General features: G+C 71.4%; 41 protein-coding genes. 30 read left to right on the top strand and 11 right to left on the bottom strand.

Annotation, left to right across the window (positions count from 1 at the left end):
• Positions 1-191: 191 nt before the first annotated feature.
• The 3 genes from JUB13_RS30615 (at position 192) to JUB13_RS30605 (ending at position 3,185) form a co-directional block, all read left to right on the top strand.
• Positions 192-995, top strand: coding sequence for an enoyl-CoA hydratase-related protein (locus JUB13_RS30615; protein WP_207486055.1), 804 nt, complete (start codon positions 192-194; stop codon positions 993-995).
• Positions 996-998: 3 nt separating this feature from the next.
• The gene (locus JUB13_RS30610; protein ID WP_207486054.1) at positions 999-2,522 is read left to right on the top strand and encodes a 3-hydroxyacyl-CoA dehydrogenase; all 1,524 of its coding nucleotides are present in this window, start codon (positions 999-1,001) and stop codon (positions 2,520-2,522) included.
• A gap of 333 nt (positions 2,523-2,855) precedes the next feature.
• Positions 2,856-3,185 (top strand): histidine phosphatase family protein, encoded by a 330-nt coding sequence (locus JUB13_RS30605; RefSeq protein WP_207486053.1) that lies wholly within the window; start codon positions 2,856-2,858, stop codon positions 3,183-3,185.
• 16 nt (positions 3,186-3,201) lie between these two features.
• Here JUB13_RS30605 and edd read toward each other — a convergent pair whose 3' ends face one another.
• The 3 genes from edd to zwf are packed head-to-tail and all read right to left on the bottom strand — an operon-like array spanning position 3,202 to position 7,278.
• A complete protein-coding gene (gene edd, locus JUB13_RS30600) occupies positions 3,202-5,031 on the bottom strand; it encodes a phosphogluconate dehydratase (protein ID WP_207486052.1) in 1,830 nt (609 codons plus the stop codon).
• Positions 5,032-5,072: 41 nt separating this feature from the next.
• On the bottom strand, positions 5,073-5,768 hold the full coding sequence (gene pgl / locus JUB13_RS30595) for a 6-phosphogluconolactonase (protein ID WP_207486051.1): 696 nt from the start codon (positions 5,766-5,768) through the stop codon (positions 5,073-5,075).
• 37 nt (positions 5,769-5,805) lie between these two features.
• On the bottom strand, positions 5,806-7,278 hold the full coding sequence (zwf, locus tag JUB13_RS30590; RefSeq protein WP_207486050.1) for a glucose-6-phosphate dehydrogenase: 1,473 nt from the start codon (positions 7,276-7,278) through the stop codon (positions 5,806-5,808).
• Between the two features lie 279 nt (positions 7,279-7,557).
• On the opposite strand from zwf, the gene JUB13_RS30585 reads away from it, so the two are divergent.
• The 3 genes from JUB13_RS30585 to JUB13_RS30575 all read left to right on the top strand — a co-directional run bounded on the left by JUB13_RS30585 (position 7,558) and on the right by JUB13_RS30575 (position 10,633).
• Positions 7,558-8,352 carry a DeoR/GlpR family DNA-binding transcription regulator gene (locus tag JUB13_RS30585; protein ID WP_207486049.1) on the top strand — a complete coding sequence of 265 codons (795 nt, stop codon included), beginning with the start codon at positions 7,558-7,560 and terminating at the stop codon, positions 8,350-8,352.
• 3 nt (positions 8,353-8,355) lie between these two features.
• Positions 8,356-9,492 (top strand): MFS transporter, encoded by a 1,137-nt coding sequence (locus JUB13_RS30580; RefSeq protein WP_207486048.1) that lies wholly within the window; start codon positions 8,356-8,358, stop codon positions 9,490-9,492.
• Positions 9,493-9,649: 157 nt separating this feature from the next.
• On the top strand, positions 9,650-10,633 hold the full coding sequence (locus tag JUB13_RS30575; protein WP_207486047.1) for a ketopantoate reductase family protein: 984 nt from the start codon (positions 9,650-9,652) through the stop codon (positions 10,631-10,633).
• Here the strand turns inward: JUB13_RS30575 and JUB13_RS30570 are convergent.
• Entirely contained in the window at positions 10,630-12,165 is a 1,536-nt protein-coding gene (locus JUB13_RS30570) for an alkaline phosphatase family protein (RefSeq protein WP_207486046.1), read from the bottom strand. The two genes, JUB13_RS30575 and JUB13_RS30570, sit on opposite strands and share 4 nt — an antisense overlap.
• The gene (locus JUB13_RS30565; RefSeq protein WP_236025349.1) at positions 12,162-13,403 is read right to left on the bottom strand and encodes an MFS transporter; all 1,242 of its coding nucleotides are present in this window, start codon (positions 13,401-13,403) and stop codon (positions 12,162-12,164) included. The genes JUB13_RS30570 and JUB13_RS30565 overlap by 4 nt, the downstream gene beginning before the upstream one ends.
• Positions 13,404-13,604: 201 nt before the next feature.
• Here JUB13_RS30565 and JUB13_RS30560 point away from each other — a divergent pair, with 201 nt between their 5' ends.
• The 9 genes from JUB13_RS30560 to JUB13_RS30520 all read left to right on the top strand — a co-directional run bounded on the left by JUB13_RS30560 (position 13,605) and on the right by JUB13_RS30520 (position 20,334).
• The gene (locus tag JUB13_RS30560; protein WP_207486045.1) at positions 13,605-14,612 is read left to right on the top strand and encodes an ABC transporter substrate-binding protein; all 1,008 of its coding nucleotides are present in this window, start codon (positions 13,605-13,607) and stop codon (positions 14,610-14,612) included.
• Positions 14,612-15,379: an ABC transporter permease gene (locus JUB13_RS30555; RefSeq protein WP_207486044.1), complete on the top strand. Its 768-nt coding sequence runs from the start codon at positions 14,612-14,614 to the stop codon at positions 15,377-15,379. The genes JUB13_RS30560 and JUB13_RS30555 overlap by 1 nt, the downstream gene beginning before the upstream one ends.
• Entirely contained in the window at positions 15,342-16,076 is a 735-nt protein-coding gene (locus JUB13_RS30550; RefSeq protein WP_207486043.1) for an ABC transporter ATP-binding protein, read from the top strand. The genes JUB13_RS30555 and JUB13_RS30550 overlap by 38 nt, the downstream gene beginning before the upstream one ends.
• Before the next feature lie 123 nt (positions 16,077-16,199).
• Complete coding sequence (pqqA, locus tag JUB13_RS32335; protein WP_207486058.1) at positions 16,200-16,277, top strand: pyrroloquinoline quinone precursor peptide PqqA; 78 nt, start codon at positions 16,200-16,202, stop codon at positions 16,275-16,277.
• Between the two features lie 30 nt (positions 16,278-16,307).
• Entirely contained in the window at positions 16,308-17,234 is a 927-nt protein-coding gene (gene pqqB / locus JUB13_RS30540; RefSeq protein ID WP_207486042.1) for a pyrroloquinoline quinone biosynthesis protein PqqB, read from the top strand.
• Positions 17,231-18,007, top strand: a complete 777-nt coding sequence (pqqC, locus tag JUB13_RS30535) for a pyrroloquinoline-quinone synthase PqqC (RefSeq protein ID WP_207486041.1) — start codon at positions 17,231-17,233, stop codon at positions 18,005-18,007. The genes pqqB and pqqC overlap by 4 nt, the downstream gene beginning before the upstream one ends.
• Positions 18,004-18,291: a pyrroloquinoline quinone biosynthesis peptide chaperone PqqD gene (pqqD, locus tag JUB13_RS30530; RefSeq protein ID WP_207486040.1), complete on the top strand. Its 288-nt coding sequence runs from the start codon at positions 18,004-18,006 to the stop codon at positions 18,289-18,291. The genes pqqC and pqqD overlap by 4 nt, the downstream gene beginning before the upstream one ends.
• Positions 18,288-19,478: a pyrroloquinoline quinone biosynthesis protein PqqE gene (pqqE, locus tag JUB13_RS30525; RefSeq protein ID WP_207486039.1), complete on the top strand. Its 1,191-nt coding sequence runs from the start codon at positions 18,288-18,290 to the stop codon at positions 19,476-19,478. The genes pqqD and pqqE overlap by 4 nt, the downstream gene beginning before the upstream one ends.
• 37 nt (positions 19,479-19,515) lie before the next feature.
• On the top strand, positions 19,516-20,334 hold the full coding sequence (locus JUB13_RS30520) for a xanthine dehydrogenase (RefSeq protein WP_328703051.1): 819 nt from the start codon (positions 19,516-19,518) through the stop codon (positions 20,332-20,334).
• A gap of 8 nt (positions 20,335-20,342) precedes the next feature.
• Here the strand turns inward: JUB13_RS30520 and JUB13_RS30515 are convergent, their stop codons facing one another.
• A complete protein-coding gene (locus JUB13_RS30515; protein ID WP_207486038.1) occupies positions 20,343-20,717 on the bottom strand; it encodes a response regulator in 375 nt (124 codons plus the stop codon).
• A 244-nt stretch (positions 20,718-20,961) separates the two neighbouring features.
• On the opposite strand from JUB13_RS30515, the gene JUB13_RS30510 reads away from it, so the two are divergent.
• From JUB13_RS30510 to JUB13_RS30460, 11 genes are all read left to right on the top strand, one after another.
• Complete coding sequence (locus JUB13_RS30510; RefSeq protein WP_207486037.1) at positions 20,962-21,813, top strand: formyltransferase family protein; 852 nt, start codon at positions 20,962-20,964, stop codon at positions 21,811-21,813.
• A gap of 116 nt (positions 21,814-21,929) precedes the next feature.
• Positions 21,930-22,970: a DUF1611 domain-containing protein gene (locus JUB13_RS30505; RefSeq protein ID WP_207486036.1), complete on the top strand. Its 1,041-nt coding sequence runs from the start codon at positions 21,930-21,932 to the stop codon at positions 22,968-22,970.
• Positions 22,971-23,035: 65 nt separating this feature from the next.
• On the top strand, positions 23,036-24,067 hold the full coding sequence (locus tag JUB13_RS30500; protein ID WP_207486035.1) for an ABC transporter substrate binding protein: 1,032 nt from the start codon (positions 23,036-23,038) through the stop codon (positions 24,065-24,067).
• 44 nt (positions 24,068-24,111) lie between these two features.
• Positions 24,112-25,251 (top strand): alanine racemase, encoded by a 1,140-nt coding sequence (alr, locus tag JUB13_RS30495; protein ID WP_207486034.1) that lies wholly within the window; start codon positions 24,112-24,114, stop codon positions 25,249-25,251.
• 117 nt (positions 25,252-25,368) lie between these two features.
• Positions 25,369-26,373 (top strand): ABC transporter substrate binding protein, encoded by a 1,005-nt coding sequence (locus JUB13_RS30490; RefSeq protein ID WP_207486033.1) that lies wholly within the window; start codon positions 25,369-25,371, stop codon positions 26,371-26,373.
• Positions 26,374-26,614: 241 nt separating this feature from the next.
• A complete protein-coding gene (locus JUB13_RS30485; RefSeq protein WP_207486032.1) occupies positions 26,615-27,646 on the top strand; it encodes a BMP family protein in 1,032 nt (343 codons plus the stop codon).
• On the top strand, positions 27,643-29,217 hold the full coding sequence (locus JUB13_RS30480) for an ABC transporter ATP-binding protein (RefSeq protein ID WP_328703050.1): 1,575 nt from the start codon (positions 27,643-27,645) through the stop codon (positions 29,215-29,217). The genes JUB13_RS30485 and JUB13_RS30480 overlap by 4 nt, the downstream gene beginning before the upstream one ends.
• Entirely contained in the window at positions 29,207-30,256 is a 1,050-nt protein-coding gene (locus JUB13_RS30475) for an ABC transporter permease (RefSeq protein ID WP_207486031.1), read from the top strand. Before JUB13_RS30480 ends, JUB13_RS30475 begins: the two co-directional genes overlap by 11 nt.
• Positions 30,257-30,260: 4 nt before the next feature.
• Complete coding sequence (locus JUB13_RS30470) at positions 30,261-31,205, top strand: ABC transporter permease (protein ID WP_207486030.1); 945 nt, start codon at positions 30,261-30,263, stop codon at positions 31,203-31,205.
• 3 nt (positions 31,206-31,208) lie between these two features.
• Positions 31,209-32,489 (top strand): amidohydrolase family protein, encoded by a 1,281-nt coding sequence (locus JUB13_RS30465; protein ID WP_207486029.1) that lies wholly within the window; start codon positions 31,209-31,211, stop codon positions 32,487-32,489.
• Positions 32,490-32,587: 98 nt separating this feature from the next.
• Positions 32,588-34,714 (top strand): PAS domain-containing protein, encoded by a 2,127-nt coding sequence (locus JUB13_RS30460; RefSeq protein WP_207486028.1) that lies wholly within the window; start codon positions 32,588-32,590, stop codon positions 34,712-34,714.
• Positions 34,715-34,752: 38 nt separating this feature from the next.
• On the opposite strand, the gene JUB13_RS30455 is transcribed toward JUB13_RS30460, so the two are convergent.
• Positions 34,753-35,526, bottom strand: a complete 774-nt coding sequence (locus tag JUB13_RS30455) for an aldolase/citrate lyase family protein (protein ID WP_207486027.1) — start codon at positions 35,524-35,526, stop codon at positions 34,753-34,755.
• Positions 35,527-35,789: 263 nt separating this feature from the next.
• Here JUB13_RS30455 and JUB13_RS30450 point away from each other — a divergent pair, with 263 nt between their 5' ends.
• Both JUB13_RS30450 and JUB13_RS30445 read left to right on the top strand, forming a co-directional pair.
• A complete protein-coding gene (locus JUB13_RS30450; RefSeq protein WP_207486026.1) occupies positions 35,790-37,271 on the top strand; it encodes an aldehyde dehydrogenase family protein in 1,482 nt (493 codons plus the stop codon).
• A gap of 144 nt (positions 37,272-37,415) precedes the next feature.
• Positions 37,416-37,655 (top strand): hypothetical protein, encoded by a 240-nt coding sequence (locus JUB13_RS30445; RefSeq protein ID WP_207486025.1) that lies wholly within the window; start codon positions 37,416-37,418, stop codon positions 37,653-37,655.
• A gap of 6 nt (positions 37,656-37,661) precedes the next feature.
• Here JUB13_RS30445 and JUB13_RS30440 read toward each other — a convergent pair whose 3' ends face one another.
• On the bottom strand, positions 37,662-40,268 hold the full coding sequence (locus JUB13_RS30440; protein WP_207486024.1) for a histidine kinase dimerization/phosphoacceptor domain -containing protein: 2,607 nt from the start codon (positions 40,266-40,268) through the stop codon (positions 37,662-37,664).
• Positions 40,269-40,514: 246 nt separating this feature from the next.
• Between JUB13_RS30440 and JUB13_RS30435 the strand changes: the two genes are divergently transcribed.
• Complete coding sequence (locus JUB13_RS30435; RefSeq protein ID WP_207486023.1) at positions 40,515-41,543, top strand: ribonuclease Z; 1,029 nt, start codon at positions 40,515-40,517, stop codon at positions 41,541-41,543.
• Between the two features lie 47 nt (positions 41,544-41,590).
• Here the strand turns inward: JUB13_RS30435 and purT are convergent, their stop codons facing one another.
• Both purT and JUB13_RS30425 read right to left on the bottom strand, forming a co-directional pair.
• Positions 41,591-42,766, bottom strand: a complete 1,176-nt coding sequence (gene purT / locus JUB13_RS30430; RefSeq protein WP_207486022.1) for a formate-dependent phosphoribosylglycinamide formyltransferase — start codon at positions 42,764-42,766, stop codon at positions 41,591-41,593.
• A gap of 125 nt (positions 42,767-42,891) precedes the next feature.
• Positions 42,892-43,176, bottom strand: coding sequence for a GapR family DNA-binding domain-containing protein (locus JUB13_RS30425; protein WP_207486021.1), 285 nt, complete (start codon positions 43,174-43,176; stop codon positions 42,892-42,894).
• Positions 43,177-43,338: 162 nt separating this feature from the next.
• Here JUB13_RS30425 and JUB13_RS30420 point away from each other — a divergent pair, with 162 nt between their 5' ends.
• Positions 43,339-43,833 carry a GFA family protein gene (locus JUB13_RS30420; protein ID WP_207486020.1) on the top strand — a complete coding sequence of 165 codons (495 nt, stop codon included), beginning with the start codon at positions 43,339-43,341 and terminating at the stop codon, positions 43,831-43,833.
• A gap of 20 nt (positions 43,834-43,853) precedes the next feature.
• Here JUB13_RS30420 and JUB13_RS30415 read toward each other — a convergent pair whose 3' ends face one another.
• Complete coding sequence (locus tag JUB13_RS30415) at positions 43,854-45,230, bottom strand: MFS transporter (RefSeq protein WP_207486019.1); 1,377 nt, start codon at positions 45,228-45,230, stop codon at positions 43,854-43,856.
• Positions 45,231-45,378 lie beyond the last annotated feature (148 nt).

Below are 45,378 nucleotides of genomic sequence, written 5' to 3'. Positions count from 1 at the left end.
GCGCAATTTTCTTCTGCGAGTGCTTCGCATTTCCTCGCATTTTGGGGTTGCCAGGATGTTAACTTTCTCAGAATGAGAATAATCGGACCATCCGGTCGCTGGGACGATGCGGCCGATCTCGACGTCGGCGCAAGGGCGGGCTATGGGTCCATGAGACGCGAAACGCGCCGCCGCCATCCGGGAGGAAGACGATGTCCGCCGCCGCAGATGAAGCCGACCCCGGGGCAGAGCCAGTCCTGATCGAGCGGCCAGAAGAGGGTATCGCCGTCCTGCGCCTGAACAGGCCCGCGGCTCGCAACGCTCTGGACATGCGCACGCGTCACCTGCTTGCGGAACATTTCCGGGACCTGCGCGCCGATGCATCGGTGCGGTGCGTCGTCGTCACAGGCGGGAACGCTTGCTTCGCCGCCGGCGCCGACCTGCGCGAGATCGCCGAGGCCGGCCCGGTCGAGATGATCCAGCGGAACACGCAGCTCCTGTGGCAGGCCATCGCCGAGTTCCCGCGCCCGGTGATCGCGGCGGTCGAGGGCTTCGCGCTGGGCGGCGGCTGCGAGCTCGCCATGCATGCGGACATCATCGTCGCCGGCGAGGGCGCGAGCTTCGGCCAGCCGGAGATCCGCGTCGGCATCATGCCAGGCGCCGGCGGGACTCAGCGGCTGGTGCGCGCGGTCGGCAAGTACAAGGCCATGCTGATGGTCCTGACGGGCAAGCCGGTCGGCGCCCGAGAGGCCGAGGCCATGGGCCTGGTCAGCGTCCTCGCCCCGCAGGGCGAGGCCCTCGCCAGCGCGCTGGATCTCGCCCGCGGGATTGTCCGCCAGCCGCCGCTCGCCGTCGAGCAGATCAAGGAGACCATGCTGGCCGGCATGGACGCGCCGCTGGGCGCGGCCCTGGCGCTGGAACGCAAGGCCTTCCAGCTCCTTTTCGCCAGCGAGGACAAGAAGGAGGGCGTGCGCGCCTTCCTCGAGAAGCGCAGGCCGGTCTTCAAGGGGCGCTGAGGCATGTTCGACCCCGCCCGCGCAGACCTAGTCCTCGGCATCGTCGGCATAGGGGCCATGGGGCGCGGCATCGCGCAGATCGCCGCGACCTCCGGCGCCGAGGTGCGCTTTGTGGACGCCCGGCCCGGCGCCGCCGAGGAGGCCCGGGCAGCCATCGCCGCGATCCTCGACGGCCTGGCGGCCAAGGGCCGCATGGACAGGGCCGCCGCTACCGCAGCGGCGGCGCGCCTGAAGCCCGTGGCCGGCCTGGCCGACCTCTCCGATGCGCATGTGGTGGTCGAGGCCATCGTCGAGGATCTCGAGGCCAAGCGCGCGCTGTTCGCGGAGCTGGAGAAGGCGGTCGGCCCGGACTGCATCCTGGCGACCAACACCTCGTCCCTGGCGGTCGCGGCCATCGCCGCCGCCTGCGCGCGGCCGGGCCGGGTCGCGGGGTTCCACTTCTTCAACCCCGTGCCGCTGATGAGGATCGTCGAGGTCATCGGCGGCGCGCTGACCGAGCCCTGGGTCACCGACGCGCTGACAGGGCTCGCGCGCCGGTTCGGGCATCGCCCGGTGCGCGCGGCGGACCTGCCCGGCTTCCTGGTGAACCATGCTGGACGCGGGCTCACGACCGAGGCGCTGCGCCTGCTGCACGAGGGCGTGGCGGGGGTCGAGGATGCCGACCGCATCCTGCGCGAGGCCTGCGGCTTCCGCATGGGCCCCTTCGAGTTCCTGGACCTGACCGGGCTGGACGTCTCGCTCCCGGTGATGGAGACGATCTATCGCCAATTCTACGACGAGCCGCGCTTCCGCCCCTCCGTGCTCCTGGGCCGGCGCCTCGCGGCGGGGCTGCTGGGCCGCAAGAGCGGCCGCGGCTTCTACACCTATCGCGACGGCAGGCCGGTCGCCGGGGCCGAGCCGCCGGCGCCGGTGGCCGCGCCGCGCCCCGTCTGGATCGCGGCCGAGGAGGATGGCTGGCGCAAGGCGCTAGCCGACCTGGCGATGCATGCGGGATGGACGGTCGATGCGGGCGCGCAGGCCGGCCCGGGCTCCCTGTGCCTGGTCGCGCCGCTCGGGCGCGATGCGACGGAGACGGCGCTGGAGCACGGCCTCGACCCGCGCCGCACGGTGGCGGTCGACCTGCTGCCCGGCCTTGCCGCGCGGCGGACGCTGATGACGACGCCGCTCACCGAGCCAGCCTGGAAGGATGCCGCCCACGCGCTGCTCGCCGCGGACGGCACGCCGGTCACCACGATCCGGGACAGCCACGGCTTCGTCGCCCAGCGGGTGCTGGCGACCATCGTCAACATCGCCTGCGACATGGCCCAGCAGCGCATCGCGACGCCCGACGACATCGACGCCGCCGTGCGCCTCGGGCTCGGCTACCCGCAGGGGCCGCTCGCCTGGGGCGACGCGCTGGGCCCGATGCGGGTCCTGGGGATCCTGGAGCGGATCCTGGCCGGGACCGGCGACCCGCGCTACCGGCCGAGCCCGTGGCTCGCGCGCCGGGCCCGGCTCGGCGTCTCGCTGCTGACGCCGGAACCCTGAAATGCCTCGCTCCGCGCGCCCCCTGCCGGGACGGCGGCCTCTGGCGGCGCTCCTGCTCGCGGCCGGCGGCCTGCTGGGTATGCCGGCCTACGGCGCCGACCGCCCAGCCCCGCTCGCGGCGGAGGATCCCCGCGCGGCGCCGGTTCTGGACCGCCTGCGCGCCGGCGGGCTCGTCCTGTTCCTGAGGCATGCCGATACGCGCGGAATGGCCTGCGACAGCAGCTTCCGGATCGGCGACCGGTCCGGGCAGCGGAACCTCTCGGCCGAGGGGCGCGATCAGGCCGCGCGCATGGGCCGGGCGCTGGACCGGCTCGGCATCCGCTCGCGGGCCCCGTGTTCCGGGCGCGCGACACCGCCGAGATCGCCTTCGGCGCGGAGGCGGTGGAGGTCACGGATTCCCTGCTCGCGGACGACTACGCCGGCGGGCGCCTGGACTGGGTGCTGGCCGAGCACCGGCGCCTGTTCTCGGAGCCGGTGCCGGCGGGGACCAACCGCGTGCTGGTGGGCCACCGCACGCCGGCGATCATGGTGCTGGGCCCGCGGGTCGGCGGCGATGCCTTCCCGGAAGGCGCGGTGCTGGCGCTGGAGCCCGCACCGGAGCCCCGCATCCTTGCTGTCCTGGTGCTCGCCCCGGTGCCGGGCGGCGGCTTTCACGGGTGCTGAAAGCCGCCGGAGGGCATCAGGCGTCGCGGCCGAAGACGGCGGCCCCCTGATCCGCTGGGCCGACCAGGCGCCGGAACCCCGCGAAGAGCTCGCGCCCGGTGCCCCAGGCATTGCGCGCCAGGTCGGGCCGCACGGGGGTGCGCGCCGCGAACTCTGCCTCGTCGATCAGCACCTCCAGCCGACCGGCTTCGGCGTCCAGCAGGACAGGATCGCCGTCGCGCAGCCGGGCAATGGGGCCCTGGTCGACCGCTTCGGGAGTCAGGTGGATGGCGGCCGGCACCTTGCCCGAGGCGCCGGACATGCGCCCGTCCGTCAGCAGCGCGATCCTGTAGCCGAGATCCTGCAGCACGCCCAGCGGCGGGGTCAGCTTGTGGAGTTCCGGCATGCCGTTCGCCCGAGGGCCCTGCCCGCGGATCACCACGACCACGTCGCGGTGGAGCTCGCCGCGTTTGAAGGCCGCAACCATGTCGTCCTGGTCCTCGAAGATGCGGACCGGCGCCTCGACCCTGCGATGCTCGGGCTTCACCGCGGAGACCTTGATCACGGCACGCCCGAGGTTCCCCTGCAGGATCCGCAAGCCGCCATCGGCAGCGATGGGGGCCGCGACGGGCGCCAGCACCTCCGGGTCCAGGGACCGTGCGGGTCCCGCCCGCCAGGCCAGCCCGTCGGAACCGAGGTGGGGTTCGTCGCGGTAGCGGCCGAGGCCGCCCTCACCCGCCACGGTGCGCACATCCGCGTGCAGCAGCCCGGCATCCAGCAGCTCGCCGATCAGGAACGCCATGCCCCCCGCGGCGTGGAAGTGGTTCACGTCGGCCTTGCCGTTGGGATAGACGCGCGCCAGCAGCGGGACGACGGCCGAGAGGTCGTCGAAATCCTCCCAGGTCAGGAGGATCCCCGCCGCGGCGGCGATCGCCACCAGGTGCAGGGTATGGTTCGTGGATCCGCCCGTCGCCAGAAGCCCGATGACGCCGTTCACCACCGCCTTCTCGTCGACGACATGCCCGATGGGCGTGCGCGCGGCGGGCGACGCGAGCTCGACGATGCGCCGGGCGGCCGCGTCGGTCAGCGCATCGCGCAGGGGCGTCCCGGGATTGACGAAGCTCGACCCCGGGAGCTGCAGGCCCATGATCTCCATCAGCATCTGGTTGGAGTTGGCCGTGCCGTAGAAGGTACAGGTGCCGGGCCCGTGATAGGAGGCGGCCTCGGCCTCCAGCAGCGCCTGCCGGTCGGCCTTGCCCTCGGCGTAGAGCTGGCGGATGCGCGCCTTCTCGGGGTTGGAAAGCCCAGATGTCATTGGGCCAGAGGGCACGAAGAGCACCGGCAGGTGCCCGAAGGACAGGGCGCCCATCATTAGCCCGGGCACGATCTTGTCGCAGATGCCCAGGCACAGCACGCCGTCGAACATGTCATGGGACAGCGCGATCGCAGTTCCCATGGCGATCACGTCGCGCGAGAACAGCGACAGCTCCATGCCCGTGCGGCCCTGGGTGACGCCGTCGCACATCGCCGGCACCCCGCCCGCGACCTGCGCGACGCCGCCAGCCCCACGCACCGCAGCCTTCAGGCGCTGCGGGTACAGCTCGTAGGGCTGGTGGGCCGAGAGCATGTCGTTGTAGGCCGTCACGATGGCGATGTTCGGCTTCGCCGCCGACTTCAGGTCGGCCTTGTCCTCGGGCCCGCAGGCGGCGAAGCCGTGGGCGAGGTTGCCGCAGCCGAGCTGGCGGCGGCGCGGCCCCTGGTCGGCCGCCCGGGCGATCCTGTCGAGATAGGCCGCGCGGCTATCCGCGCTGCGCTCGGCGATGCGGCGCGTGACCCGCGCCAGGGTCTCGTTCAGGCGGTCGGTCATGGGCACCTCGTCGGGTCCGTCTGGTCTGGAAAGTAGGGCGCTCAGGGCGCCCAGAAGATCTCGACCGGCACGCGCTCCTGGCGCAGCACGGCACGGATCGGCATGGCCTCGGCCGGACCTTCGCCGAGGGCCTCCTCCAGCACGCGGCGCTTTCCGTCGCCGGTCAGCAGCAGGCAGAGGGCCGAGCTGTCCAGCAGCTCGCGCAGCGTCAGGGTCAGGCGCCGGTGCGGCGCGCCGGTCGGAACGAGCGTGACGCAGCGGTGCGGGCATTCGGGCGCGAGGGCAGCGGCCAGCCCCTCCGCCCCCGGAAAGAGCGATGCGGTATGACCGTCCTCGCCCATGCCGAGCCAGGCAGCGGCATAGGGATGCGGCAGGCGCGCGAGCCGGGCATCCAGCGCCGCCGCCGCCGTCTCCGGATCGCCCGCGCCGGCTCCGGTCTCCAGAAGCCGGGCGCCTGCGGCCGCGCCGCGAACAAGCGTCCGCCTCACCATCGCTTCGTTGCTGTCGGCATGGTCCGGCGTGACCCAGCGCTCGTCCGCCAGCACCAGCGTCACGCGGTCCCAGGCGAGGGCGCGGGCCGAGAGCAGCTCGTGCAGCGGCTCGGGCGTGCGCCCGCCCGACAGGACGAGCGCCGCCTCGCCCCGTGTCGCCAGGGCCTCGGAGAGCAGCGCCGCCGTGCGGTCGGCGGCCGCCTCGAACAGCGCGTCGTGGGATGCGAATTCGTGCAGCCTGGCCATGGGTCCTCGCGCCTGGTTACCGGTCCCCGCCCTGGGCTCAATCCTCATGCCAGGTGCGGCCGTCGCGCTCGATCAGCGCGATCGCGCCCGCGGGTCCCCAGGTGCCCGCCGTGTAGGGCTTCGGCGCCTGGGAGTTCTGCGCCCAGCCCTGCAGGATCGGATCGATCCAGGTCCAGGCGGCCTCGACCTCGTCGCGGCGCATGAACAGCGTGGAATTGCCGCGCACCACGTCCATCAGCAGGCGCTCGTAGGCATCGGGATAGCGGACCCCGAAGGCCTCGGCGAAGCTGAGGTTCAGCGGCGTCGGGCGCAGGCGGAGCCCGCCGGGCCCGGGATCCTTGCCCATCAGGTGAAGCGTCACGCCCTCGTCCGGTTGCAGGCGCATCACTAGCCGGTTCGGCTCGATGGCGCCGGATTCCGCCGGGAAGATGGAATGGGGGACCGGCTTGAACTGGACGACGATCTGCGAGGTGCGCTCGGTCATGCGCTTGCCCGTGCGCAGGTAGAAGGGAACGCCCGACCAGCGCCAGCTGTCGATCTCGACCTTCAGCGCGACGAAGGTCTCGGCATCCCTTGCCTCGGCGCTCTCGACCTCCTCGGCATAGCCCGGGACCGACGCGCCGCCGATGGCGCCCGCCCTGTACTGGCCGCGCACGGTGCAGGCCGCAACCGTCTCGGCGGTGATCGGCCGCAGGGCGCGAAGGACCTTCAGCTTCTCGTCGCGGACGTCGTCCTGATCCAGGCGGACCGGCGGTTCCATGGCGACCAGGCAGAGAAGCTGCAGCAGGTGGTTCTGCACCATGTCGCGCAGGGCGCCGGTACGCCCGTAATACTCCCCGCGGGATCCGACGCCGACCGTCTCGGCCGCGGTGATCTGGACGTGGTCGATCCAGGCGTTGCTCCACAACGGCTCCAAAAGCGCGTTGGCGAAGCGCAGCGCCATCAGATTCTGCACCGTCTCCTTGCCGAGGTAATGGTCGATGCGGAAGATCTGGTGCTCCGCGAAGACGGCGCCGACCTGCTCGTTGATGGAGCGCGCGGTCTCCAGGTTGTGGCCGACCGGCTTCTCCAGGACGATGCGGGCCTGCGGCGTCACGAGATCGGCGGCCTTCAGGCGCTGGCAGATCTGGCCGAACAGGTCCGGCGAAGTCGCAAGATAGAAGACCCGAACGCGGTCCTGCGCCGCCGAAAGGGTGCGCGCCAGGGTGTTCCATCCCTCGTCGCGCCGCGCATCCACCGAAACGTAGTCGATGTGGTCGAGAAAGCGGCGCCAGGCGGCCTCGTCGAAGGTCGAGGCCGGGACATGCGCCCGCGCCCGCTCGTCCACATGGGCGAGATAGGTCTGCCGGTCGAACTCCGAGCGCGACGCCGCGATGATGCGGGCATCCTCGGGGATCTGGCGGTCGAGATAACGGTGATAGAGCGCCGGAAGCAGCTTGCGGACCGCGAGGTCGCCGGTGCCGCCGAAGACGACGTAGTCGAAGGTGGCGACGGGGACGATGCGCGTCATGACGAACCTTTCCTTTAATTCCGCGGGGTCGGGATGGATCCCGCCACGGCGGGACCGCAGGCGCTGCGCAACGCCGATGCGGCCGCCATATCCGCCCGGGCGCGCCGGCCCCGCGGATCTTCGGGAGATTGGCACCGCAAGATTAAGGATGAACGAAGGCCCGGCACGATCACAGAAATCTTTCCGCACGAATGCGCGATGCGCATACCGCGCAGCTTGACGGATCAGGCACGAATACGCATGATCTAGCACATTGTTGCATGTTTCTGCCGGATCTCGATGACCGCACCTCCCGACATGGCACTGCCGCTGGAACGCCAGCGCGCCATTCTCGACCGGCTCGGCCGCGACGGCCGTGTCGTCGCGGCCGATCTCGCGCGCGCCTTCGGCACCTCCGAGGACACGATCCGGCGCGACCTCCGGGACCTCGCCGCCCGCGGACTGTGCCAGCGGGTCTATGGCGGCGCCCTGCCGATCTCGCCGTCCCAGGGCACTGCCACGCGGCGGCGCGCCGAGCGCATCTCCGGAAAGCAGGCGCTGGGCGCCCGCCTCGCGGCGCTGGTCCGGCCGGGCCAGACCGTGTTCATCGACGCCGGCTCCACCAATCTGGCGGCGGCACGCGCTCTTCCCGAACTTCCGGGCCTGACCGTGGCCACCCATGACCCCGCGATTGCCGTCGCGCTCACAGGCCGTGCGGGGATCGAGCTGATCCTGCTGGGCGGCCGGATCGATGCGCATTCGGGCGCGGCGCTCGGCATGCATGCCCTGCGCGGCGCCATGGACATGCGCCCGGATCTCCTGCTGCTCGGCGCCTGCGCGCTGGATGCCGCGGGCGGCCTTGCGGCATTCGGCTACGAGGATGCCGAGATGAAGCGCGCGCTGGTCCGCAGGGCCGGCGCGGTCGCGGCGGCGGTCACCAACGACAAGCTCGGAACGGCTGCACCGCACCGGGTGGGGCCCGCCGACATCCTCTCCGACCTCGTCGCCGAGCACGACGCCCCCGAAGACCGCCTGTCACCGCTGCGGGCTCTCGGCCTGCGCGTGCACAGGGCCGAACCCGCCTGGGAGGACTGATCCATGCCCGCCGCCGACCTGCGCCGGGCGCGCATCGCCACGACCGGTGTCTTCTTTGCCAATGGGCTCGGCATCGGCGCCTGGGCCGCGGCGATCCCGCGCCTCCAGGACGCGCTCTCCCTTTCCGCCGGGCGGCTCAGCCTGGCGCTGCTGGCGTTTGCGGCCGGGGCTGTCGTCTCGATGCCGGCGGTGGGGATCCTCGCGTCGCGGATCGACACCGGCCACACGACGCTGGCGGGCGGGCTCGCCTTCGCGCTCGCCCTCCTCTGCCCGCCCCTGGCCGGCGACCTCGTCCTCCTGTGCGCCGCAGCCTTCGTGGTCGGGGCTGCCAACGGGACGGTGGACGTCTCGATGAATGCCCATGCCAGCGGGATCGAGCGGCAGTGGGGCACGCCGATCATGTCCTCCTTCCATGCGGCCTTCAGCCTGGGCGGCTTCGCGGGCGCAGGGCTCGGCGCGGCACTTGCGGCGCTGAACCCCGAGGCGGGCGCGCTGGCCGGTCTCTGGGGGCCGGGACTGCTGGCGGCGGGCATCGTCGCGGCCGGCGCCCGCGCCCTCGGCACGGGCTGGCGCCCGGCGCCTTCGGGCGCGCTGGCGACGCCCGGCCGCGCGGCGCTTGCGCTGTGCGCAGTCGCGCTCGTCTGCATGCTGATCGAGGGTGCCATGGCGGACTGGAGCGCCGTCTACCTTTCGGAATCGGGCGCCGGTGCCGCCGCAGCGGCGGGATACGCCGCTTTCTCCCTGGCCATGGTCGCAGGCCGCCTTCTCGGCGACCGGGTCGTCGCCGCCGTCGGCGCGCCGGGTGTAGTCCTCGGCGGCGGCGCCATGGCCGCGGCGGGCCTCGCCCTAGCGGCGGCAGTCCCGGCCCCGGTCGCGGCCAGCGCCGGCTTCGCGCTGGTCGGCCTCGGCCTGTCAAATGTCGTGCCCGCGGTCTTCAGCGCAGCCGCACGGATCGGCGCAACCCCGGCGGCGGGCGTCGCCATGGCGGCGACGGCGGGCTATGCCGGCTTCCTGCTGGGCCCGGTCGCGATCGGCGGCATCGCATCGGCCCTGGGGCTTCGCGCGGGCATCGTGGTCCTCGCCGGCGGCGCCGTGCTGGTCGCGCTCCTAGCCTCGGCCGTCCGGCCGCGGACCCGATGACGGGTTCCCCGACCTCGATGCGGGGTGGACTCGCGCAGGGCGGACCGGAGATTATCGGCCGGCCACCGCCACCCTGACCGGAGATGCCAAGCGTGAGTGCCGAGGCGAACCCAGTGCCCGCCGGGCCGGGCATGACGGATCGGCGCTAGCCACCGCCATGCGCAGGATCTGCATCTTCGGCGCCGGTGCGATCGGCGGGCACCTGGCGGCGCGGCTGGCGGAGGGCGGGGCCGAGGTCTCCATCGTCGCCCGCGGCGAACAGCTCTCGGCGATCCGCGAGCGCGGGATCGTGGTGCGGACGCATGACGGCACGCTGCTGCGCTGCCGCCCGCGCATCGCGAGCGACGATCCCCGCGAGATCGGCCCCCAGGACGCGGTCCTGGTCACGGTCAAGGCGCCGGCTTTGCCGCAGGTCGCCGCCTGCATCGCGCCGTTGCTCGACCCCGCGACTGCCGTGGCCTTCGTGATGAACGGCCTGCCCTGGTGGTACGCGGACGGCGATACAGGCCCCCTCGCGCCGCTGGCGCTTCCGGAGCTCGATCCGGACGGGGCGCTGCACCGGGCCGTCGCCGCCGAGCGAGTCATCGGCGGCGTGGTCTATTCGGCCTGCACGGTCGTCGAGCCCGGGCTGATCCATTCCGAGCACGCATCGATCAAGCTCGTCCTCGGCGAGCCCGACGGCCGCGTCGGCGCGCGCGCAGGCGCGATCGCGAACTTCTTCCAGGCCGGCGGGATGCCCTGCGAGGTCACCCCCGACATCCGCGCCGAAGTCTGGGGCAAGCTCCTCGGCAACCTCGCGAGCGGCCCGCTGTGCCTGCTCAGCCGGCGCAGCATGCTCGAGACCTTCTCCGATCCCGCCATCCGGGCGGCGGCGGTGCGGATCGTCGAGGAGGGAATGGCGCTCGCCGCGGCGGTGCTCGGCCATCCCCTTGGCGGCAGCGCCGAGACGCGCATCGCGCGCCTGGCCGACACCGACCACAAGCCTTCGATCCTCCAGGACCTGGAGATGGGGCGGCCGCTGGAGGTCCAGGCGCTGTTCTCGCTTCCCCTGCGGCTCGCGCGGATCGCCGGCGTTCCGACGCCGACGCTCGACCTCATGGTGGCGCTTGCGGCGCGAACGGCGGGCCTCGGGGGGCGCTAGCGCGCCGGCGGGCGCTCCACCGGGCCCTCGGGCCCCAGCCAGACATGGGTGAAGCCGCGCTCGGCGTGGCGCATGCGCCAGGACAGCATCTCCTGGGCGCAGGCAGCCAGGATCGCCGCATGCCCGGGATCGCCCGCGAGGTCGCGTTGGCGTCCGGGATCCGAGGCAAGGTCGAAGAGCAGCGGCGGCAGCCCCGCGAAATGGACGTACTCGTAGCGCTCGGAGCGCAGCACCGCGAGGCCGCATGCGTCGGAATCGAGGCCGAGCGCGCGTTCCGGCGCCTGGCCGGCGACGTCGCGGAAATCGAACTCCCAGTGGGCCGCCTGCCGCCACCCGGCGGGCGTGCCGCCGTCGAGCCAGGGCCTGAGCGGCCGGCCGTCGCAGGCGGGCGGAACGGACACGCCCAGCCAGTCGAGGATGGTCGGCATCACGTCGACGCTTTCCGTGAAGGCCTCGACCGTGCGGCCGTGGCCCGCCGGCCGGCGCGGGTCGCGCACGACCAACGGGATGTGGAAGGCCTCGTCGAACCAGCCCTCCTTGCCGAGCATCCAATGGTCGCCCAGCGTCTCGCCATGGTCCGAGGTCACGACCACGAGCGTGTCGTCCAGCGCGCCGGTCTCCTCGAGCCGGGCCACGACCCGGCCGACATGATGGTCCATCTCGGCGATCAGACCGTAATAGGTCGCGCGCAGCCGGCGCAGGTCGCCGTCCGACAGCCTGCCGGGATGGATCTCGTGCCCGCGCACCCAGGCCCCGGTCGGGAAGGTCTCCATCCGCCAGCGCAGCCAGGGGTGCATCGCCGCCTGCTCGGCCGGGCTCGGCGCCCGGATCGGATCCGGCACGCAGGCCGGATCGACGGCCTGGTGCCAGGGCTCGGGCGCGATCCAGGGCGGATGGGGGCGCAGATAGGCGAGATGGGCGAACCACGGCCGGTCGCCCTGCCCGTCCAGCCAGGACAGGAAGCGGTCGGTCAGGTAGGCGGTGTCGCTGTCCGCCGCGGCATAGCGCGCGGGCGCCGCTAGCGGGCCGTCGGCATGCCCCTCCGGCGGGCGGTAGAGGTCGCGCGTCTCGGGCGGGACGTCGTGGCCGAGGTCGCGCAGGTGCTCCGCCCAGGGCCGCATGTCCTCCAGCATCACGCAGCCTGCCTCGAACCCGGCCATCACCCCTTCGTAGGTCTTCAGCGCGGGATCCCCCGGCGGATGCAGGCGGGGGTCGGCCGAAGTGTCGGTATAGCCGAACAGGGCCGGCGCGACGCCGGCCCGCCGCGCCTCGCGCGGGAGGGTGGCATGGCGGGCGTCCAGCGGCGTCCCGTTGCGCACCGAGCGATGGTTCATCGCATAGAGCCCGGTTAGCAGGCTTGCGCGCGCCGGGCCGCAGGGCGATGCGACGGTGTGGTGCCGCCGGAACAGCGTCGCGCGCGCGGCCAGCGCGTCGAGGTTCGGCGTGCGCACCGCGGTATGCCCCAGGCGGGACAGGCAGTCGCCCCGCCACTGGTCGGCCACGACGAAGAGGACGTTGCCGGGATGCGTCATGAGGTCACCTCGTCGGGGCGGGCCAGGATCCGCCGGCGGCGCTGCAGCAGCCAAGCGGCAATGGAGACGTTCAGCAGGTTCCAGCCGAGCCCGTTGACGAAAGCGGCGCCGTAGGATCCCGTGACATCGAAGATCAGCCCCGACATCCAGCCCCCGAGGGCCATGCCGAACAGCGTCGCCATGATGACGACCCCGACGCGCGTGCCCGCCTCCCCGGGCGGGAAGAACTCCCGCACCACCAGGGCATAGCTCGGGACGATGCCGCCCTGGAAGAGGCCGAACAGCGCCGAGATCACGTAGAGCGAGGTCAGGCCGTCGAACCACAGGTACAGGAACAGCGCGACGCCCTGCAGCGTCGAGCCAAGCAGCAGCGTCGACAGTCCGCCGATGCGGTCGGCGACCCAGCCCGACGCGATCCGGCTGATGATGCCGAAGCCCAGCATCAGGGAGAGCATCTCGGCCCCACGTGCCGCGCCGTAGCCGAGATCCCCGCAATACGCCACGATATGGACCTGTGGCATGGCCATGGCTACGCAGCAGGCAAGGCCCGCCACCACGAGCAGCGCCTGAAGCGCACGCGGCGAAAGGCCCGCGCCCGCGGCCAGGGCGCCCCCCGGCGCCGCGCCGGCGCCGATCGCCGGGCCGACACCCACGCGACGGCGCATGGCGATGGCCAGCGGCAGCAGCGTGACCAGGCAGAAGATCCCGATGCCCACGTGGGTCGCCCGCCACCCGGCGGTCGAGACGAAATGCTGCACGACGGGAGGCCAAGCGGTCCCCGCAAGATAGCTGCCGGAGGCACAGATCGCGACTGCGAAGCCCCGACGCCGCTCGAACCAGTGGGTGATGTCGGCCAGCAGCGGGCTGAAGCTCGCCGAGGCACCGAGCATCCCGATCAGCAAACCCTGAATCGCCGCGAACTCGACGATCCCGGTCGCGAAGGCGGACAGGACATAGCCCAGCGCGAGCGCTACCGCGCCCAGGGCGAGCGGGACCGCCACCCCGAACCGGTCTGCCAGCCGCCCCATCAGGACGCCGCCAAAGGCGAAGCCGATCATGGTCAGGGAATAGGGAAGCGCGGCGCCGGCCCGTGCCACGCCGAACTCGGCCTCCACCGCCGGGAGCACCACGACCACCGACCACATGCCGACGCCGCCGATGGCGCTGGCCACGACGGCCAGCGCAAGCCGCCTCCAGGCCGCCGGAGAATCCGTGACGCCGTCCGCCGCCATTTCCATCACGCCCGCACCCGACCCATAACAGCCCCTGCGACAGGTCTATCCGCCGGAATGCCGGTGGGGCAAGACGCCCTCGGCCAGGGAATGCAGCGGAGCGGCCGGAAAGGGCGAGGATATGATACGGAAGTGCAATTCCTGCGCCCCGACCGCCCCTTACCATCGGAGCGTGCGCCCGACGGACGGCGCAAGGGAGGGACCCGCATGGTCCACGGCACCTCGCGCCGCACATTCATGGCATCGGCGGCGGCTATCCTCTGCCTCCCGCGCGGAGCGGCAGCGGCGGCCAAGGGCGCGGAAAGCCTCCCGGTGGTCCGCATCGGCACGCTGAAGTTCGGCACCGTCAGCTGGGAGCTGGAGACGATCCGCGCCGCCGGCCTGGACCGCGAGGCCGGCATCCAGCTGGAGATCGTCGACTTCGCCGGGAACCAGGCGACCCAGATCGCGCTGCAGGCCGGCGCCGTCGACATGATCGTGTCGGACTTCGTCTGGGTGGCCCGCCGACGGGCCGTCGGCGAGGACCTGTCCTTCCTGCCCTATTCGACCGCCGTGGGCGCGCTTATGGTCCCGCCGGGCTCGCCCGTCGCGGCCATCCCCGACCTGCAGGGCCGGCGCATCGGCGTCGCGGGCAGCCGCATCGACAAGAGCTGGCTGCTGCTCCTCGCTCTAGCCAGGCAGCGGCACGGCCTGGACCTGGAGCGAGCGGCCGAGGTCGTCTATGGCGGGCCGCCGCTGCTGAACCAGCAGGTGGAGACCGGCCGCCTGGACGCCGTGCTGAACTACTGGCACTTCGCCGCCCGGCTCGAGGCCAGGGGCATGCGCCGGCTGGTGGGCGTGGACGAGATCATGCGCGCGCTCGGGATCGAGGCCGAGATCCCGGCCGTCGGCTACGTCTTCCGGGAATCCTGGGCGGGCCGCGACGAGGCGGCCATCAAAGGCTTCGCCGCGGCATCGCGCGCGGCAAAGGACCTGATGCTCAGCTCGGACGCCGCCTGGGAGCGCCTGCGCCCCCTGATGCAGGCCGAGGACGAGGCGACCTTCCTGCGGCTTCGCGAGCGCTACCGCGAGGGCATCCCGCGCCGATGGGGATCCGAGGAGCGCGCAGGCGCCGCCCGGCTCTTCGCGATCCTGGCCGAATTCGGGGGCAGCGACCTGGCCGGCGACGTGACGAGCCTGGACCCCGGCACCTTTTGGCCGGGAGTCGCGTTCTGATGCGCCTGCCCTCGCCCCGGCTGCTCGGCTTCGTTGCGTCCCTGGCGCTCTTCGCCGCCATCTGGCAGCTCGGCGCCGCCATGGCAGACAGCCGCAGCCTGCCATCGCCCTCGGCGGTCGCGACGGTGCTGCTCCGCGAAGCCATGAACGGCAACCTGGCCTACCATCTCGGCGCCACGCTGGGCCGGGTCGCCGCGGCATTCCTGGTGGCCTACGCCATCGGCGCCGCCATCGGCGTCGCGCTCGGCCGCTCGCGCCGGCTCGACATCCTGTTCGATCCCTGGCTCGTCTTCTTCCTGAACCTGCCGGCGCTGGTGACCATCGCGCTGTTCTATGTGTGGTTCGGGCTGACCGAGGCTGCGGCGCTGGCCGCGGTCGCGGCCAACAAGGTGCCGACCGTTGCGGTCGTGCTGCGCGAAGGGGCCCGGGCCCTCGACCGGCAGTATTTCGAGGTCGCGCGGGTCAACCGGTTCTCGCGCGCCGACCTGCTGTTCCACGTTGTTCTGCCCCAGCTCCAGCCCTATCTCGCCGCCGCGGCGCGCTCGGGCCTCGCGCTGATCTGGAAGATCGTGCTGGTGGTCGAGCTGCTGGGGCGCAGCAGCGGCGTGGGCTTCCAGATCCACCTCTTCTTCCAGGTCTTCGATGTCGCCGGCATCCTCGCTTACGCCCTGTCCTTCATCGCCGTGGTCCAGTTCATCGAGCTTGCGGTCCTCCAGCCTGCCGAACGCCGTGCCGCGCGCTGGCGGCCCGCCCCGTCTCGCGCTTGAGATCCGCTCGAAGCGCTTCGAGGGGCGGGAGGTCCTGCACGGCCTCCGGCTCGAAGTCGCGGCCGGCGAGGCCGTGGCCCTGATCGGGCCGTCCGGAAGCGGCAAGACCACGGCCCTGACGATCGCGGCCGGGCTGGACGAGGATTTCGAGGGCAGCGTGACGCTGGGTCCCGGCGTCCGGCTCGCCTACGTGTTCCAGGCCCCGCGCCTGCTGCCCTGGCGCAGCGTCCGCGACAACGTCGCGCTCGCGCTGCCCCGGGCGCAGCGGCGCGGCCCGACGGCCGACCGGCTGCTGGCGGAGGTCGGACTGGAAGGCTGCGCCGGCCAGTATCCCGGCGAACTCTCGGGCGGCATGCAGCGCCGCGCGGCGCTGGCGCGCGCCTTCGCGCTCGATGCCGACATCCTGCTGCTCGACGAAGCCTTCGTGTCCCTGGACGGAAGCGCGGCGGCACTGCTGCGCTCGCGCCTCGCCGCCCATCTGGACGAGCGCGGGCGCAGCCTGCTGCTGGTCACCCACGATCTCGACGAGGCGCTGGAGCTTGCGGACCGCATCGTCCTGCTCGGCGGCACGCCGGCCCGTGACCTCGCGGACCTGCCGGTTCCCGGCGCGCGGAGCGCCCGTCCGCCGGACTTCGGCGAGCGCTTTCGCCGCGACCATGCCGAGATCCTGGCGAGGGCCGGCCTCCACGCGAAATGATCAGTTGGCCCCACGATATGATACTTTTGGGCAGCACGGTCGTGCGGATCCTTGCGCTAAGCTGGGCCCGGCGATGCTGACGCTCGGCGCTGGGCCGGCGGATCGCCTTGCTGGGAGCAAGCCATGAAGTGGAAGACCCCGAAGGTTGCCGAGATCGCCTGCGGCATGGAGATCAACTGCTACGCCAGCGCGAAGGTCTGATCGACCCGGCACCGCCGGCGGGGGGATCCCATGAGGATCGTCGTTCTCGGATCCGCCGCCGGCGGCGGCCTACCTCAATGGAACTGCGGCTGCGCGAACTGCCGAAGGGCACGCGCCGGCGATCCTGCCGTGCCCGCGCGCACGCAATCCTCGATCGCGGTCAGCGCCGACGGCCTACGCTGGGCGCTCTTCAACGCCTCCCCGGACCTGCGCCAGCAGGTCGCCGCGACGCCGGCGCTGGCGCCGCCCGATGGCGCGCTGCGTGGAACGCCACTGGCCTCGGTCGTTCTGACCAATGCCGATATCGACCACGTGGCCGGCCTGCTGAGCCTGCGCGAGGCGCAGCCCTTCGCCCTTTACGCCAGCGGGCGCATCCACGCCGTACTCGAGGCCAATCCCATCTTCGACGTGCTGGACCGTGACCGTGTCCCGCGACGGGCGCTGGAGCTGGGCGGGGCAGTGCCACTCTCCGACGCTGCGGGCGCCCCCATCGGCCTGGAGGTGACGCTGTTCCCCGTGCCGGGCAAGGTGCCGCTCTGGCTCGAGGGCGGCCGCCCCGCCGAGGAGCTGGCCGGCGAGGCCGGCGATACCGTCGGCGTCGAGGTGACCGACGGGCGCCGCCGCCTGCTCTACGTTCCCGCATGCGCGCGCGTGACGCCCGCCCTGCTCGACCGGCTGCATGGCGCGGACCTGTTGCTGTTCGACGGCACGCTCTGGGACGACGAGGAGATGGTGCGCCAGGGGCTCGGCCCGAAGACCGGGCCGCGCATGGGCCATCTGAGCGTCGGCGGCCCGCAGGGCAGCATTGCGGCCCTGCGCGAGGCCCGGGTGCGCCGGCGCGCCTTCATCCATCTCAACAACAGCAACCCCCTGCTCGCCGCGGATACGCCCGAACGGGCCGCCGCCGCCGCGGCTGGATGGGAGGTCGCCTCCGACGGCCAGGAGTTCATCCCATGACGGCAAGCACCTTGATGGCCGAGACGGCGCGCCCGATGACGCCCGACGAGTTCGAAGCCGCCCTGCGCGCGATCGGCGCCGAGCGCTACCACAACCTGCACCCGTTCCACCGGCTGCTGCATGCGGGCAAATGCACGCGCGACCAGGTGCGGGCCTGGGCGCTGAACCGCTACTACTACCAGAGCCGCATTCCGATGAAGGACGCCGCCCTGATGTCCCGGTGCGAGGATGCCGAGCTGCGCCGGATCTGGCGCCAGCGCATCGTCGACCATGACGGGACAGTCGCCGGCGAGGGCGGCATCGCGCGCTGGCTGCGGCTGACCGATGCGCTGGGCCTGGACCGCGACTACGTGGCGAGCTGCGAAGGCGTGCTTCCGGCGACTCGCTTCGCCGTCGATGCCTATGTGCGCTTCGTGCGCGAGCGGCCCCTGACCGAGGCGATCGCCTCGTCCCTGACCGAGCTGTTCTCGCCGGGCATCATCCGGGACCGTGTCTCCGGCATGCTCGCCGGGTACGACTTCGTCGACCGCGACGCCCTGGCCTATTTCGGCAACCGCCTGACCGAGGCGCCGCGCGATGCCGATTTCGCGCTCGCCTATGTCAAGCAGAGGTCCTGCACCGTCGCGGAGCAGCAGGCGGCGCTGGCTGCCCTGCGGTTCAAGTGCGACGTGCTGTGGTCCCAGCTCGACGCGCTCTATCTCGCCTATGTCGAGCCGGGCTTCGTGCCGCCGGGCGCCTGGCAGCCGCACGAAGGACTGCGGGGACCGGAATGACCGGGCCGCAGCCGATCGACGAGGCCACGACGCCGCGGTTGCCACGCCATGTGAAGCTGCGTTTCGACGAGGCGCGGGGTGCCTGGGTACTGCTGGCGCCCGAGCGGGTGCTGATGCCCGACGAGATCGCCTGCGACGTCCTCAAGCGGCTCGACGGGAAGACGCAGCTGGGAGCGCTGATCGACGCGCTCGCGCGCGACTACGAAGCGCCCCGCGATCTCGTGGCCGGCGACGTCACGGAACTCCTGCGCGACCTCGCAGGGAAGGGAATGGTTTCGCTATGACCGCACCGATCCCGATGGGACTGCTGGCGGAGCTGACGCACCGCTGCCCGCTGCAATGCCCCTACTGCTCGAACCCGGTCGAGCTGGCGCGGCCGGCCGGCGAGATCGACACCGCCACCTGGGCGCGCGTCTTCCGCGAGGCGGCCGGCCTGGGCGTGCTGCAGGTCCACCTGTCGGGCGGCGAGCCCTGCGCCAGGCGCGACCTTCCGGAGATCGTCGCCGCGGCGGCCGCGGCGGGGCTCTACACCAACCTGATCACCTCGGCCGTCACGCTCGACGAGGCGCGGCTGGCCACCCTGGTCGAGGCCGGCCTCGACCACGTGCAGATCAGCTTCCAGGATGCCGAACCCGCGGGCGCCGACCGGATCGCCCACATGCCGGGGGCGCATGCCAAGAAGCTCGCCGCGGCGCGGCTCGTCACGAAGGCCGGGCTGGCGCTGACCGTCAATGCCGTCGTGCATCGCCAGAACCTCGACCGGCTCGGCGCGATGATCGACCTGGCGCTCGAACTCGGCGCTCAGCGCCTGGAGGTCGCGCATGTCCAGTACTACGGCTGGGCCCTCGCGAACCGGGCGGCGCTGATGCCGACCCGCGCGCAGCTCGACCGCGCGACCGAGACGGTCGAGGAGGCGCGCAGGATCCATGCCGGGCGGCTGGTGATCGACTACGTGGTTCCGGACTACTACGCGACGCGTCCCAAAGCCTGCATGGGCGGCTGGGGCCGGCAGTTCCTGGTCGTCTCGCCCGCCGGCAAGGTCCTGCCCTGCCACGCCGCGGCCGGGATCGCCGGGCTGGTCTTCGACGACGTCCGCGAGAAGTCGCTGCGCGAGATCTGGGAGAACGGGGACGCGTTCCAGCGCTTCCGCGGCACCGCCTGGATGCCCGAGCCCTGCCGGGGCTGCGCGCACAAGGAGGAGGACTGGGGCGGATGCCGCTGCCAGGCCTTCGCGCTGACCGGCGACGCCGCCGCGACGGATCCCGCCTGCCGCCTGTCCCCGGCCCATGCGGCCATCGGCGGCCTTGCCACGGCCGAGGCGTCGGCCGCCCCGCCGGAGTTCCGCTATCGCCGGTTCGAGCGGGGAGCCGAGGCCCCTGCCCCTGCCCCTGCCCCTGCCGCCGCCGCACCTGCCTCCAGCCTGTCCGGCATCCCGGCGGTCTCCGCGCCCCACGAGCGCGTGGATCCGTGAGCCTGCGCGCAGGACCAGCGGCCCGCCACGGGGGATCGTGACGACGGGCGCATCGCCGGCGGTGCTGGTCCGCGGCGTGGGCGAGATCGGGTCCGCCATCGCGCACGCGCTGGCCCGCCGCGGGCGCGCCGTGGCGATCCAGGAAGCGCGGATGCCCATGACCGCCCGCCGGGGCATGGCCTTCGCCGATGCCGTATTCGACGGAAGCGCCTGGCTCGAGGGTGTCGAGGCGCGTCGGATCGATGCGCCGGACGCGGCCGCCCGCGCCATCGGCCGCGGCTTCGTCCCGGTGATCGCCGCCCCGGTCGAGACCGTCGTCGCGCTGCTGCCCTGGGCCGTCCTGGTGGATGCGCGCATGGCCAAGCGCGAGGCCCCGGACCGCGCGATCGGGCTGGCCCCGCTGACAGTCGGCCTCGGGCCCGGGCACAAGGCGGGCGCGACGGCCGACTGGGTCGTGGAGACCGCCTGGGGGCCGGACATGGGACGGGTAATGACATCGGGCGCGACCTTGCCCCTCTCGGGCGAGCCGCGGCAGGTCGGCGGCGCGGGCCGGGAGCGTTTCGTCTATGCCCCCGCCGGCGGCGTCTTCCGCACGGCCGCGCGCATCGGCGAGATGGTTGCGGCGGGGGCGACCATCGCCGAGATCGGTGGCATCCCGCTGCGGGCGCCGCTCGACGGCTCACTTCGCGGGCTCGTCCGCGACGGCGTGCCGGTGCCGGCGGGAACCAAGGTGATCGAGGTGGATCCGCGCGGTGCTGCCGGCCAGGTCTCCGGGCTCGGCGAGCGGCCGCGGCATATCGGCGAACGGGTCGCCGAGGCCGTCGGGCGCCATCTCGACGGCCTCGGCGACCTCTGAAAGGGATTTCAGGCGATACGCATGAAGGACGCCAGCGCCCGCCGCTCCTCGACGCTCGAGCGGATGCGCTTCACCAGCCCATTCAGGGTGAAGGGCTTCAGGATGAACGGCACCATGGAGTTCGGCTGGTCGTCGCCCGACATCAGGATCACCTGCGTGTCGCAGCGCTCGATAAGGTCGGCGGCAAGGTCGTGCCCGTCGTCCTGCGCGAGGTGAACGTCTACGAGACAGACATCCGGCTCCTCGACGGCGGCCGCCGCCAGGGCCTCGGCCGCCGTCGCGCAGGGGCCGCAGATGGCGAAGCCGGCGCGCTTCAACGCCTCCGAGATCAGCGCCCGCATCAGCGGGTCGTCGTCTGCAACAAGGATCTTCGCTTCGCGCATCCAGAGCTCCAGCCGCACGGCCTGACGGCAGCCAAACCGAACCATCGGCCAGCTTCTACGCAGGAACTATATCTTTTAGGTTAAAGGCTGATGACCGAAACCAGCATTACGACTGAGGCATTCCCGCGCAGCTCCCTCGACAAGGACGGCGAGTTGGTCTCTAGTCGCCGCGCGGGCCCGCGCGGCGACTAAAATGCCGGGACCGCCGCAGCCGAAGATCGTCAGGGGATGGATGGGCTCGGGGATGAGGATCGCCTTCTGCACGACAGCAGACCTCACGGGCACGGTGATCCTGAATGCCGTCCTGCCGCTGCTCGCGGCCGACGAGGTCGTGGTCTTCCTGTCGGCCCGCAAGCGCGCGACCGACGAGATGGTGCCCTCGCTCCGCCACGCCTGGTTCTACGAGCGCAGCTTTCCCATGGAGATCCTCTTCCCCAGCCTGGATGCGGCGTATCCCGATGGCGGCGGGGACCTGCTGACCCCGCGCCAGCTGGCCCGGCGCTATGGCGTCCCCATGACGCGCGTCGCGACGCCCGAGGATTGGCGCGGCGCCTCCGGGATCCTCGCCTTCCGGCCGGACCTGGTGGTCAGCTCGCGCTTCGGCTTCAAGTTTCCGGACGCGCTGATCGAGGCGGCGCCCGGCCGGGTCCTGAACCTCCATCCCTCGGCCCTGCCCGCCTATCGCGGGCAGTTTCCCGTGCTGCGCGCGCTGGCCGCTGGCGAGACCGCGATCGGCTGCACGCTGCACCACGTTGCGACGGGATTCGACGAGGGGGATATCGCCCTGGTCACGTCGATCCCCGTGGCGCCGGGGCGCAGCAACTTCTGGCATGTCCTGAACGCGTACCGGTCCGGCATCCCCCTGATCGCCGAGGCCGTGCGGATGGCGCGCGCGGGCGAAGCTCTGCCCCGCCGCCCGCAGGGCCCCGGCGCACCGCCGAGGGGTTTTCCCGACGAGAACGAGATCGCCGCGGCAGCGGCTGCCGGCTGGAAGCTCGTCGACCCCGCCGAGCTGGACGGGCTGCTGGCGCGCTTCCGGGGGTCCGAGGCAGTCCCGCTTCCGGCCGCCCCGCCCGCGGCGGCCACCGGCAGCTGAGGCGCAGGGAACGGGCGGCGGCGATATGCTTAAGCGTTCTTTAAGCGGTGGGGCGTCTCATGGTTAAGCATGGGCGTCGGCCAGACGCCCCATCATACTTCGCCCGCGGATCCGGCATGGCGCTGCAGCGTCCCTTCCTCGTTTTCCTCGGCGATTCAAAGGACATCCGGGAGGCCAAGACGGCTTTCGGCGTGGTCCAGTGGCGCCCGGAGTGGTGCATCGGGCAGCACCGCATGCCCGGATGCGGCCATGATCTCGGACTTCCCGACCTGACGATCGGGGAAGCCGCGGGTGCGGGCGCCAGGACGCTGCTGATCGGCCTCTCGACCGCGGGGGGCCTGTTCCGGCCCCAGTGGCTGCCGACGCTGCTCGAGGCCATCGCGGCAGGGCTCGACATCGCCGCCGGGCTCCACGACTGTCTGGGCGCCGTCCCCGAACTCGCAGAGGCGGCGCGGCGACGCGGCGTGACCCTGCACGACATCCGCCACCACCGCGGCCCATTTCCGCCGGCGACGCTGGCGCCGCGGCGCGGAAGGCGGCTGCTAACCGTCGGGACGGACCAGAATCTCGGGAAGAAGTACACGGCCCTCGCCATCGAGCGCGAGCTGCGCCGCCGGGGCATCGATGCCGATTTCCGGGCGACAGGGCAGACCGGGATCATGATCTCGGGCCACGGCATCCCGCTCGACGCGCTTACCGGCGCGTCTGCCATCGGCGCCGTCGAGGCGCTTACGCCCGCCAGCCATGACGACCACTGGGACGTGATCGAGGGCCAGGGCTGCGTCCTGTCGCCAGCCACCTCGGCTTCGCCAGCGCTTGTGGTCGGGGCCGCGGCGCAGGCCTACGTGCTGTGCCACGAACCGACGCGGACCCATATGAACGGCCTGCCCCACGTTCCGATCCCCGCGATCGGCGCCGTCATGGATGCGGTGCGGGCCATCGGCCGTGGCGTGAGCCCCGATGGGCGCTTCGTCGGTATCTCCGTGAACACCAGCGCGCTCGGCGCAGAGGAGGCGCGGACCCTGCTGGACGCCCTGTCGGAGGAATTCGGGATGCCGGCGACGGACCCGATCCGGTTTGGCGCGGAGCCGATCGTCGACGCGCTGCTGCGCGACTTCCCGACGCGGTCCCGCCCGGACGGGGCCGCGGCGCCGTGACCTCAGCGGCAGTCATCCGCCGCGGATCGCCGTCTCGGCGCCGACTGCGGCGCGCGGCCGGACTCATGGCCGGGCTCGCGGCCGCGATCATGCTGGCCGTCTGCGGCGCGGCGACGGCCTTCGCCGAGGCCCCGCAGGCCGAGGCGGCCCGCGCATCCGCGTCAAGGCCGCTCGTCTTTCTGATCACCTGGCGCGGCTGCGAGCAGGCGTGCCGCGGCTTTCACGACTATGTCGCCCGCATGAAGCTGCCGGTGGAAGTGGTCGAGCGCGACGCCGGCCAGGACCGCCGCGCCATCGGGGGTCTGGTGGACGAGGCCCGGGCGCGCCGGGCCGCGGCCATCGTGACCTGGGGCAACGACGTGACCTACGAGGTGGTCGGCCCATACGACGCGGTGGATCCCGCCCGCCACGTCACCGACATACCCGTCGTCTACATGTATGTGTCCGGGGCCGTCGAAGGGAAGATCAGCAGGGGCGAGGACGCGACCGGGCGGCCCAACATCGCGGGAACGGACTACGTCGTGCCGCTGAGCGCCCAGATCAACGCCATCAATGCCTACCGGCCGAGCCGGCGGATCGGCATGCTCTACGATCCCGCCCAGGAGGGCTCGGTCCAGCGCATGGAGGCGATCCGCGACCTGGCGCCCAGGATGGACTTCACTCTGATCGCCGTTCCGCTGCCCCTCGGCGCCACGGGAAGGCCCGACGCCGCGCGCCTCGCGGAGGCCATGGATACGCTGGCGGCGCAACAGCCGGACTTCGTCTATTTCGGCCTCTCGTCCTTCCTGATCCAGCAGGTCAAGCCGTTCACGGCGCTGGCGCTGGAGCGCGGCCTACCCGTCTTTTCCGGTGGGCAGCTCCCCGTCGAGCAGGCCGACGCGCTCCTGGGGCTGTTCACGCGCCTGGACCAGATCGGCGCACTGGCGGGCTCGCAGGTGGAAAGCATCCTGACGCAGAACATCGCCCCGGGCGAAATGCCCATTGCAAGGCTGAACAGGTTCACGCTGATGGTGAACATGTCGGTCGCACGGACCCTGGAGGTCTACCCGCCGATCAGCATCGTCCGCGTCGCCGATTTCATCAAGGTGGAGCAGTGATCCAGCCCGCCGCCCGCCCTTCACCCGCCCCGCGAGCCAGCGAGATGACGACCACCCTGGTGGCAGCTCCCAGCACCTTCTCCGTAACCTCGCGCGCGATCGTCAGGCTCGGGAACGTCAGCGCCAACCTGCGCACTGCGCGGCAGCACCTGCCGCCGGCGGCGCGGATCTACGCCGTCGTGAAGGCCGACGCCTACGGCCATGGCATGGCCGAGGTCGCGACGAGCCTCGCCGCGGCGGGCGTGGACGCCTTCGCCGTCTCGAGCGCGAGCGAGGGCGCGGAGCTGCGCGAGGCCGGCATCCGGCAGCAGATCCTGGTCCTGGGGCCGCTGCTGCGCGACGATGCGCGGACGCTGATCTCCAACGATCTCACTGTAACCCTGAACTCGGCCGAGATGCTCGAGGCGCTGCAGGCCGAATCCGCCCTGCAGCGGCGGCGCGCGCTGGTCCATGTGCGCGTGGATCTCGGATGCGCCGGACAGGGCATGCCGGTGGAAGCGGCGACGGCGGTCGTGCGCACGGTCGCAGCCTCGGGCTCGGTTGTCCTCGACGGCGTCTACGCCCATGGCTTCGCAGCCTACCGGGCCGACTATCCAGGCGTGCTGGACGAGGTGGCGGCTTTCGACGCGTGGGTGCAGGAGCTCGGCCGCATGCTGGGCCGCAGGCCCTTCGCCCATGTCCTGAGCAGCCCGGGCCTGGCGGTTCCGGGCGCTCGGGTCCACGACGCCGTTCGCCTGGGCTCGCTGCTCTACGGCATCAGGATGACGCCCGGCGGTCCAGACGGGCTGCGCCCTGCGCTCGAGATCCGGTCCATCGTCTCGGAGATCAAGATCATTCCGCCGGGAACGCGGCTCGCCTACGAGGCCGGGCTGACGGCGGACAGGACCATCAAGGTGGCCGTGGTCGCGGCGGGCTTCGCCCATGCCCCGTTCCTGTCCGCCGACCGGAACGCCCAGGTGCTGATCCGCGGCCGGCGCGTCCCCGTCGCAGGCCGCGCCTTCATGACCTCGATGCTGGTCGACGTCACGTCGCTGCCGGATGTCGCTCCGGGCGACGAGGTGGTCGTGCTGGGCGCGGACGGCGACAATTCGATCACGGCCGAGGAGATCGCTGCGCGCAGCGGGGTGCGGCCCTCGGCGGTGCCGTTCCTGGGTCCGGCGATCAAGCGATTCCATGTGGACTGACAGCCCGGCACGATCCGGCGGCGGGGAATGTCTGCACGAGTTTTCGGCCGCGCCCGCGGCCCTGGTGTATGATGACCCGGCCCGGGCCGGGATCTGGAACGATCGGATGGCGGAGCGATGCGGGTTCTGACTTTGCTGGCGGCCATTCTGGTCTTGGCGACAGGTGCCGCGCAGGCGCAGACCGCCGGGCGCCAGCGGCCTTTCATCTACCTCATCAACTGGCGCGGCTGCGAGCAGGTCTGCGCCGGATTCCAGCAGTACTTCAGCGACAGGAAAATCGGCGTCGACATCGTGATGCGCGACGCGAACCAGTCGCGCAGCGCCGTCGCCGAATTCGTGAAGGAGGCGCGCCTGCTGCGCCCCGACGTGGTCGTGACCTGGGGCAACGACGTCACGCTGGAAGCGGTCGGCCGCTACGACAGTGTCGATCCCGAGAAGCACCTGACCGATCTGCCGGTCGTCTACATGTACGTCGCCGGGGCGGCCGAGGCGAAGATCTCGCGTTCCGAGGACCGCACCGGGCGGCCAAACCTGCTGGGCACGGACTATGTCGTGCCGCTGGAGGCGCAGGTGAACGCCATGCGCACCTACAGGCCGCTGCGCCGCCTCGGCATGCTCTACGACACGACGCAGCCCGCCTCGGTGCTGCGCATGCAGCAGATGAAGGCGCTTTCGACCGAGCTCGGTTACGAGCTGATCGCCCTTTCCATTCCGGTGGGCAAGGACGGCAAGCCCGATCCGGCGAGCCTGCCGGCTCTGACCCAGGAACTGCGCAGCGCCGAAGTCGATTTCGTCTATTTCGGCCTGTCGACCTTCCTGATCCAGCGCATGAAGCAATTCACGGCGCTTGCCGTGGAGGAGCACCTGCCGGTCTTCACCGGCGGTCCGCTGCCCCTGCTGCAGGCGGACGCGCTCCTGGCCCTCTACGTTCGGCTGGACCAGATCGGCGCGCTTGCAGGATCGCAGGTGGACCGGATCCTGAGAGACCCAAACCTGCGGTTGGACACGGCGCCAATCGAGAAGACGAACCGATTCTCCCTTGCGGTCAACATCCGGGTGGCCAAGCGGCTGGATGCGCCGCCGCCCGTCACCATCGCCCGCATCGCGGAGATCATCCAGTAGGGCGCCAGAAGGCGCGGAAGTCCGCGATTTCACGCCGGTGCTCGGCGCCAGGGCCCGATCCGGCAGGCGCCTCCACTGCAGCCGCGTGATGACGAGTTCGGCGCTGCATGGCTAAATATGCGCCAGGGGAGGATCGGCGGCCCCGGCCCTTCGCCGCGCGGCGGTCCAGTCGCGACGCGCCTCGGGCTCGGCACGGCGATTGCTACGCCCGGCCGGCAACCAACCAGAGAACGAGGCGAACATGGAAGGCATCACGCGAGCGTCCCTTTTCACCGTCGGACGGCGCGCCGTCATCGCGGCCGTGCTCGGGGCGGGCACCCTGCTCGCGCTGCCGGCAGGTCAGGCGCTTGCGCAGTCGGCGGCCAAGGTGAAGGTCGCCGGCATATATACCGTCCCCATCGAGCAGCAGTGGGTCAGCCGCATCCACAAGGCCCTGAAGGCCGCCGAGGCCCGCGGCGAGGTCGAGTACGTCTGGTCGGAATCGGTTGCCAACACCGACTATGAGCGCGTGATGCGCCAGTACTCCGAGGCCGGCAACCAGCTCATCGTCGGCGAGGTCTTCGGCGTCGAGCGCCCGGCCCGCGCCGTCGCCCGCGACTATCCCAAGACGGCCTACCTGATGGGGTCCAGCTTCGGTCCCGCGGGCAAGAACTTCGCCGTCTTCGACAACTGGATCCAGGAGCCCGCCTACCTGACCGGCCTGATCGCAGGTGCCATGACGAAGTCGAATCACATCGGCATGGTCGGCGGCTACCCGATCCCCGAGGTGAACCGGCTGATGAACGCCTTCATGGACGGCGCGAAGGAGATCAACCCGGCCGTCCGGTTCTCCGTCACCTTCATCGGCTCGTGGTTCGACCCGCCGAAGGCCAAGGAGGCGGCCTTCGCCATGATCGACCGCGGCGCCGACATCATGTACGCGGAGCGCTTCGGCGTCTCGGACGCCGCCAAGGAGCGCAAGGTGCTGGCCATCGGCAACGTCATCGACACCCAGGCCCAGTATCCCGACACGGTCGTGGCCAGCGCCCTCTGGCACATGGAGCCGACCATCGACCGGGCCGTGAAGGCGGTCCGGGACGGCACCTTCACGGCCGAGGACTACGGGCAGTACAGCGCCATGAAGTTCGGCGGGTCGAGCCTGTCGCCGCTGGGCACCTTCGACGGCAAGATCCCGGCCGCCGCCCTGGAGAAGGTGAAGACCCGCCAGCAGGAGTTCCTGGACGGCCTGTTCCGCGTGAACGTCAACGACGCCGAGCCCAAGTCGACGCCGTGACGGTATCTGCTCCACTGCGCGAGCCGGAGGTCGTCCTCCGGCTCGCCGGCATCACCAAACGCTTCGGACCACTGCTCGCCAATGACGGAATCTCGCTCGAGCTCCGGCGCGGCGAGGTTCTGGCGCTGCTCGGCGAGAACGGCGCCGGCAAGACCACCCTCATGAACATCCTGTTCGGCCACTACGTGGCCGATGCCGGCCATGTGGAGGCGTTCGGCCGGCCCCTGCCCCCGGGATCGCCGCGGGCGGCGCTGGACGCCGGGATCGGCATGGTGCACCAGCACTTCACCCTGGCCGAGAACCTGACGGTTCTCGACAACGTGATCCTGGGCACCGAGCCGCTCTGGCGACCCTGGTCCGACCGGGCCGGGGGTCGCCGGCGCCTGCTGGACCTGGCGTCCCGCTTCGGGCTCGCCGTGGATCCGGACCGCCCGGTCGGGTCCCTGTCGGTGGGCGAGCGCCAGCGCGTCGAGATCCTGAAGGCGCTCTATCGCAATGCGCGGATCCTGATCCTTGACGAGCCCACGGCCGTGCTGACGCCGCAGGAATCCCTCGGCCTCTTCGCGACGCTGGGGCGCCTTACCGCCGATGGGCTTTCGGTCGTCTTCATCAGCCACAAGCTGCACGAGGTGCTGGCCGGCAGCCAGGAGGTCGCCGTCCTGCGCGGCGGGCGCCTGGTCGCGCGCCGGCGCACCACCGAGACAACCCGCGCCGAACTGGCCGAGCTGATGGTGGGCCGCCCGGTGACCGCGCCGCGGGCGCTTCCACTTGCGCCGGGCGAGCCCGTGCTGGCGCTCGCGGGCGCAACGGTGGCCGCTCCGGCTGGCCCGCCGGCGCTGGATGCCGTGGACCTGACGGTGCGCCGTCACGAGATCCTCGGCATCGCGGGGGTGTCCGGCAACGGTCAGACGGCGCTGGCGGACCTGCTCTCGGGCGTGGCCGAGCTTGCGGCCGGGCGGATGGTGCTTCTCGGCAGCGAGATCGTTGCCCCCTCGGCGCGCGAGCTCGTCCGGCGGGGCGTCGCCCGAATCCCCGAGGACCGGCACGCCACCGGCCTCGTGCCCGGCATGGCGGTCTGGGAGAACCTGATCGCCGAGCGCTACCGCGAGCCGCGTTTCTCGCGCTGGGGCTTCCAGCGCCGCGGCGGAGCCATGGCCCATGCGCGCGCGCTGATCGCGCGCTACGACGTGCGCGGGCCGGGTCCGGCCGCCATGACGCGCCTCCTTTCCGGCGGAAACATGCAGAAGCTCATCCTGGGGCGCACATTGTCCGAGCGCCCGAGCCTGATCGTGGCGAGCCAGCCGACCCGCGGCCTCGACATCGGCGCCGTCACCTACGTGCAGGAGCAGCTGCTGGAGGCGCGCGCAGCCGGCGCCGCCGTGGTCCTGATCTCCGAGGACCTCGACGAGATCCTGGCGCTCTCGGATCATGTCGCCGTGATGGTCCGGGGCAGGCTGTCGCCGCCCCTGCCCCGCGCCGAGGCCACGATCCAGCGTCTCGGCCTGCTGATGGCGGGCCACTGGGAGGAGCATGGCGCCATCGCGCAGGCCGGAGCCGCCCATGCGTCTTGAGCCCCGCGCCTCCGTCCCGCTGACGCTCGGCCTGCTGGCGCCCGTGGGCGCCGTCGCCGCCGCCCTCGCGATCTGCGCCGCCCTGGTGGCCTGGAGCGGCGCCTCGATCCCGCGCGCCTACGCCCTGCTGGCCGAAGGCGCCCTGGGCAGCCGCCTCGCCCTGACAGAGACGCTGACCCGCGCAACTCCGCTGATCCTGACGGGCCTCGCCGCCGCCGTCGCCTTCCGCGCACGCTTCTGGAACATCGGGGCGGAGGGGCAGCTCTATCTCGGCGCGCTGGTCGCGGCCTGGCTCGGCGGAGGGCTTCTCGACCTGCCGGGCTGGACCCTGGTGCCTACGGTGCTGATCGCTGGGGCGCTCGCCGGCTCGCTGCTGCTGGCCGGCCCCGCCGTCCTGAAGACGCGGTTCGGCGTCGACGAGGTGGTGACGACGCTGCTGCTGAACTTCGTGGTCCTGCTCTTCGTATCCATGATGCTGGAGGGTCCCATGAAGGACCCGATGGGCATGGGCTGGCCGCAGAGCGCCCCGGTCCTTCCCGAGGCCGAGCTGCCGCGCTTGGCCGAGCGCACACGCCTGCATGCCGGGCTGATCCTGGCGCTGCTCGCCGCGGCCGCGGTCTGGGTGATGACCGCGCGCACGGTCTGGGGCTACGAGGCCCGCGCCGTCGGCGGAAACCCGCGCGCCGCCGCCTTCGCCGGCATCCCGGTCGCCTGGGTCATGGTGCGCACGGCCCTGATCTCCGGTGCCCTGGCTGGGCTCGCCGGCGCGGTCGAGGTGACCGGGCTGAAGGGCTACCTGACGCTCGACCTTTCGCCGGGCTTCGGCTACGGCGGCATCGTGGTCGCCATGCTGGCCCAGCTCCACCCCGCGGGGGCGGTCGCGGCGGCGGTCTTCGTCGCCGGGATCTTCGTGGGATCCGACGCCATGAGCCGGGGCGTCGCCGTTCCGACCTACATCGCCGACGTGATCGTCGCGGTCAGCCTGATTTGCATGCTGGTCGCGACGCTCCTCGTCCGCTTCCGGCTGCGGAAGGGCTGAGGCCATGGCGGAGATCCTGGAGCTGGTCCTTTCCGCGGCGTTCTGGACGGCCGTGCTGCGCATCGCCATGCCCTACGTCCTGGGCACGCTGGGCGAGCTTCTGTGCGAACGTGCCGGCGTCCTGAACCTCGGCATCGAGGGCATCATGACGCTGGGCGCAATGGCCGGCTGGATGGCGGTCTACCAGGGCGCGGACCTCTGGACCGGCGTGGCCGTCGCAGCCCTTGCCGGGGCCGCGCTCGGCCTGCTGCATGCGGTGCTGACCGTGCCTCTCGGCCTGTCGCAGCACGTGGCGGGGATCGGAGTGACGCTGCTCGGCACCAGCCTGACCTACTTCACCTACCGCATGGTGCTACCCCAGGCGACGACGCCGCCCACGATCGAGCCGTTCCGCCCCTGGCCGATCCCGGGCCTTTCCGAAATCCCGGTGCTCGGCCCGTCGCTGTTCTCGCAGACCCCGCTCGCCTATGCCGCGCTGGGGCTGGTCGCGCTGGTCGCCTACGTCCTCTACCGCACGCCGGTGGGCCTGGGCCTGCGCATGGTCGGCGAGAACCCGGCGGCGGCGGAAGCCCAGGGCCTCAGCGTCACGGGGCTGCGCATGGGGGCGGTCTGCGCCGGCAGCGCCCTGATGGCCGTGGGCGGCGCGTTCCTGACCCTGTCGGCCTTCAACGCGTTCTTCTTCAACATGCTCAACGGGCGCGGCTGGATCTGCATCGCGCTGGTCGTCTTCGCGTCCTGGCGGCCCGGGAAGGCGCTTCTGGGCGCGCTGCTCTTCGCGGGGTTCGATGCCCTGCAGCTCAGGCTGCAGCAGATCGTCGGGCCCGCGCTGCCCTATCAGGTCTTCCTGATGATGCCCTATCTCCTGAGCATCCTGGCGCTGGTGGTGATGGCCCGCCGCGCAGCATATCCCAAGGCCCTGATGGTACCCTACCGCAAGGGGGAACGCTGACCCATGGACGTGATCCTGCGCCGCGCCACGCTGCCCGACGGGCGCACCGGCATCGACATCGGAATCCGTGACGGCCGGATCGCCGCGGTGGAGCCGAACCTCCAGGCCGCCGCGCCCGAGGAGATCGACGCCACCGGCCGGCTGGTGACGCCGCCCTTCGTGGATGCCCATTTCCACATGGACGCGACGCTGAGCTACGGCATTCCCCGCGTGAACCGGTCGGGGACGCTGCTGGAGGGGATCGCCCTGTGGGGCGAGCTGAAGCCCCTGCTGACGCATGACGCGGTGATCGAGCGGGCGCTGGCCTATTGCGACTGGGCGGTGGGCCGCGGCCTGCTGGCGATCCGCAGCCATGTCGACATCTGCGACCCGCGCCTGCTCGCCGTCGAAGCGCTGGTCGAGGTGAAGCGGCATGTGAAGCCCTACCTCGACCTTCAGCTCGTAGCCTTCCCGCAGGACGGCTACTACCGCTATCCCGGCGCCGTCGAACTGCTCGACCGCGCGCTCGACCTCGGCGTCGACGTGGTCGGCGGCATCCCCCATTTCGAGCGGACCATGGCCGAGGGCGCGGCCTCGGTCAGGGCGCTGTGCGAGATCGCGGCCCGGCGCGGCCTTCCGGTCGACATGCATTGCGACGAGACCGACGATCCCCTGTCGCGCCATGTCGAGACGCTGGCCTACGAGACGCAGCGCCTGGGCCTGCAGGGGCGGGTCACGGGCTCGCACCTGACCTCCATGCACAGCATGGACAACTACTACGTCTCCAAGCTGGTCGCCCTGATGGCGGAGGCGCGGCTGAACGTCATCGCCAACCCGCTGATCAACATCGTCCTCCAGGGCCGCCACGACACCTTCCCCAAGCGCCGCGGCATGACGCGGGTCACCGAGCTGGCGGCGGCCGGGCTCGACGTCGCATTCGGCCACGACTGCGTGATGGACCCCTGGTACTCGCTGGGATCCGGCGACATGCTCGAGGTCGCGCAGATGGGCCTGCACGTCGCCCAGATGACCAGCCAGGAAGCCATGCGCGCCTGCTTCATGGCCGTCACCGAGGTGCCCGCCCGCATCCTAGGCCTGGAGGGTTACGGCCTCGCTCCCGGCTGCAACGCCGACCTGGTGATGCTCCAGGCCGCCGACCCGGTCGAGGCGATCCGCCTGCGGGCAGCCCGGCTGCTGGTGATGCGGCGCGGGCGCGTGATCTCGCGCATGGCGCCGGTCGAGGCGCAGCTCGCCCTGCCCGGCCGTCCCGGACGCGTGACGTTCCAGGCTTCACCCGCGGCGTGACACTCCGTTCGGCTGGCGTGCCGGAACCAAGATGATACTGGTTCGCAGGTCCATGGCCGGCTAGGGTCCATCCGCGGGCAGGCCCGGCAGGTAGGCGGATGGGCGAAGAGAATTTGCGCGGAATTGCCACGGTGCATGCCTCCATCGACTTCCGGAGGGTGATCGAGGCGTCGCCGAACCCCTACATGCTCCTGGACCGGGAGTTCAGGTATGTCTGGGCGAACCAGGCTTACCTGAACGTCACCAGGCGCCGGCTCGAGGACCTTCTGGGCCTCAGCCTCTTCGAGGCGTTCCCCTCGGGCCCCCATGATCCCGGCGGGAACAACGAGGCACAGCTCCGCGCCTCGCTGGAGCGGGTCTTCGCGGAAGGCCGGCCGAACGTCCTGGCCGTGATCCGCTATGCGATTCCGGGCCCCGACGGGCGCTCCTTCGACGAGCGCTTCTGGAGCGCCAGCCATACGCCGATCCTCGACGAGCACGGCGAAGTCGGCCTCGTCCTCCAGCAGACCAACGACGTGACCGAGCTGCAGCGGCTGCGCGCCGCCGTGGCCGCCGGGGCGGACCGCAGCTTCCAGTCCCACATGGACGCGATCGGGGCCGGCGTCTTCCGCCGCGCCCAGGCGGTCCAGGAGGAGAACAGGAACCTCGAAACCGAGCGCCACCACCTGCGCGAGCTGTTCCGCCAGGCGCCCGGCTTCGTTGCCGTGCTGCGCGGGCCCGATCACGTCTTCGAGATCGCCAACGACGCCTACCTCCAGCTCGTCGGCCGCAGCGACATCCTGGGCCGCCCCACCGCCGAGGCGCTCCCGGAGATCCGGGAGCAGGGTTTCATCGCGCTGCTGGACGAGGTTCTGAGGACCGGCCGCCCCTATGTCGGGCAGGAGGTCCGCGTGCTCCTGCAACGCCGGCCGGGCGTGGAGCCGGAGGAGCGCTACGTAGACTTCGTGTACCAGCCCATCATGGGGCCGGACGGTGCCGTCTCCGGGATCTTCGTCCAGGGCAACGACGTCAGCGACCGCCACAGCTCCGTGAAGGCCCTCAGGGAGCTGAACGCGTCGCTGGAGGCCCGGGTCGCCGAGGCCGTGGCCGAGCGGGAGCAGGCACAGGCCGCCTTAATGCAGGCGCAGAAGATGGATGCCGTGGGACAGCTCACCGGCGGTGTCGCGCACGATTTCAATAACCTTCTCCAGGCGCTCGCCGGCTGCCTGAACCTGGTCGGGCGCCGGGTGAAGGACCCGGCGGTGGAGCACCTGCTGGAGGCGGGCCGCCAGGCCGTCGATCGCGGCGGCAAGCTGACACAGCAGCTCATGGCGTTCGCGCGGCGCCAGGCCCTGCGCCCGGAGGCCGTCGACGTGGCGGACGCGCTGCTCGGCATGTCCGAGCTGCTCGCACGGGCCCTGCGGGCCGATATCGCGCTCGACATCGACCTGGAGCCGGACCTCTGGCCGATCAAGGTGGATCCCACGCAGCTCGAGATGGCCATGCTGAACCTGGTGGTGAACGCCCGAGACGCGATGCCCGGGCCCGGCCGGCTCGGCATCCGCGCCCGGCGCCGCGTCGTCGCGCAGGGCGACGAGCCGGCGGGGCTCGCCGGCGAGTTCGTCGAGATCGCGGTCGCGGATACCGGCACGGGAATGGCACCCGAGGTGCTGGCGCGGGCGTTCGAGCCGTTCTTCACGACGAAGGACGTCGGCAAGGGTTCGGGCCTCGGCCTTGCGCAGATCTACGGATTCGCGCGCCAGTCCGGCGGCGCCGTGCATATCGAGAGCGCACCCGGCGCGGGCACGGCTGTCACCCTGCTGCTGCCGCGCTCCAGCGAGGCGCCCGTGCGCCGGCAGGCCGCGCAGCCGGTGTCCGGCGGTGCCGGGGGGTGCATCCTGATGGTCGAGGACGATCCGATCGTCGGCGGCATCATGGCCGTGGCGCTGGAGGACCGGGGCTACACGGTCCTGCGCGCGACCACGGCCGACGAGGCGCTCGCCCTGCTCGAAAATGGGGTCGCGGCCGACCTGGTCTTCACCGACGTGGTCATGCCAGGCGGCACGAGCGGGCTCGACCTCGCTCGGCTGCTACGGGCCGGAAGGCCAGAGCTGCCGGTGGTCCTGACCACAGGCTACAGCGAGGGCATGGGCGCCGACGAGGGATTCCGCATCCTCGGCAAGCCCTACCGCACCGAGGACCTGCTCGCCACCATCGAGGCGGCGCTGGCAGGGCGGCAGGGATAGGGCATCGCCGGAAGGGCGCCCGGCCGCCCTCTCGCCCGTCAGGCCGGCGTCTTGAACCGTGCCGCGAGCTGTTCCGCGTTCCGCGCCAGGATTCCTACGTCCGAGCCGACGGCGGTGAACAGGCAGCCGAGCTCGATGTAGCGCCGCGCGAGGGCCTCGTCTGGCGTCAGGATCCCGGCGGGCTTACCGCAGGCGTGGATCCGGGCAATGGCGTCCTCGATCGCGGCCTGCACCTCGGGATGCCTGAGGTTTCCGAGATGGCCCAGCGCCGCGGACAGGTCGCCCGGTCCGATGAACACGCCGTCGACGCCGTCCACCCGCGCGATCGCCTCCAGGTTCTCCAGGCCGAGCCGCGTCTCGACCTGGACCAGCACGCACAGCTCCTCCTCGCAGCGCAGGGCGTAGTCCTTGACCCGCCCGAAGCGGGTGGCCCGCGGCGCCGCGGCGTAGCCGCGCACGCCCTTCGGCGGGTAGCGGGTAAAGGCGACGGCGTCGCGCGCCTGTTGCTCGGTCTCGACATAGGGGATCAGCAGGGTCTGCGCCCCGATGTCCAGGACGCGCTTGATCGCGACCATATCGTTCCAGGGGACCCGCACCACCGGGTGGGCAGCGCCGCCGGCCGCGGCGGCCTGGAGCTGGGCGTAGACCATGGGCACCTCGTTGGGCGCATGCTCGCAGTCCAGGACCAGCCAGTCGAACCCGGCACCGGCCAGGATCTCCACCGTCACGTGGCTCGCCAGCGAGCTCCAAAGCCCGATCTGGAGGCGGCCCGCCTCAATGGCGCGCTTGAACGGGTTCGCGGGCAGATCCATGGTCGTCCCCTTCTGAAGCGCCGGCGCACCCGCAACTCATGCGGCGCCGGACTTCAAGGTTTAGCCGAGGCACCGCCGGCCGTCGACGCCGGCATGCGCCGTCCCGTTTGGCCGGACCGGGTAGCGCCTCCCCCGAAGGAGTTGCGGGCGCGGCGCCGGACCGCGGACCGCGCCGGGCGACACTCCCGCCCGGGAGGTGCTAGAACGGGCCCGGGGCGTCCGCCACGGCCGCCCCAGGGACAAGAAAGGGAGAATCGGCAGAGATGGGCGCGGCGAAGAACCATATCGGCGGCGAGTGGGTCGAGGGGGCGCGCAACGTGCCAGACCTGAACCCGTCGAACACGAACGACGTTGTGGGAGAGTTCCCGCAGGCCGACGCAGCGCAGGTCGAACAGGCGATCGCGGCGGCGCGCGACGCCTTCCCGGCCTGGTCACGCTCGTCGATCCAGGATCGGCACGACATCCTGAAGCGTATCGGCGACGAGATCATCGCGCGCAAGGACGAACTCGGCCGGCTGCTGTCGCGTGAGGAGGGCAAGACCCTGCCCGAAGGCATCGGCGAGACGGTCCGCGCCGGGCAGATCTTCCAGTTCTTCGCCGGCGAGTGCCTGCGCCTGGCCGGCGAGAAGCTGGCCTCCACGCGCCCTGGCGTCGAGGTCGAGGTGACCCGCGAGCCATTGGGCGTGATCGGCCTGATCACGCCGTGGAACTTCCCGATCGCGATCCCGGCCTGGAAGATCGCGCCAGCCCTCGCCTACGGCAACTGCATCGTCTTCAAGCCGGCCGAGCTGGTGCCGGCCACCGCCCATGCGCTGTCGGAGATCATCGTGCGCGCGGGCCTGCCTCCCGGGGTCTTCAACCTGGTCATGGGCCGTGGCTCGGTGGTCGGGGAGACGATGACCCGCCATCCCGGCATCACCGCCATATCCTTCACCGGCTCCGTCCCGACCGGCCGGCGGGTCGCCGCGGCCTGCGTCGAGGCCGATCCCATGAAGAAGGTCCAGCTCGAGATGGGCGGCAAGAATCCGCTCGTCGTGCTGGATGACGCCGACATGAAGACCGCCGTGGAATGTGCGGTGAACGGCGCCTTCTTCTCGACGGGACAGCGCTGCACCGCGTCCTCGCGACTGATCGTGACGGCCGGCATCCACGATCGGTTCCTGGAGGCGCTGACCGAGCGCACCAAGGCGCTGGTGGTCGACGACGCGCTGAAGCCGGGCACGCAGATCGGGCCCGTCGTGGACGAGAACCAGCTCGAACAGGATCTGCGCTACGTCCAGATCGGCAAGGACGAGGGAGCGCGGCTGGTCACCGGCGGCGAGCGCCTGAACCGCGAGACGCCGGGCTTCTACATGGCGCCGGCGATCCTCGCCGACGCCGACAACCGCATGCGCATCGCCCGGGAGGAGATCTTTGGCCCGGTGGCGACCGTGATCCGCGCCACCGACTACGACGAGGCGCTGGATATCGCCAACGACACGCCCTTCGGCCTGTCCGCCGGGATCTGCACGACGTCGCTGAAATACGCCAGCCATTTCCGGCGTAACAGCGAGGCCGGCATGGTGATGGTGAACCTGCCGACGGCGGGCGTGGACTACCACGTGCCCTTCGGCGGACGGAAGGGGTCGAGCTACGGCCCGCGCGAGCAGGGCCGCTACGCCGCCGAGTTCTACACGACCGTGAAGACCGCCTATACCTTCGACATGAACGGGCCCTACGTCCCGCGGACGCGGTCCAGCGAGTAGCGAGCCCATGCGGGAGCCGCATCGCGGCTCCCGCCGGGCTCATCCCCTTGGAAGCCGGCGGCGGGCGACCTGCCCAGCCGACCGGCACTCCGGTGCCGGCTACCGTTAACCCGCCCGTTAACCCGCGTCCCCTACCCTGCGGGCATGACGCTCTCGGAAATCCTAGCCCGCGCCAATGCGGGATCAGTCGCCCGGAACCCGGGCCAATGGACGCCTGTCGCCTGCGAGATCTGGCGCGCCGGCCCCCCCGACGTGACGGACCTGATCTACGGGGCGCTGGTCTGGGAGCAGAAGCACGATCGCCTGGCCCGCCCCGAGAACGAGCCCGAGATCCGCGCGATCATGGCCAAGGTGCAGGCCGACACCGCCGCCGCCCAAGCCTGAGGGGGCTTACGCCGGCACGAGGCAGGTGAAGGCGGCGCCGTCCCGACTCTCGACCTCGAGATGTCCCGAGATCCGCGCGAGCATGCCCTGGACGAGCCGCATGCCCAGCCCGTCGCTGCCGTGCTCGTGCCAGTCCGGCGGAAGCCCGCGTCCCTGGTCGGCGACGCGCAGCAGGATCATGGCAGCGTCCTGCGATCGCGCAACGCTGACCGCGACCCCGCCGTCCTCGTCCGGGGCGTAGGCGTATTTGAAGGCGTTGGTGACGAGCTCGGCCGTCACGAGCGCCAGCGACACGGCGACGGCGCTGTCGACATGGATGCCGGGCTCCACGGTCGCGGCCAGGTGACGCAGCGGGCCTGCCATCGCCGCCAGGTCGTTGCAGAGATTGCGCACGGTCTGGCCGAGATCGACCAGGCGCGCATCGGTGGAGCGGAACAGGCTCTCGTGGACGCGGGAAATGCCCATCACGCGCCCTTGCGCCTCGACGAGCGCCTGCCGCGCCTCCTCGTCCCGCACCCGCCGCCCCTGCATCTGGAGGATGCTGGCGACGATCTGCAGGCTGTTCTTCACGCGGTGGTCGATCTCCCGCGCCAGCAGGTCCTTCTGGTCCAGCAGCTCCCTTTGCGCGGCCACGGATTCCGTCAGCGCCCGCTGCTTGTCCTGGAGCTCCCGCACCTTGCGCTGATGGCGCAGGATGACGTCCTCGATGGCGCCGGTCAGCGTCCGCGCGATGTCGGCATGCCAGCGCGGCCAGGACGCGGAGATGCCGGCGCGCTCCTCCACCCAGCGCTCGAAGGAGCGCCGCGGAAGCACCAGCCCGCTCCCCTCGTCCGCCAGCGGCTTGCGAGGGTCGCCGCTCCAGACCACGGTTCCCACGACCTCGGGCCGGAACCACAGCAGCATGGTCTCGCGCGACTCGTTCACCGCGGCGGCCAGGACGCCGCTGGCTACCCTGGCATAAGACGCGAAGGCCGGGTGCTCATGCGGCAGCCGGTCGGTGAAGAAGATCCGGCCCTGGAACGGGCGGTGCCTCAACCAGGCGGCCAGCTCCAGGATGGCATCGGGTAGCGGCGTCTCGCCGATCGGCGTCGCCTTGCCGTCCCATACCACCGCGGCCCCGCCGGCACCGAAAAGGTCGAGAATGGTGGTTTCTCCGGCCGCCAGCGCCGCCACCCAGTCGTCGCTGCCCGCCATCTGGCAGAGCAGCCGGCTCTGGACCTCCAGGTGCCGCTGCTGCCGGTCCCATGCTATCTGGCCTTCGAGTTCCTGAAGGCGCAGGGCGAAGGTGTCGGCAAGGATGCGCACCGCCAGGCGCGCCTCGGGGGCGACGTAGTGGGGACGGCGGTGGTGTCCGATAAGGAGGCCCCATAGCCTTCCAGCCGTCATGACGGCCACGGACATGGAGCCGTTGACGCCGAGGTTCCGCTGGTACTCCAGATGCACGGGCGACAGGCTGCGGAGCTGGGCGAAGCTCAGGTCCACCGGCGCGGCGGCGTCCGGGCTTCCGACCAGCGGCACGGGAACGTAGTCCCGATCCACGACGAAGCGGCTGCGGCTGCGCGTGTACAGGTCCCGGGCCTGGGCCGGGATGTCCGACGCGGGGAACCGCAGCCCGAGCAGGGGCTGCATCCCGGCCGAACGATCCTCCGCCACCGCCTCCCCGTGCCAGTCCTCGTCGAAGCGGTAGACGACGACCCGCTCGAAGCCCGTCAGGCTGCGCGCGGTCTCGGCCAGCACCTGGCCCAGGGCGAAGACGCTCGCGGCGTCGCGCAGCCGCGAGACTGCCTCTTGCAGATCGGCATGCTGCGGGGACGGAAAGTCCTCGGGCGCCGGCGCCGGTTCCAGCTCGATGAGGACCTTCCCGCCATGCAGATGACTGACCGTGTCCTGACGACGCCCCGCAAGCGTCACCGTCTGGCGGTACGGATGGTCGCCCGGAATGGCGCCTGCCACCGCCGCCTGCTGGACGGCGGCCGCGAAATCCGATCCCAGAAGCTCGGCCAGGGGCCGCCCGAGAAGCACTGCGGCCTCCTGGCCGAAGGCCGTCTCGGCGTTGGCGCTCGCCACGCTCACCCGGAGCGTCGCGGGGTCCACCACCAGAAGCACCCCCTGCGGCTGGATGGAGCCCGGGATATGAATGGGTTCCCGCGCGCAGATGTCGAGATCGATGTCCTCGGCCCTGGCGCGGCCCTCGACCGCCGCCAGCGCCAGTATCGGCCGATTCCCCTGCAGCCGTTCGAGCGGCACGACCATGACCCAGTAGCGGCCGGGCTCGTTGGCCCCGCGCATGTGCACCCGCACGCGTTGCGGCGCCGACGGATCGAAGCCGAAGACGAAATCCAGCCGCTCGTCGAGCGCGCCTCTCCTCACCCCTTCCAGGAAGCGCCCGAAGAAGGAGGGAAGATTGGTGCAGGGCGCCACGTCGCGAAAGAAGTTCCGGCCCAGCACGGCCTCGCGCCGCCGCCCGGACAGCGCGCTCTCGGCCGCGCTGTAGAACAGGATCGTGCCGCTGCCGTCGAGCTTCAGGACACCGTAGTCCAGGCTGTCGAGTTCCGCCGCAGAGAGATCGTCGAGCTTGGCGAAAACGGCGGCTTCATCGGAAACAAAACGCATCAGGGCTTCCGGAACATCGGACCTCATGGGGATAAACGCATGGAGGTGGCGAATCCGCACATCCATGAAATTGCTAGGGCCGCAAATGGTAGGAATCGAAAGGCCGGACGGTATTTCGCCGGCCATTGAGCGGTTGACCGCCGCCTGATCGCGTCCGGGCGTGGGACGGGCGGCCAGCCCATCTTGTTGCCGGTCCGCGGATCAGGCACGGTGCGGCATCGGCAGCGCAGCAGGAAGGGAGCCCCGTTGGCCCGCTTCTTCCGGGCCCGCCTGGTCGACGGCCCGGCCGGCGATCCCGCGGTCTTCGTGGACTTCCGGTTCGCCGGCCGCGCGCTGCTGCTGGATGCGGGCGACCTTGCCCCGCTGTCCGGGCGGGAGCTCGGCCGCGTGGGCGATCTCCTTCTCTCCCACGCGCATATGGACCATTTCGCGGATTTCGACAGGCTGCTGCGGGCCTGCCTGCACCGCCCGCGTCGGCTGCGAATCGTGGGCCCCGCCGGGCTGATAGACCGGGTCGGAAGCCGGCTCGCTTCCTACAGCTGGAACCTGCTCGGCCCGCACAGCGCCGATTTCTCCCTGTTGGTGCTGGAATTCGCCGGCGACGGCCTGCGCCGCGCGGCAAGCTTCGCGGCGCGCGATGCGTTCCGGCGGTCCGAAGCCGCGCTGCCCGTGCTGCCGCCGGGCGTCGTCCTGGACGAGGAGGAGTTCAGCGTCGAGGCGGCCGAGCTGGACCACGGCATTCCGTGCCTCGGCTTCGCGCTGCGCGAGAAGATGCGGGTGAACGTCTGGCGCGAGGGGCTGGCCGCACTTGGCCTGAGCGTCGGTCCCTGGCTGAACGCGGCCAAGCGCGCGTTGCGCCAGGGCGCTTCCGACGACACCGTCCTGCCGGTCGGCGGGGGCGCGGCCGTCAGCCTCGGCATGCTCCGCGGCAGGGCGCTCCACCCGGCGCCGGGGCAGTCGCTGGGCTATCTGACCGACATGGCGGGGACGGCCGCGAATATCGGGCGTGCTGCTGCGCTGATGAGGGGCGTGGACCAGCTCTTCATCGAGGCGATGTTCCTGGACATCGATGCCGCGCTCGCCGCCGAGCGCCGCCACCTGACGGCGCGCCAGGCCGGGCGGATCGCCGCCATGGCGGGAGCCGGCCGGATCGTGCCCTTCCATTTTTCGGCCCGCTACCACGCGGATTTCGGCGCTCTCGTCCGCGAGGCCGAGACGGCCTTCGCCGAGGCCGGGCCCCACGGGGCACGGGCTGCCCCGGTCCCTGGCTCCTGATCCGTGGCCCCTATCTCTGCGCCCTGGCCCCGGGCCGCGGGGGCGCGTCAGTCGTCGTAGCGGATCCTGACGCGCGCCGCAGCCTCGCGGGCAAGTGCACGGGCGTCGTCGGCAGTGGCGCCGGTCGCGAGCGCCACGCCCATGCGCCGGTAGGGCCGCGTCGTCGGCTTGCCGAAGATGCGGACCTCCACCTCGGCATTGGCGCTACCAAGGCGCAGAGCCTCGTCGAGCCCCTCCACCGAGAAGCGCTGGGCTTCACGGTCGGCCAGGATCACCGCCGAGGCGGTCGGCCCGCGCAGCTTGATCGCGGGGATCGGCAGTCCCAGGATCGCCCGGGCATGCAGGTCGAACTCCGAGAGATTCTGGGACAGCAGCGTCACCATGCCGGTGTCGTGCGGCCGGGGCGACAGCTCGGAGAAGATCACCTCGTCGCGGGTCACGAAGAATTCGACCCCGAAGATGCCGTATCCGCCGAGATTGTCGACGACGGCGCGGGCCATGTCCTGGGCATCGGCCAGCAGCTTCGCGTCCATCGGCACGGGCTGCCAGGACTCCTGGTAGTCCCCGCGCTCCTGCCGGTGGCCGATGGGCTCGCAGAAGACGACGCCCTCGCGCGTCCGCACCGTCAGCAACGTGATCTCGTAGTCGAAGGCGACGAACTCCTCGACGATGACCTTGCGCCGGTCGCCGCGCATGTTGGCGACGGCATAGGTCCAGGCCGCCTCCAGCCCTCCGGCCGCCTCGACCGTGCTCTGCCCCTTCCCCGACGAGGACATCACCGGCTTGATCACGCAGGGGAAGCCGGTATGGCTGGCGGCAGTCCTGACCTCGTCCAGGCTTTCGGCGTAGCGGTAGCGCGAGGTCCTCAATCCCAGCTCGCCCGCCGCGACCTCGCGGATGCCGTCGCGGTTCATGGTGAGCATGGTGGCGCGGGCCGAGGGAACGACGTTGAGGCCCTGGGTTTCGAACTCCTGCAGGACCTCGGTGCGGATCGCCTCGACCTCGGGAACGATGAAGTCCGGCCGGTGCCGTGCGATTACGGCACGCAGCGCGTCGGCATCGAGCATCGGGAAGACCTCGGCCGCATCGGCGACCTGCATCGCGGGCGCCTGGCCGAAACTGTCGCAGGCGACCACGTGGCAGCCATAGCGCTTGGCCGAGATCGTGAACTCCTTGCCGAGCTCGCCCGAGCCCAGCAGCAGGATCCTTGCCGTGAAGGTCATGCCGAACCGCCCCTCTGCCCATTTGCCGCTGCGCCGCAGCACATAGCATGCGGCGGCCGGCGGGAGCCAGAGGGTCGCCGGGGGCGCCGCGCGGCGCCCCCGGCCGGGATCACGGGAGCCTTCCGTTAGAGGACGACCTCCTCCGGCTTGCTCTCGGGCTCCGGCGCCACGAGGTCGATATGGGTGCCCGTGGCATGGGCATAGAGCAGGATGTCGTTCAGGAACTCGGCTTCCTTGTCAGCGCTGTCCTTGCGGCGGATGGCGACGACGCGCTCGAGGGCGCGCACGTTGAAGCCCTGCGACTTGATCTCGGTCTTCAGGTCCTTGAGGTCGTCCTTCAGCCCGTCGATCTCGTCCAGCAGGCGCTCGAGCCGCTGCACATAGGCGTTCAACTGTTCGGCGGCAGTCAATGCAATCCCCATGGGTTGGAGTGGAGCCGCAGCTTCTACCGGCTCCGCAACCCGTCCGATAGCGGTAAGCGTGTGACCCGGATGCTCCGCTCCGGCCCTCTGGACCGGTGCCGGATCCATGCGAGGATCGGGGCGTCCACTCCAGCGATGCGGAGATCCGGAATGTCCATGCCTCTGCAGGGGTCCTGCCGCTGCGGCGCCGTCACCTTCACGGTCGACAGCCACACGCCCTATCCCTACCAGCTCTGCTACTGCTCGATCTGCCGGAAGACCGCGGGCGGAGGCGGCTTCGCCATCAACATCATGGGCACGGCCGCGAGCCTGCGCGTGCAGGGAAGCGATGCGCTGCGGGTCTACCAGGCCGAGATCCGGCAGGAGGACGGCCATTGCGAGACCAGCACCGGCCGGCGCCATTTCTGCTTCCGCTGCGCAAGCGCCCTGTGGCTGTTCGATCCGAGCTGGCCCGATCTCGTTCACCCCTTCGCCTCGGCCATCGACACCGACCTGCCGCGGCCGCCGGAGAAGGTGCACCTGATGCTGCGCTACAAGGCCGGCTGGGTGGAGCCCCAGATCGGCCCCGGCGACCGGTGCTTCGACGAGTATCCCGAGCAGTCCATCGAGGACTGGCACCGGCAGCGCGGCCTCTGGATCGACTGACGCCAGGGCGGCCGCCGCCCCTATTTCCGGCTCGCCGCCGCCCCGGGCGGCATCAGCGGCCCGGTCGCAGCGGCCGGAGCCGCCTCGTAGGCCCGGATCCAGTAGAGGCTCGCGGCAGCCACCAGCATGGGCAGGCCCAGCGCAAGGCAGTAGGCCGGGCGGCTCCATCCCGCCGACATCAGGATGCCGGCGGCTGCCGGGCCGGCGACGGCGCCCAGGCGTCCGACGCTCATGGCGAGTCCTGTCGCGGTGGTGCGCACGGTGGCCGGGAAGACCTGCGGCACCACCGCGTACATGGCGTTGATCGAGGCGTAGAGGCAGAAGCCGATCGCCAGCGTGCCCGCCAGCAGCGCCGCCGTCGTCGCCGGGACCATGCCGAAGGCGGCCGCCGCCACGAAGAGCCCGACCATGAACGCGGCCGCGAGCCTGCGCGTGCCGAGGCCGCGGGCGTAGAAGCCGAAGATCAGACAGCCGACCACGCCGCCGATGTTCATCACCATGGACCCCGAGATGCCGCCGCTGACGCTGAGCCCCTGCTCCGTCAGGACCTTCGGCGTCCAGCTCAGGAAGAAGTAGCAGGTCATCATGACACAGAAATAGGCGACGCAGACGGCAAGGGTCCGTGCGGCATGGGGCGCCCGGAACACGGAGAGCAGTCCGGCGTCGGGCGCATCCTCGGCCCGGCTCGGCACCGGCAGGGCTGCGATCGGAGCGCGGCCCATGCGTGCCAGCACCGCGTTGACCTTCTCGAGCGCCCCCGCGGGCCTGCGGGCAATCAGATAGTCCAGGGACTCCGGCATGAACCGGATCACCGCCGGGACCAGGACCAGGGCGACCAGGCCACCGAAGACGAAGACCGAGCGCCAGCCGAAGGCGGCGATCAGGTAGACCGAGAAGGCGCCGCCGAGGGTTGCGCCGATGGGATAGCCCAGCGACATCAGCGAGATCGCCAGGTTGCGCCGGCGGTTCGAGGCGTATTCCGCCACGACGATGTTGATGTTCGCCAGCACCCCGCCGATCCCGAGACCGGTGAAGAGGCGCAGCAGCGCCAGTTCGACCAGATTCCGCGCCGCCGCCGAGGCGAGCATGCCGACGCACAGGATCGCGAGGCAGATCAGGACGGTGGCCCTGCGGCCGAGCTTGTCTCCCAAGGGTCCGATGAACAGCGCCCCCAGGCCCATGCCGGCCAGCCCGGCGCTGAACAGGATGCCGAGATCGGTGGGGTTGAGCCCGAAGTCATGCGCGATGGTCGCCGCCGTGAAGGCGATCACCAGCACGTCAAAGCCATCGAGCGCGCAGATCAGGATGCAGAGCGTGACGACGACGACCTGGAAGCCGGTCATGTCGCCTTCGCGCACGGCGATGCGGGGGTCGGCTGCGGCATCGGGGCGGGCCATCGAAAGTCCTTTCGCTGCGGCTGCCATCGGTGGCTGGGACGGCCCGTGCAGGCCGCCCCGTCAGTCCATGCGGTCTGCGGTGTCGATGGTGACGGCGCCGCGGACGGCGCGGGAGACGCAGGTGCACATGTGCTGGTTGGCGGCCTTC

The organism is Arenibaculum pallidiluteum, from assembly GCF_017355985.1.
Taxonomy (GTDB): Bacteria; Pseudomonadota; Alphaproteobacteria; order Azospirillales; family Azospirillaceae; genus Arenibaculum; species Arenibaculum pallidiluteum.
The sequence above is the reverse complement of the archived record's forward strand: the minus strand, read 5'-3'. Positions and strand labels throughout refer to the sequence as shown.

What these genes read in the sequence shown, in the direction of transcription:
- JUB13_RS30615 (WP_207486055.1), top strand. Translation starts at nt 192, where the DNA reads ATGTCCGCCGCCGCAGATGAAGCCGACCCCGGGGCAGAGCCAGTCCTG.
- JUB13_RS30610 (WP_207486054.1), top strand. Translation starts at nt 999, where the DNA reads ATGTTCGACCCCGCCCGCGCAGACCTAGTCCTCGGCATCGTCGGCATA.
- edd (WP_207486052.1), bottom strand. Translation starts at nt 5,031, where the DNA reads ATGACCGACCGCCTGAACGAGACCCTGGCGCGGGTCACGCGCCGCATC.
- pgl (WP_207486051.1), bottom strand. Translation starts at nt 5,768, where the DNA reads ATGGCCAGGCTGCACGAATTCGCATCCCACGACGCGCTGTTCGAGGCG.
- zwf (WP_207486050.1), bottom strand. Translation starts at nt 7,278, where the DNA reads ATGACGCGCATCGTCCCCGTCGCCACCTTCGACTACGTCGTCTTCGGC.
- JUB13_RS30585 (WP_207486049.1), top strand. Translation starts at nt 7,558, where the DNA reads ATGACCGCACCTCCCGACATGGCACTGCCGCTGGAACGCCAGCGCGCC.
- JUB13_RS30580 (WP_207486048.1), top strand. Translation starts at nt 8,356, where the DNA reads ATGCCCGCCGCCGACCTGCGCCGGGCGCGCATCGCCACGACCGGTGTC.
- JUB13_RS30575 (WP_207486047.1), top strand. Translation starts at nt 9,650, where the DNA reads ATGCGCAGGATCTGCATCTTCGGCGCCGGTGCGATCGGCGGGCACCTG.
- JUB13_RS30570 (WP_207486046.1), bottom strand. Translation starts at nt 12,165, where the DNA reads ATGACGCATCCCGGCAACGTCCTCTTCGTCGTGGCCGACCAGTGGCGG.
- JUB13_RS30565 (WP_236025349.1), bottom strand. Translation starts at nt 13,403, where the DNA reads ATGGAAATGGCGGCGGACGGCGTCACGGATTCTCCGGCGGCCTGGAGG.
- JUB13_RS30560 (WP_207486045.1), top strand. Translation starts at nt 13,605, where the DNA reads ATGGTCCACGGCACCTCGCGCCGCACATTCATGGCATCGGCGGCGGCT.
- JUB13_RS30555 (WP_207486044.1), top strand. Translation starts at nt 14,612, where the DNA reads ATGCGCCTGCCCTCGCCCCGGCTGCTCGGCTTCGTTGCGTCCCTGGCG.
- pqqA (WP_207486058.1), top strand. Translation starts at nt 16,200, where the DNA reads ATGAAGTGGAAGACCCCGAAGGTTGCCGAGATCGCCTGCGGCATGGAG.
- pqqB (WP_207486042.1), top strand. Translation starts at nt 16,308, where the DNA reads ATGAGGATCGTCGTTCTCGGATCCGCCGCCGGCGGCGGCCTACCTCAA.
- pqqC (WP_207486041.1), top strand. Translation starts at nt 17,231, where the DNA reads ATGACGGCAAGCACCTTGATGGCCGAGACGGCGCGCCCGATGACGCCC.
- pqqD (WP_207486040.1), top strand. Translation starts at nt 18,004, where the DNA reads ATGACCGGGCCGCAGCCGATCGACGAGGCCACGACGCCGCGGTTGCCA.
- pqqE (WP_207486039.1), top strand. Translation starts at nt 18,288, where the DNA reads ATGACCGCACCGATCCCGATGGGACTGCTGGCGGAGCTGACGCACCGC.
- JUB13_RS30515 (WP_207486038.1), bottom strand. Translation starts at nt 20,717, where the DNA reads ATGCGCGAAGCGAAGATCCTTGTTGCAGACGACGACCCGCTGATGCGG.
- JUB13_RS30510 (WP_207486037.1), top strand. Translation starts at nt 20,962, where the DNA reads ATGAGGATCGCCTTCTGCACGACAGCAGACCTCACGGGCACGGTGATC.
- JUB13_RS30505 (WP_207486036.1), top strand. Translation starts at nt 21,930, where the DNA reads ATGGCGCTGCAGCGTCCCTTCCTCGTTTTCCTCGGCGATTCAAAGGAC.
- JUB13_RS30500 (WP_207486035.1), top strand. Translation starts at nt 23,036, where the DNA reads ATGGCCGGGCTCGCGGCCGCGATCATGCTGGCCGTCTGCGGCGCGGCG.
- alr (WP_207486034.1), top strand. Translation starts at nt 24,112, where the DNA reads ATGACGACCACCCTGGTGGCAGCTCCCAGCACCTTCTCCGTAACCTCG.
- JUB13_RS30490 (WP_207486033.1), top strand. Translation starts at nt 25,369, where the DNA reads ATGCGGGTTCTGACTTTGCTGGCGGCCATTCTGGTCTTGGCGACAGGT.
- JUB13_RS30485 (WP_207486032.1), top strand. Translation starts at nt 26,615, where the DNA reads ATGGAAGGCATCACGCGAGCGTCCCTTTTCACCGTCGGACGGCGCGCC.
- JUB13_RS30475 (WP_207486031.1), top strand. Translation starts at nt 29,207, where the DNA reads ATGCGTCTTGAGCCCCGCGCCTCCGTCCCGCTGACGCTCGGCCTGCTG.
- JUB13_RS30470 (WP_207486030.1), top strand. Translation starts at nt 30,261, where the DNA reads ATGGCGGAGATCCTGGAGCTGGTCCTTTCCGCGGCGTTCTGGACGGCC.
- JUB13_RS30465 (WP_207486029.1), top strand. Translation starts at nt 31,209, where the DNA reads ATGGACGTGATCCTGCGCCGCGCCACGCTGCCCGACGGGCGCACCGGC.
- JUB13_RS30460 (WP_207486028.1), top strand. Translation starts at nt 32,588, where the DNA reads ATGGGCGAAGAGAATTTGCGCGGAATTGCCACGGTGCATGCCTCCATC.
- JUB13_RS30455 (WP_207486027.1), bottom strand. Translation starts at nt 35,526, where the DNA reads ATGGATCTGCCCGCGAACCCGTTCAAGCGCGCCATTGAGGCGGGCCGC.
- JUB13_RS30450 (WP_207486026.1), top strand. Translation starts at nt 35,790, where the DNA reads ATGGGCGCGGCGAAGAACCATATCGGCGGCGAGTGGGTCGAGGGGGCG.
- JUB13_RS30445 (WP_207486025.1), top strand. Translation starts at nt 37,416, where the DNA reads ATGACGCTCTCGGAAATCCTAGCCCGCGCCAATGCGGGATCAGTCGCC.
- JUB13_RS30440 (WP_207486024.1), bottom strand. Translation starts at nt 40,268, where the DNA reads ATGCGTTTTGTTTCCGATGAAGCCGCCGTTTTCGCCAAGCTCGACGAT.
- purT (WP_207486022.1), bottom strand. Translation starts at nt 42,766, where the DNA reads ATGACCTTCACGGCAAGGATCCTGCTGCTGGGCTCGGGCGAGCTCGGC.
- JUB13_RS30420 (WP_207486020.1), top strand. Translation starts at nt 43,339, where the DNA reads ATGTCCATGCCTCTGCAGGGGTCCTGCCGCTGCGGCGCCGTCACCTTC.
- JUB13_RS30415 (WP_207486019.1), bottom strand. Translation starts at nt 45,230, where the DNA reads ATGGCCCGCCCCGATGCCGCAGCCGACCCCCGCATCGCCGTGCGCGAA.